This is a genomic window from Nitrospirae bacterium YQR-1 (genome assembly GCA_039908095.1).
Lineage (GTDB): Bacteria > Nitrospirota > Thermodesulfovibrionia > Thermodesulfovibrionales > Magnetobacteriaceae > Magnetomonas.
Map to the genome: position 1 here is coordinate 57,672 of JAMOBJ010000008.1, position 41,002 is coordinate 98,673.

General features: G+C 43.6%; 29 protein-coding genes, 2 tRNA genes and 1 other RNA gene (1 of these 32 running past the window's edge). 20 read left to right on the forward strand and 12 right to left on the reverse strand.

Annotation, left to right across the window (positions count from 1 at the left end; translation table 11 throughout):
• Both H7844_06125 and H7844_06130 read right to left on the reverse strand, forming a co-directional pair.
• Window positions 1–4,227: the 5' portion of a response regulator gene (locus tag H7844_06125; protein ID MEO5356860.1), read on the reverse strand. Its footprint begins 2,919 nt before the window's first position; only the first 4,227 of its 7,146 coding nucleotides appear in the window; the start codon lies at window positions 4,225–4,227; the stop codon falls past the left edge of the window.
• Between the two features lie 367 nt (window positions 4,228–4,594).
• Entirely contained in the window at window positions 4,595–5,656 is a 1,062-nt protein-coding gene (locus tag H7844_06130) for an alcohol dehydrogenase catalytic domain-containing protein (GenBank protein MEO5356861.1), read from the reverse strand.
• Between the two features lie 290 nt (window positions 5,657–5,946).
• Here H7844_06130 and H7844_06135 point away from each other — a divergent pair, with 290 nt between their 5' ends.
• Window positions 5,947–7,467 (forward strand): aldehyde dehydrogenase, encoded by a 1,521-nt coding sequence (locus H7844_06135; protein ID MEO5356862.1) that lies wholly within the window; start codon window positions 5,947–5,949, stop codon window positions 7,465–7,467.
• Between the two features lie 368 nt (window positions 7,468–7,835).
• Here H7844_06135 and H7844_06140 read toward each other — a convergent pair whose 3' ends face one another.
• The 6 genes from H7844_06140 to H7844_06165 form a co-directional block, all read right to left on the reverse strand.
• Window positions 7,836–9,623 (reverse strand): EAL domain-containing protein, encoded by a 1,788-nt coding sequence (locus tag H7844_06140; GenBank protein MEO5356863.1) that lies wholly within the window; start codon window positions 9,621–9,623, stop codon window positions 7,836–7,838.
• Between the two features lie 332 nt (window positions 9,624–9,955).
• On the reverse strand, window positions 9,956–10,483 hold the full coding sequence (locus H7844_06145) for a flagellar protein FlaG (GenBank protein MEO5356864.1): 528 nt from the start codon (window positions 10,481–10,483) through the stop codon (window positions 9,956–9,958).
• Between the two features lie 44 nt (window positions 10,484–10,527).
• Complete coding sequence (locus H7844_06150) at window positions 10,528–10,884, reverse strand: hypothetical protein (protein MEO5356865.1); 357 nt, start codon at window positions 10,882–10,884, stop codon at window positions 10,528–10,530.
• 87 nt (window positions 10,885–10,971) lie between these two features.
• The gene (locus tag H7844_06155) at window positions 10,972–11,727 is read right to left on the reverse strand and encodes a response regulator (protein MEO5356866.1); all 756 of its coding nucleotides are present in this window, start codon (window positions 11,725–11,727) and stop codon (window positions 10,972–10,974) included.
• Window positions 11,728–11,755: 28 nt separating this feature from the next.
• A complete protein-coding gene (locus H7844_06160; protein MEO5356867.1) occupies window positions 11,756–12,985 on the reverse strand; it encodes a response regulator in 1,230 nt (409 codons plus the stop codon).
• Window positions 12,975–15,515: an MEKHLA domain-containing protein gene (locus H7844_06165; GenBank protein MEO5356868.1), complete on the reverse strand. Its 2,541-nt coding sequence runs from the start codon at window positions 15,513–15,515 to the stop codon at window positions 12,975–12,977. The genes H7844_06160 and H7844_06165 overlap by 11 nt, the downstream gene beginning before the upstream one ends.
• A 200-nt stretch (window positions 15,516–15,715) precedes the next feature.
• On the opposite strand from H7844_06165, the gene lysA reads away from it, so the two are divergent.
• From lysA to H7844_06200, 7 genes are all read left to right on the forward strand, one after another.
• Window positions 15,716–16,972, forward strand: coding sequence for a diaminopimelate decarboxylase (gene lysA / locus H7844_06170; protein MEO5356869.1), 1,257 nt, complete (start codon window positions 15,716–15,718; stop codon window positions 16,970–16,972).
• An 18-nt stretch (window positions 16,973–16,990) separates the two neighbouring features.
• A complete protein-coding gene (dapF, locus tag H7844_06175) occupies window positions 16,991–17,851 on the forward strand; it encodes a diaminopimelate epimerase (protein MEO5356870.1) in 861 nt (286 codons plus the stop codon).
• A 15-nt stretch (window positions 17,852–17,866) separates the two neighbouring features.
• Window positions 17,867–18,739: a 4-hydroxy-tetrahydrodipicolinate synthase gene (gene dapA, locus H7844_06180; protein ID MEO5356871.1), complete on the forward strand. Its 873-nt coding sequence runs from the start codon at window positions 17,867–17,869 to the stop codon at window positions 18,737–18,739.
• A gap of 334 nt (window positions 18,740–19,073) precedes the next feature.
• A complete protein-coding gene (locus H7844_06185; protein MEO5356872.1) occupies window positions 19,074–19,712 on the forward strand; it encodes a DUF2760 domain-containing protein in 639 nt (212 codons plus the stop codon).
• Window positions 19,713–19,772: 60 nt separating this feature from the next.
• Window positions 19,773–21,569, forward strand: coding sequence for an Hsp70 family protein (locus H7844_06190; GenBank protein MEO5356873.1), 1,797 nt, complete (start codon window positions 19,773–19,775; stop codon window positions 21,567–21,569).
• 48 nt (window positions 21,570–21,617) lie between these two features.
• Window positions 21,618–21,715, forward strand: a tRNA-Sec gene (locus H7844_06195).
• 562 nt (window positions 21,716–22,277) lie between these two features.
• A complete protein-coding gene (locus H7844_06200) occupies window positions 22,278–22,529 on the forward strand; it encodes a hypothetical protein (protein MEO5356874.1) in 252 nt (83 codons plus the stop codon).
• A 441-nt stretch (window positions 22,530–22,970) separates the two neighbouring features.
• On the opposite strand, the gene H7844_06205 is transcribed toward H7844_06200, so the two are convergent.
• Window positions 22,971–23,044 (reverse strand) — tRNA-Arg (locus H7844_06205).
• Window positions 23,045–23,558: 514 nt separating this feature from the next.
• Between H7844_06205 and H7844_06210 the strand changes: the two genes are divergently transcribed.
• The 3 genes from H7844_06210 to H7844_06220 all read left to right on the forward strand — a co-directional run bounded on the left by H7844_06210 (window position 23,559) and on the right by H7844_06220 (window position 24,591).
• Complete coding sequence (locus H7844_06210; protein MEO5356875.1) at window positions 23,559–23,702, forward strand: hypothetical protein; 144 nt, start codon at window positions 23,559–23,561, stop codon at window positions 23,700–23,702.
• Between the two features lie 285 nt (window positions 23,703–23,987).
• A complete protein-coding gene (locus H7844_06215; GenBank protein MEO5356876.1) occupies window positions 23,988–24,161 on the forward strand; it encodes a helix-turn-helix domain-containing protein in 174 nt (57 codons plus the stop codon).
• A 19-nt stretch (window positions 24,162–24,180) separates the two neighbouring features.
• On the forward strand, window positions 24,181–24,591 hold the full coding sequence (locus tag H7844_06220) for a DUF5618 family protein (GenBank protein ID MEO5356877.1): 411 nt from the start codon (window positions 24,181–24,183) through the stop codon (window positions 24,589–24,591).
• A gap of 128 nt (window positions 24,592–24,719) precedes the next feature.
• Here the strand turns inward: H7844_06220 and ssrA are convergent.
• Together ssrA and smpB are read right to left on the reverse strand one after the other, a co-directional pair.
• Window positions 24,720–25,066, reverse strand: a transfer-messenger RNA (tmRNA) gene (gene ssrA, locus H7844_06225).
• Between the two features lie 7 nt (window positions 25,067–25,073).
• The gene (smpB, locus tag H7844_06230) at window positions 25,074–25,511 is read right to left on the reverse strand and encodes an SsrA-binding protein SmpB (protein MEO5356878.1); all 438 of its coding nucleotides are present in this window, start codon (window positions 25,509–25,511) and stop codon (window positions 25,074–25,076) included.
• A 186-nt stretch (window positions 25,512–25,697) separates the two neighbouring features.
• Here smpB and H7844_06235 point away from each other — a divergent pair, with 186 nt between their 5' ends.
• Genes H7844_06235 through H7844_06250 form a run of 4 tightly spaced genes read left to right on the forward strand, consistent with a single transcriptional unit; the run spans window position 25,698 to window position 31,681 of the window.
• Window positions 25,698–26,108 carry a FixH family protein gene (locus H7844_06235; GenBank protein MEO5356879.1) on the forward strand — a complete coding sequence of 137 codons (411 nt, stop codon included), beginning with the start codon at window positions 25,698–25,700 and terminating at the stop codon, window positions 26,106–26,108.
• Entirely contained in the window at window positions 26,092–27,375 is a 1,284-nt protein-coding gene (locus H7844_06240) for a TolC family protein (GenBank protein ID MEO5356880.1), read from the forward strand. Before H7844_06235 ends, H7844_06240 begins: the two co-directional genes overlap by 17 nt.
• Window positions 27,372–28,508 carry an efflux RND transporter periplasmic adaptor subunit gene (locus H7844_06245; GenBank protein ID MEO5356881.1) on the forward strand — a complete coding sequence of 379 codons (1,137 nt, stop codon included), beginning with the start codon at window positions 27,372–27,374 and terminating at the stop codon, window positions 28,506–28,508. The genes H7844_06240 and H7844_06245 overlap by 4 nt, the downstream gene beginning before the upstream one ends.
• Entirely contained in the window at window positions 28,505–31,681 is a 3,177-nt protein-coding gene (locus H7844_06250) for a CusA/CzcA family heavy metal efflux RND transporter (GenBank protein ID MEO5356882.1), read from the forward strand. The genes H7844_06245 and H7844_06250 overlap by 4 nt, the downstream gene beginning before the upstream one ends.
• Window positions 31,682–31,897: 216 nt before the next feature.
• Here the strand turns inward: H7844_06250 and H7844_06255 are convergent, their stop codons facing one another.
• Entirely contained in the window at window positions 31,898–32,137 is a 240-nt protein-coding gene (locus tag H7844_06255; protein MEO5356883.1) for a hypothetical protein, read from the reverse strand.
• Between the two features lie 326 nt (window positions 32,138–32,463).
• Between H7844_06255 and H7844_06260 the strand changes: the two genes are divergently transcribed.
• The 5 genes from H7844_06260 to H7844_06280 form a co-directional block, all read left to right on the forward strand.
• Entirely contained in the window at window positions 32,464–34,050 is a 1,587-nt protein-coding gene (locus tag H7844_06260) for a TolC family protein (GenBank protein ID MEO5356884.1), read from the forward strand.
• Window positions 34,051–34,052: 2 nt separating this feature from the next.
• Window positions 34,053–35,318, forward strand: coding sequence for an NHLP bacteriocin system secretion protein (locus tag H7844_06265; protein MEO5356885.1), 1,266 nt, complete (start codon window positions 34,053–34,055; stop codon window positions 35,316–35,318).
• A gap of 69 nt (window positions 35,319–35,387) precedes the next feature.
• Window positions 35,388–37,499: an NHLP family bacteriocin export ABC transporter peptidase/permease/ATPase subunit gene (locus tag H7844_06270; protein ID MEO5356886.1), complete on the forward strand. Its 2,112-nt coding sequence runs from the start codon at window positions 35,388–35,390 to the stop codon at window positions 37,497–37,499.
• Window positions 37,492–40,389: an NHLP bacteriocin export ABC transporter permease/ATPase subunit gene (locus H7844_06275; GenBank protein ID MEO5356887.1), complete on the forward strand. Its 2,898-nt coding sequence runs from the start codon at window positions 37,492–37,494 to the stop codon at window positions 40,387–40,389. The genes H7844_06270 and H7844_06275 overlap by 8 nt, the downstream gene beginning before the upstream one ends.
• A gap of 17 nt (window positions 40,390–40,406) precedes the next feature.
• Window positions 40,407–41,002: ABC transporter substrate-binding protein (locus H7844_06280; GenBank protein ID MEO5356888.1), on the forward strand; the 596-nt coding region annotated here is incomplete at its 3' end.

The window sequence follows — 41,002 nt, forward strand, 5'->3', positions numbered from 1 at the left end:
TTTGGGTTGCATCTGCTTTACATGGTCATCTTGCATGAATCTTGCGTCAGAAGAGGCATCGTAAACAACCACTGTTTCCCTTGTATGACTTACGTGATGGACTATGGCATTACAGAGAATCAATTCGGTCTGTTGCCCAATGGGTATAGACTGTAGTTGGACGTCAGGGCTGCCTACAACACCCCTTGCCTCTACAAAAAGCCCGTCATTATTGTAAAGTATCAAAATCCCTATTTCAGCTCCGGCATTTTCCATAACAACAGTCAACATTTTTCTAAGGAGTTTCGACAGATCGAACTCACCGGAAATCGTGTATGAGGCTTTCATAATAGAGGCCAGATCCAAAGTCTGCATTGTTGAAGACAATGAAAAATCATCTTTGGTAACGCTCTTCCGAGCAGGAGATTTCAACAATGGATATGCCGACTCCATATCCATTGTTTTCCTTTTAGCTCCCCATATCTCGTAGTTCCTGTAGGCATCCTCAAGATAAAGCCTTGCAAAATCCATCTTACCCATCGACAACCAGAACTTGCCGGCCAGTTCGTTGGCCAGCGCCTCGTTTTGGATAAAGTTGTTTTCCATTGCAGATTGTATCGCCTCGTCATAAAGATTCATGGCCTCTCTGATGCGACTTTCAACTCTGGCGATTTCAGCTTCTACAATAAGGTATTTGTGTCTGAAATTTTCCCCACAGTTACCCACCCACATCTCCATCTGTCGTTGGTTGGATTTTATCGTCTCCATGTACTGCATTTTGATTTCTATAGACTCTTGAGAGTCATAAAGGGCAACAAGGATTAAGGAATAATAGAAATTGTACTCTGAAGCGGCACATGTGCCACGTATAAAGACAAGTATTTCTCTGGCCTGTTCTATACTGATGAAAGCGCCGCCATAATCCCCGTAGAGGTATAAACACTGAGCCTTTAGTATCATGAAATAACATATGCCTATTACGTTTCGGCTGCGGCAGTCTTCGATGTATCGGCTTTCCGCCATCGAATTCATGTCGAATGAAAACTTCTCCGGCGTCTCCGCTCTTAGGTTTGCCACAGCAAGCTGAAATGCCGCAATGGCGTCCATAGGCATCTGATGTCTAGCCTTAGTTACAAACTCCATATAACTTGACAGCTTTAGACTCAAATCATCAAGCCTTGTGCCTATATAAAATAGATTTGCCGTTCCAAAGCCAAGTATATAACCGGAGTACTGAAAGTCTCCGCATTCCAGACCGCTCTGGTATCCCTCTATCAGATGTTTCTCTCCCTCTTTTATATGTCGTGTCCAATGAAGTAAAAAAGCGATGTATATAAACAATCCCCTGCATTTCTGCACCATATCGTTATAGTTTTCGCTCATTTTAAGTCCCAACAGGCAGAACTCATACCCCTCCCTGTACCGCCCGAACACCGAACTCAGAATGTTTGCATACGTTACGTATGCCTTGGCGGACTCCGGCACATGACCGTACTTAAGCGATATGTTGGCCATCTTGATTGCTATCAGGCTATATAGCTCAGGATATACCATGTAGGTCGCAGGCTGCATGTTCATAAGTACCTTTAGAGCAGCCTCTTGTTGAGAGTCGGCCATTGTAGGGGAGCCGATAAGAGCGCCGATACTCCTTCCTCCCAAATTAGCAGCGGCATCCCTAATCTCTTCGTTTAAGGCTGCCTGTACATCTTGATGCGGCAGGGTAACTCCAAGGAGTTCCAGCGCCCGCCTGCCCGCCTCAATGGCCTCTTCGTACTGAGCGGTTACAGAGTACTGGTAAATCAACATGCAGTATAATTCGGATTTGTCTATCGAAGACCTGGAGTTTTCAAGTATCAGACTTATCAGTTGTCTTGAGTCATCAAAATTTCCTGTGAGATACAGCGCTTCGGCAAGTTCTTTGTAAAGCATGTAAGTCAGTAGGTAGTGGTTTTGCCAGCAATTTGAAGGCAGACATGCCTTGCCGGAGGTGTATAGTTGTAGCGCTGTATGAAAGGCTGCGTTCTTTTTGGCTTTATGTCCGGCCTGAAGGTTCAAACCTGCAAGCTGAAGCCTTTCGGCCTCATCGTTCATTTCCTCAAGCCCGATGTTCAGATGTTCTATTAAACCAAATATCGTAGCGGTTGTATCTACTTCAGAGGCCTTTTTAAGCAGTAGTCTTCCTATATGTAAGTGGATAAGTTTTTTTTCCATGTCGGGAATCAGAGAGTAAGCTGCTTCCTGTACCCTGTCATGTATAAAATGCAGTTCGCCCTTGGTTTGAAACACAAGCCCAATGCTCATTGCGGGATGTAAACCTGCCGGCATGGCTTCATTGTCCAGCTGTGTAACCAAGGATAGAGTGTCCATGCCAAAGGAATTTCCAAGGCAAGATGCCGTTTTCAGAATATCCAGCGTAATCTGCGGAAGACTTGTAAGGTTTTGTACCATAAGGTTTACCACGTTATCCGTGGCCTGCATTTGAAGTACCTCATCGATGTCCCATTGCCAACCGCAGCCGGTTATATACTTAAGCACACCTTCTTTATACAATGTTTGAAGAAACAATTTTACGAAAAAGGGGTTACCCTCGGTTTTCTTATAAATCAACTCAGACAGAGCAAAAGTGTTTGTCTGTGCTTCGTTTAGAGCATCGGCAATCAGATGGTTGGTGTCTTTGATACTCAGCGGTTTGAGTCTGACGGCATCGATATGTCCTTTGACCTGACGTATCCTTTCTAAAGCCAGCGCCAAAGGATGAGCTCTGTCCACTTCGTTGTCCCTGTATGCACCAATTAACAGTACATATCTTAGGTCTTTGTCTGATGCAAGAAATTCGATAAGATTCAACCCAGCCATGTCCGCCCACTGAAGGTCGTCAATAAATAGTACAACAGGGTGTTCCGGCTTAGCCACCGTAGTTATGAAATTATAAAATACTCTATTGAATCTATTAAGAGATTCAACAGGGCCAAGCTCCTGAGCCGGCGCATGGGAGCCTATGATAAGTTCCATCCGTGGTATCAAGTCCATGATTACGCTGCAGTTTGGACCAAGGGCGTTAATAATCATTTTCCGCCACTGTTGAACTTTTTCGTTGCTCTCACCAAGTATCTGAGACACTAGGCCGTCAAATGCCTGTACGATTGCACCGTATGCCGTTACCCTACCGAGTTGGTCGAACTTCCCTGAAAGAAAATATCCCCATTTGGCAGTTACAGACTTCTGGAGCTCATAGACCAATGCTGATTTACCTACTCCGGAGTAACCGGATAAGACGATAAACTCAGAGCCGCCATCTGCTGCACACTCAAATGCGCCGTTGAGCATAGAGATTTCCTCATGCCTACCGTACAACCTTTGCGTAATATGCAGCCGGTCTGAAAAATCGTGCAATCCGATTTGAAATATTCTGACATCTCCGGTGGTTCGAATTTCATGGCGGCATTTGTCGAGGTCCTTTTCCAACCCGACGGCATTTTGGTATCGATCTTCAGCGTTTTTAGAAAGCAGCCTAGAAATTATTATAGATATTACCTCCGGTACATCAGTACGAACGTCGCTAAGCAACGGCGCTGCCTTGGCTATATGAAAGTGAATGTAGTTAAGCGCATCATCGGCCTTAAATGGAGGTGCCCCTGCCAACATCTCGTAAAACGTTACACCCAACGAGTAGAAATCCGTACGGTAATCCACCGACCGGTTCATCCTTCCGGTCTGTTCGGGTGATATGTAGGCAAGGTTTCCTTGCAGCATGTCAAAACTCAAATCTCTGGCCATTTCCGCCTCAAGTCTTGAGGAAATACCGAAGTCAGCATATTTAACAATTTTATTATCAGGATTCATCAGTATATTGGCCGGTTCAATACCCTTGTGTATAACCTTCATGTCATGTATAATCCTCAATCCCTGTGCAAGCTGTATGGATATATCAAGAAAGTCCTCGACATCGAATCCCTTAGGTGGTATCAGTTTATCGAGTCCGACTGCACCGAAGTCCTCCATGACAAGGCAAAGGCTATGCTGATATTGCTGTATTGCATAATACTTTACTATGCGCTCGTCGTCAAATTGCATACCTATGCCATACTCCTGTCTTAGTTTAGCAAGGTGATTGGCGTGTGGGAATTTGTCTTTGAGCAACTTCATTACAACGGGTTTTTTATCTGCTTTAGAAACACCTCGGTAAAATACCGTACGATTTGAAGTACATATTTCAGCAGTTATCTCATATCCATGTATTTCGATCATAATTCGATTACTTTATTAATCCATGCTGTAACAAAACTCCCCTCTAAAAACTGCGTTAGCGTTACTTTAAAGAAATCCCCTTTAGTAATAGCAACCGCTTTCAACTATCGCTTAATATCATCAATGATATACCAGCCGATAGTGATATTAATGGTCAAGCATTTTCAATTAATCAATTACCGTACCATTTTTTGATTGTACACAATTTGTCTATATATAACAAATGGTTACACTTTGTTAGAAAAACAGTGAAGCCAACCTCCACTGTGAGCCGGCTCTAAAATCAATCTTGACGTCTTACACTTAACGGAATGGTTAAGCATCTTGCCGGCTCAACTTTCAGTTGATGATTGGTCGATTTTACCACTTACCATCGGTCCACTACATTCATACCGATTGTCTTGTAGTCCGCCATTGAACTAATAATCTGCGGAGCCTCTTCTATTGAAACCCTCTTAGTTATAAGTTTCGCAGGGCTAATGCCAAGGTTGTCTATATGCCTTAACATTGCAGCATATTCGGATTTAGGCATTCCTATACTGGCTATAAGTGAGTTTTCCTTGGCTATCATGAGGTCTATGGGTAGTGATACGTTGCCTTCGTCCTTTTGCGTGGTAAGCCCTATCTGAAGGTGACGCCCACCCTTTTTCAGGCTCAGGATTCCGTTTCGGCATGTATTGGGCTCGCCAAGAGCATCCAGAGACAAGTCCGCCCCACCTTTAGTTATCTCCATAACCGCCTCCACAGGGTTTGTCCTTGTGGCATTGACCACTGCGTGACCACCAATACTTTTAGCCATCTCCAGCTTCTTGTCCGATATATCGACCACTACGACAAACGCTCCCATTGCACTTGCAACCTGTATGGCCGACATGCCTATTCCACCTGCACCATAGACGACAAACGACTCTCCAGGTTTGATACAGGCACGGCTTACAACGCCGTGGTACGATGTCATATATCTACAGCCAAGTACACTGGCCTCAAAAAACTCAAATCGCTCCGGCAGTTTGACCAGATTGTAATCGGCATGTGTAATGTTTACATACCTGCCGTATCCTCCATCACACATGGAGCCTATTATTTTTATGTTGTCACAGATATGGTTTTTACCGGACATACATGAAGGACAGTTGAAATCCCCATCACCGTTGGTAAAGGGTACGATTACGTGATCGCCTTTTTTGAAATGTTTGACGGCCTTACCGGTCTGTTCAACCACTCCACAGAATTCATGCCCAAGTATACGCGGCAGTTGCGGTTCAAGCCCTATCCAGCCCCAATCGCGCATCCACCAATGCCAGTCGCTTCTACAAATACCGTTGGCTTCCACTTTTACGATTGCACTGTCGTCGGCACTTAGATTAGGTTCCGGCACTTCCCTAATCGGCATAATCTTGCCGAATTCCTCCAATACCATTGCTTTCATAGCCCCCCCTAAAAGTACTTGATTAAAGATAATTTATAATTTCATAATAAAAACTGCACCTGCAAAATTATATCATAAAACAGATTAACTTTTCCAAGTATTTACGATTTTATACTAAAATTACTGAATAATGACCATTTAAAATTATTCAATTTGCTCAGTTTTTCTACATGGCATAGCAAAAATATTTTTTCTGGAAAATATTTATTCTGTTTGCTATAATAATCACAATCAAAGAATATCAGGAACGCTTCGGCATAACCAAAGCGACATCCAAAGCGAGGTGTAAAATGATCTATCCTAAACCAGGCAATGAAGGCGCCCCAGTTACGTTCAAAAAGAGATATGAAAATATAATAGGTGGCAAGTGGTGTGCACCTATTGACAACAAATACCTTGAAAACATCTCACCGGTTGACGGAAAACCGTACTGTGAATTCCCCCGTTCAAATGCTAAAGACATCGATGCCGCCCTAGACGCCGCCCATGCTTCTTTTGCAACATGGGGTAGAACACCGGCGGCTCAAAGAGCCGATTTGCTGTACAAAATAGCCGATCGTCTGGAGGCAAACCTTCAGATGCTTGCTTATGCCGAAACCTGGGACAACGGAAAACCGATACGAGAGACCCTGGCCGCAGACCTGCCGCTGTCGATAGACCATTTTCGTTATTTTGCCAGTTGTATACGCGCACAAGAGGGTGGAATAAGTGAGATATCGCACGACACCGTGGCATACCACTTTCATGAACCGCTAGGTGTAGTCGGGCAGATAATCCCATGGAACTTTCCACTGCTTATGGCCGCATGGAAACTGTCGCCGGCATTAGCTGCAGGCAACTGTGTGGTGCTTAAGCCCGCCGAACAAACACCCATTTCGATACTGATTATGATGGAATTGTTGCAGGATATTCTGCCGCCGGGTGTTGTAAACGTCGTAAACGGCTTAGGTATCGAGGCGGGAAAACCGCTGGCATCGAGCAGCCGTGTAGCAAAGATTGCCTTCACAGGCGAGACTACCACAGGCAGACTGATACTTCAGTATACATCCCAAAATATCATTCCCGTTACGCTTGAGCTTGGCGGCAAATCCCCCAACATTTTTTTTGAAGATATATGCTTAAAAGATGACGAACTATTTGACAAGGCGTTGGAAGGTTTTGCACTATACCTATTCAATCAGGGTGAGGTCTGTACGTGTCCCTCGAGGGCATTGATACAAGAGTCCATCTATGATCGGTTTATGGAAAGGGCACTTAAGCGTGTCAAGCAGGCTAAACAAGGTAATCCACTCGACACCGATACCATGATAGGCGCCCAGGCCTCGCTTGAACAAATGGATAAAATACTCAATTACTTAGACGTAGGCAAGCAGGAAGGTGCTCAGATACTTGTAGGCGGCGGTAAAAAAGACATGGAAGGCGATTTAAACGGAGGCTATTATATTCAACCCACGGTGTTTAAGGGCAGCAATTTTATGCGGATTTTTCAGGAGGAGATTTTCGGGCCGGTGTTGGCGGTAACGACTTTCAGAGACGAGGATGAGGCACTTTCCATTGCCAACAATACGCTCTATGGCCTCGGTGCAGGCGTTTGGACACGTGATACTAACAGAGCCTACCGCATGGCACGCTCAGTACAAGCCGGAAGAGTATGGGTAAACTGCTACCATGTCTATCCAGCTCATGCAGCATTTGGTGGCTATAAGATGTCCGGTATCGGACGTGAGTCGCACAAGATGATGCTAGAGCATTACCAGCAGACAAAAAACGTCATGGTAAGCTATAACCCCAACAAACTTGGATTTTTCTAATTAATTTATGCCCAAGTTGAGACCGTTGCAAAAATCAGTTTTCACACTGTTTTTATTAATTTTGCTCTTGCTATCTCATTGTTTTTCCACAATATTATATTTATGATTGCTTAATTTTCTGTCTAAAATGACATTATGCAACAGTCTCAAGTTGCATTCAATGGTCCAACCTCGTCGGCTTTGTCAAAAGCTCAGGGGACGTACTTATACCAAGTAGCAGTCAAAAGAGTAACGAGGCGGCTGGGAGAAAGCGACACCTCCCCTCACAGGGGATTCCCGGAGCGTACGTCAAGGAGCCTTAGACGAAGCCAACAAAGTTAGACGAAAGAAGACTACTTGATATAAAACGTATGTCGGAATAACTGCAACTAAAAACTACCTGTGTTATTAAGAAACTCCAGGAAATCCTTTGATGGTACCGGTCTTGAGAAAAGATAACCCTGTGCCTCATCGCATTTAAGTGCCCGCAAAAATTCCAATTGCTCAAGGGTTTCAACACCCTCCGCTGTGACATCAAGCTTAAGGCTGTGAGCCATAGCTATTATGGCCGTAGAGATTGCTTCATCATCAGGGTCTGTCGTAATATCTCTCACAAATGATTTATCTATTTTAAGGCGGCATATTGGAAATCTCTTTAAATAACTCAACGAGGAATACCCCATACCGAAATCATCAATAGCTATATGTATGCCCTTATCTCTGACACTGCGAAGAATCTTTATAGTCCTCTCCGCATCCTCCATAACTATGCTCTCAGTCAACTCCAGTTCGAGCAGTTCCGGTCTTAATTGGGTATCAGAGAGAACATCCTCTATTGTTTTTATAAAGTCTTCAGATTTGAACTGCCTGGCCGACAGATTTACCGCCATGACAAGAGCAACACCGCCCGCCCTCTGCCACTGTACACTTTCCCTGCAGGCCGTCCTCAATACCCACTCCCCTATTGGTATAATTAAGCCTGTCTCTTCAGCAAGAGGAATAAACTCCAGTGGAGATATTAAACCGTATTGGGGGTTTACCCATCGAATTAACGCCTCAACGGCACACACCTTGCCGGTTGAGAGGTTTATCTTAGGTTGGTAGTAAAGGACAAATTCATCCCTTTCCAAAGCTTTTCTTAAATTGTTTTCAAGTTTAAGACGCCTCAGAGCTTTTGTGTTCATTTCGGAGTTGAAGAATTGGTAGTTATTCCTACCCTTTTCTTTAGCCTGATACATGGCGATGTCGGAATTTTTCAAAAGTGTGTCTATGTCATCTCCATCTGTAGGATAAATGCTTATACCGATGCTTGCGCCGACAAAGCATTCATGTCCGTCCAGGTAATAGGGTTCAGAGATAGATTCAATGATTTTCTCAGCCACTAAGGCGGCATCCTGCGTTTTTTTTATAAACGGTAAAATGATAACAAACTCATCACCGCCCACGTGGGCTACGGTGTCGGTGTCTCTGACACAGACAGGAAGTTTCTTAGCGGCTTTTTTCAGAAGTAAATCTCCCATGTCGTGTCCCAGTGTGTCGTTAACGTACTTAAAGCCGTCAAGGTCTAAAAACAATAGGGCAAACATCTGGTTGTACCTGCGTGAGTGTCCAAGCGTGTGGCTCAATCTGTCATAAAAGAGCGTTCTGTTGGGCAGGTCTGTGAGGGAGTCGAAATGAGCAAGGTATTGAAGGCGCTGCTCTGCTATTTTTCTTTCTGTAATGTCTATTCCGGTTAATACTATGTATTCAATTCGGCCCTTATCGTTTAACATGGCAGTGTTTGACCATGCTATCAATCTGTATGAACCACTTTTGCCAACCAGGAAATTCTCAAAACAAAGAGGGTATTGTCCCTCCAGTATTTTTGCAAAATTTGCCTTAAATTGATTTACATCCTCCTTTTTTACCAAAAAATCCCAGATACATTTTCCATTCAGCTCTTCAGAGCAATACTCTGTGGTGAGCTCACATGTTTTATTGGAACGTACAAGTGTGCCGTTTATGTCTGAAACCAGCACAAGAGCGCCTACTATGTCTAAAATAGCATCTAATAAACTACAGTCTGCACTATTGCCGCTTATAGAAATTGTATCGTCAACACCTTTGGTGCCGATAGTCCCTATCAGCCGACTCATGTTTGCCGCTGTATGGCCGTTTGTCTCTCTCTCCGGTGACATCTGTACTCCTCTTTTAATCCTATAAAATCACGTTACCGCCTGATACCAAGCTGCATTCATTCGTCTAATACCAAGTTGCATTCATTCGATTAACTTTGTTGGCATCGTCACAAGTTCCGGGGCGTACTCTCCCCTAATGGGGAATCCCCTGTAAGGGGAGGCGTCGCCGGCTCTCAGCCGCCTTGCTATACTTCTAATTGCAGCTTGGTATGATAACACAGTAAAAATATTATAACAAAAAAACACAGTTTTGTTTCTGTTTAAATGAAATAAAAAAAAGACAGCCGGAGAGTCTGCAGGGAATATTACGATGCCGTTAGCGGCTTAATATATCAGGCTGTTGTATGGAATAGATTGTTTGTTAGTTCCCTGAGAGTCTCAGACATTTTAATGTAATCCTCCGGCGGTATCTGCCTGACAACATTACCCTTTGAATCTTCCACCTTGATTACGACATTTTTTTTGTCATCTACAGCAAAATACGCCTTACCTTTGGTATCCGGCAAGGCATGTGTCTGTTCTTTGTCATTTTCACTATTGCCGCTTTCAGCTTGCTTTGCTATTGTTAAGGCATCCTCTGAATCTTTGATATTTCCGGTGGCGGCCATAAGCTTACTCTCAGTGGTTTCCCCGGCATCAAGCGGGCTGTTGTCGTTACCACGCATTATGGTAACTTTATCCGTTTCCGGAGTCTTTTGGCGGTTCTGCGCTTTCTCAGTCCCTCTGTCACCTGCAGGGTGAGAAAAAACCGGTATGTTGGTACTAAATTTCCTTATCTCCATCGTTGCCGTCCCTGACAAAAAGGCTATTTTTACACACAACTGCGGCGTCCACGGGCACCTAACCAGTAACTGCTCCACATGATATCACCATGTGGACGCCTGCCCCTTGCCTACATAGCCTGTTATCCTGAAATTGAAGACTGCACGCTCTGAGCTGTCTTTTCAGGTTTCTTAGCGGGTGTCGCTGCATTTGCCTGAGCGTTCCTCGCCTCTTTAGATAGATTTACAACCGCTGCTCCGCCGGCTGCCTCCGTTGCTGAGCTTTCTTCCTTGCCGGATTGCACCTTAGTGCCTGCATTTGCCGCCTTTGCCGCATTTGAGATGTTTACAACCGCCGCAGCGTTAGCCTTCTGCGAATTCTGGTCTTTTTCGCTTTTTAACTCTTCCTGACGCTTGGTCTCTTGTGCCGCTTGCCCTGAAGCATTTACTTTGCTCTGTGTTACTCCTACCGTCTGATTACCCACATTATTTACTGCCATTTTACTCACCCCCCTTGCCGTTACTATGCTTATCATTTCTCTTATCGGTTAAATTTTTTGAAACTTTAACCTGATTAAAAAATTTTTTTAATCATCACCTGCGTTATGAATTAGTATTGCCACTCCCATGTTTTTTCTTGTCTCATCGGTTATTGAAATAGCGCTGAAGTCTATCTTGTGTTGCAGCCCCTTTTTATTAGTTAGTAAGCTGTTTTTTGAAATAACCATGCCCTCCTGGAGAACTTTCTTTACAGGCTCCTCAGGTGCTACATTGAAAATCCAGGATATATCCCCCCCTATCGCCTCTTTCATAGTCCAGCCGGTTATTGAGGAGGCCTCGGCATTCATAAACGTGACTGTGCCGTTTATGTCCGTAGTTATAAGGGCTGCCGACATGAGTTTCAGTGTTGCCAGCAGCCAGTTTTCACTAGCCTTTAATTTTCTCTCAAGGTTGTGCTTATATACTGCTATTTCGATACCGATTAAAAGCTCCCTCTGTTCAAATGGTTTAAGAATGTAGCCGTAAGGTTCTGTTATTTTGGCCCGTCTCAGCGTATCGTTGTCCGAGTATGCAGTAAGAAATATCACCGGTATGTCAAAAGAGCTGCGAATTTTTTCGGCTGTCTCCACTCCGTCCATGTCGCCCTTCAACACAATGTCCATGAGCACAAGGTCGGGGTCAAGCTCATCGGCTCTCCTCAGAGCATCAGCCCCTGTTGAGACAACATCTACAACCTCGTAACCGAGATCTTTCAACCGGTCGCATATGTTCATGGCTACAATACTTTCGTCCTCCACAACCAGAATCTTAGAATGTGAAAAACTATCGAGATTATCAAGCATTGTCTGTCTCCTCTTTCTTTTGAATCATCTATCTCCTCTTATCATATTTTAATTCCTTAAATTTTATCAAATATTTAGCTCCGGCACATCCATCGTAATCTATGAAGCCCTCCAACTGATCCACCACAAGGGCATAAACAAGCCTCAGACCCAGGGACTTGACACTTTTAAAGTCATACCCCTGTGGCAGCCCCACACCATTGTCTGCTATTGTCAGAGAGTAGTAATCATCAGGAGACCTCTTCAGATAAACACTAAGAAGTCCTTCTCTGCCGTCGCTGAAGGCATACTTAAGTGAATTTGATACAAGCTCATTTATTATTAACCCGCACGGCACAGCCGTATCCACCCCTATGGAAATATCATCTATATCGGTATCCAGAGATATGACGGAGGCGCTTAGATTATACGACTGGTACAGATGATTCAGCAGGCTTGGAACATACCTTGAAAAGTTTATAATGGAAAGGTCCTCGGACTGGTATAATTTCTCATGTATTAAGGCCATGGTTTTAAGGCGGTTCTGGCTGTCTTTAAACATCTCCAGAAGTTCCCTGCTCTCTATGTACTTTGACTGTAAATCAAGCAGGGATGACACTATCTGCAGGTTATTTTTTACCCTGTGGTGGACTTCTTTAAGGAGAACTTCTTTTTCCCTGAGTGAGTGGCTGATTTTCTCCTCCGCCTTTGTTCGTTCATCAATTTCAATTCGGAGTTTTTCATTGGTCTGTTGCAGCTCCGAGGTGCGCTTTTTCACAAGCTCTTCCAGATGGTACCGGTACTTGCGGAGCTCCTCCTCCATCTTAGTACGCACACTTAGCTCTCTTTTTAGGTTTTGTTCAACCTGTTTCAGAGATATGGAGTGTTTCACAAGCCCCTTAAGCTCATAGAGGTTAAACGGCTTATGTAAAAAGGCTCCGATTCCCAGCTCAAAGCACCTCTGCATGTCCTCATCACTGCCGTGGCCGGTAAGAACGATTACCGACGCAGGGTCTTCAGGGGTAAGCTGCAAATATTCTAAAAACTCTATACCATCCATAACAGGCATCTTTAAGTCGAGAATTACCAGTATGGGTTTAATTTTATAGAATAACCTGAGACCCTCCTTGCCGTTTTTTGCCGAGTGGATTTGATATCCGGAATCTTTTAAATGTCTCTTAATAGCCTCTACAACAACCTGTTCGTCATCCAGCACCAGAATCCTGACTCCCTCCGGTTCAGTTGTATTTATTTCAGCCATGGGTGTTTTACCTTCCAACAGTTTCCTCAACCGCAGGGATTTTAATGGTAAAAACCGTTCCCTTGTTTTTTACGGAATCGCATGTGATTGTTCCGTTGTGTTCGCTTATTATTCCATAGACTATGGAAAGGCCCAGGCCTGTGCCTTTACCTACCTCCTTAGTGGTAAAAAAGGGTTCAAAGATTTTATCCAGATTCTCGGCATCTATGCCCGTTGCATTATCGGAAATTTTGGTAACCACCCATTTACGGTCTTCTGAAAGGAATATGTTGACTTTGATGGAAGCATTAGCGGCATTTTTAGGGAAAGCATCCATGGCATTTTGTAGAAGATTGATAAAAACCTGTTCAAGCTGGTTTGCGCTGCCCATTACATAGGACAGCTCACTTTCTACAACTCTCTGAAGTTTAATGTTTTTAAGGCGTATTCTCTCGCCCATAAGCAGCATGGTGTTGTAGAGTACAGTTTCAATGTTTACCGGCGTCAGCTCAAGGTCGTCCCTGCGGCCAAAGGTTCTGAGGTGCTGGATTATATCAACGATTCTTCCAACCTGTTTGTAGGCTGTGGCAGCGTCCTTTTGGATTTCCTTTTCGTCAAGCCGCTGTTTTCTTATATCCAGCAGCAAGCCCTGAATAAAGCTGCTTATGTATGTCAGGGGTTGATTTATTTCGTGGGCTATGCCTGTAGCAATCTCTCCGAGGGTTGCCATCTTTGAGGCTGCCAGCATTTTTAACTGTATTCGCTGGGTTTCATCCTCAAGTTTTTTTATCTCCGTCATGTCGTGGAGCACAATAATGGTTTCATCACTTTTTTTGCCTAATCTGGAGAGGTTTACCAGGGCGGGAATGGTCTGTCCGGTTTTTGTCTTAACGGACATAAACACGTCCTTTGCCTTTTCCTGTATTTGTACCTCCTGTATGACAGACTCCAGATCTTCCGTGAAAATGCTTTTTATATTTTTTCCGACGAGTTCCTTTTCCTTGTACCCCAGCATAAGACAAGCGGCAGAGTTAACCCGTCTGATTGTAAAAGTGGCATTTATAACAAACAGAGCGTCGGTAAGGGAGGTGAGGACACTTTCTAAGTATGAGGCAGCATGGTAGAGTTGGGCTGTACGTTCCTTTACCCTGAGCTCTAAGTCGTCATTGAGGCGTTTAAGAGTATCCTCAGCTTTTTTTATTTCCGTTAGATCGTGGAAAATCCCGCGTGCAGCGGAGGGCTTTCCTTGCTCGTAACTATAGCTTACACTTCCGAGAACCGATATATGGCGGCCTTGTTTTGTAATAAACACTGTTTCAAACTTATTTGCGTGCCCTGTGGTCAGAATCTCGTGAAGTACACTTTCGTATTCCCTGAGGTAATCAGGATGAATTATTTCCGACATGTTAAGAGTTTGGACTTCCGCCGCATCATAACCGAGGGTTTGCAGCCATGAGAGGTTGACGTATTTAAAGCTGCCTTCCATGTCAACAATCAGAATCATATCGTAGGCGTTATCAAAGAAATCGGCAAGTTGTTCTTTATTTTTTCTGAGAGCCTCCTCGGCAAGTTTTCTTTCCGTTATATCCGTTATGAGGCCGTCATAGGCTATGAGGGTGCCCTCTTTGCTGTGCCGTGGCACAGGGGTGTTTCTGACCCATCGGATAGTGCCGTCTTTGTGAACGATTCTGTGTTCTACGGATTGAACCTGCTCACCTCTTAGCACTTTTTCAGCCATAGTGGAAGCCCAGTGGCGGTCCTCGGGGTGTATCATCTGATACCACAGAAACGGATCCCGCCGATAGTCCTCGGAAGTGTATCCGGTTACGGCAACACAGCCCGGCCCGTGGGCTGTGGATACTGCACGCCCATCAACAACATCCACAGTGTATATGTAATCGGTGGTGGCATTTAGCAGACGTTTGTAGCGGTTCTCACTGAGTTTCAGAGCCTCATCGGCACGGCGATGTTCGGTTATATCTGAAATAAGACCGTCATAGGCAATAAGTGTACCGTCTTTACTGTGGCGTGGGACTATGGTGTTTCTAACCCACCGGACTGTACCGTCTTTGTTGATTATCCGGTGCTCTATGGAGGGGATTGTCTCTCCGTTGAGGACTCGTCTGTTTGTCTCCATGACTGTGTGGCGGTCCTCAGGATGTATCATCTGATACCACAAAAACGGGTCCCTCTCATACTCCTCGGTCGTATAGCCGGTTACGGCAATACAGCCCGGCCCGTGAGTGGTTGACACCGCCGCCCCTGCCTGCACCTCTACGGTGTAAATATAATCAGTAATTGCACCGACTATACTCTTGTAGCGGGCCTCACTTAATATTAAAGCCTCTTCTATTAATTTACGTTCGGCTATCTCCTGGTGAAGTTTTTTATTTATGTTATCCAGCTCTACAGTGCGCTGATAGACCCGCTCCTGAAGGTCTATATTGCTCTCAAACAGAGACGTTATGTTGCTTTCAACGCGGTCTTTCAGGGATTTCCTGAGGTTTTCCACAAATGAGAGCTTATTCCGTATTGTCTTTATTTTGTCATCCAACTCTTCACTTATCATGTTATAAAACTCCGTTGTTGAGGTCCGTTAAGTCATGTTAAATTATAGCACATGTAAAGTTTTTTTACCGTGCGTTAAAACACCGATTTATTAGAACATACCGCAATAATTTTGCTCTTGCCCTTTTGGCAGGAATATTCTATATTATACTCTTAACAGGAAACATTTAGTACTATAGCAGAGAAAGCGAGGGTTAAAAATTGCATTACTTTACTTACAAAGATGGCCGCCTACATGCAGAGGACGTCCCGGTTGAGACGTTGGCGGCAGCTTATGGAACTCCCCTGTATGTTTATAGCTATAAAACGCTGCTGAGGCATTTTAAGGCATATGATGAATCTTTTAAGGATTTTCCACATATAATTTGCTTTGCCCTTAAGGCAAATTCCAATGCAGCAATTCTTAAGCTCTTTGCCAAAGAGGGCGGCGGGGCGGATATTGTCTCAGGGGGCGAGTTATTCCGTGCCAGAGGGGCCGGGATTTCCCCGGAAAAAATCGTCTATGCCGGAGTAGGCAAAAAAGAAGATGAAATAGCGTATGCCCTAAATGAAAACATCTTAATGTTTAATGTGGAATCCGAACAGGAGCTTGCCGTAATTGACAGGGTTGCCTCCCACCTGGGTAAGCGTGCAAGGGTGGCACTGCGAATAAACCCTGACATTAACCCTCAGACACATCCCTACATATCGACAGGGTTAAAGAAAAACAAGTTTGGAATTCCATATGAGGGCGCCCTTGAGTTTTATAAACTGGCGTCTAAACTTAAAAACATAGAGATTGTGGGTATCCACAAACATATCGGCTCTCAGATTATTAATATAACACCGTTTCTTGATGCGCTAAACAGGATAGTGGTTCTTATAGACCAACTGAAAGCAGCAGGGATAGGCATTAAATATCTTGATATAGGGGGCGGCCTTGGTATTCAGTACCTGGATGAGGTACCGCCGCATCCTGAGGACCTGGCCAAAAAGGTGATCCCAATTGTTGCCGGACGGGATATTACCATTATCATGGAGCCCGGACGCACACTTGTCGGAAACGCAGGGATTCTCTTAACGAAAGTGTTATATGTTAAAAAAGGCGCCGACAGGGATTTTGTAATTGTAGATACCGGCATGAACGACCTTATGAGACCCGCCATGTACGGCGCTTATCATCACATCATGCCGGTAAAAAAAACGAAACGAAAAAACGTATTTGCCGATATAGTGGGCCCTATATGCGAATCCAGTGATTTTGTGGGTAAAGACAGGGAAATTCCGGGTTTTGAGCCCGGCGAGCTTGCCGCTGTTATGAGTGCCGGGGCCTACGGCTCCTCCATGAGTTCCAACTACAACAGCAGACCCAGGGCCGCCGAGGTTATGGTAAAAGACAATCAACCCTACCTTATACGCCAAAGGGAAACATATGAGGACATTATCCGCGGTGAGAATATCCCGGACTTTTTAAAATAAAATTATGGTGTGCTGAGTATGAAAGTTAAATTTACAAAAATGCACGGGCTCGGGAATGATTTCGTGCTGTTTGATTTAATAGCCGATACGCAGCTTCATAATATCCCACATCTGCAATGGAGCACCTTAGCAAAGAAGCTATGCAACAGACACTTTGGCATAGGTGCAGACCAAATCCTTCTACTTTCTAAAGCAGACAATGCCGGCTTTTCTATGCAGATTTTTAATGCCGACGGCTCGGAGATTGAGATGTGCGGAAACGGCATCAGATGTCTTGCAAAGTATATATGGGATGAAGGTCATTCAAACGCTGAGATGCTAAGTATTAAAACCCTTGCCGGGATCATAAGGCCGCTGAAAGCCGGCGGGCTTGTCATCGTTGATATGGGAGCGCCTGAGCTTGACGGTAGGAAGATTCCTGTTAATATGGACGGCAATATTGTTGACTACCCGCTTGAGGGCAACGATATGGTGTTTAATATAACCTGCGTATCCATGGGTAACCCGCACGCCGTTATTTTTGTTGATAATGTGGACTCCTATCCGGTTGAGTCAGTGGGCCGTTCAATAGAGACTAACAAGTTTTTCCCAAAACGAACCAATGTTGAATTTATAGAGGTGCTAAACAGAGGTGAGATAAAAATGCGGGTGTGGGAGCGCGGCTCGGGGGAAACACTTGCATGCGGTACAGGGGCATGTGCATCAGTTGTAGCCGCCGCCCATAAAAGATTAACAGACAGAAAAGTAAGAGTACACTTAAAGGGCGGCGATCTGGACATATCGTGGTGTGACAATAATATTGTCCAGATGACAGGCCCTGCCGTCACCGTCTTTACAGGTGAGATTGATATTGAAATATTGGAATTTATTGATAAATAACAGGAGGAAATGGGTATGTTTAAAGGATCAATTGTTGCGATAGTAACACCGTTTAAAAACGGTAAATTTGATGAAAAAGCGTATGGTGATTTAATTCAGTGGCATATAAAAGAAGGCACATCGGCAATAGTACCCTGCGGAACCACAGGGGAGTCGGCCACGCTTGAGTATGACGAGCACTACCGTGTTATACAGGCGGCAATTGAAGCTGCTAACAAAAAAGTTCCCGTAATAGCCGGCACGGGGGCAAACGCCACCGAGGAAACCATTAAAATGACCAAAGAGGCTCAGAAACTTGGCGCAGACGCCTCTTTGCTGGTCTGCCCATATTATAACAAACCCTCTCAGGAAGGTCTGTATCGCCACTATAAGGCGGTAGCCGAGGCAGTTGATATTCCAATAGTTCTGTATAATGTTCCCGGCAGGACCGCTCTGAATATGCTGCCACAGACTGTGGCAAGGCTTGCTGAGATTAAAAACATCGTAGCAATCAAGGAAGCCTCCGGTGATATGAGACAAGTAAGCGAGGTAATCAGGCTTTGTGGGGATAAGATAACTGTAATATCAGGCGATGACTTCACAACCTTTGCACTTATGATGCTTGGCGGTAAGGGGGTAATATCGGTATCCGCAAACGTCATGCCTAAGGAGGTGGCCTCGATGTGTGCTGCAATTGAAAGCGGCAACATTGCCGATGCCCTTGCCGTACACTACAAACTTGACATATTAAATGCCGCCATGTTTATAGAAACCAACCCGATACCGGTAAAAACATCGCTTGCCATGATGGGTAAGATACAGGAGGAGTTCAGACTGCCCCTCTGTGAGATGTCAAAGCCCAACAGGGATAAACTAAAAGAGGTTCTTTCGTCTTATAGTTTAGTTTGATTCACAGGGCTGCGGAACTATTATAAAAAGTGTGGCACAGGCTATATCCTCTCTGTTGGAGCAGGCTTACAGATGGCTCCACAGTGTTTGGGATATGGAAAATGCTTGTAACTAATCACTACTAATACCAAGTTGCATTCAATCGTCTAACTTTGTTGGCATAGTCGAAATCTCCTTGACGCCTCCCCTAAAGGGTAGGCGTCCCCTTCTCCCAGCCGCCTGTGTTTACTTCTGAATGCAACTTGGTATAAGTGATTGACAAAACGGAGCTTTTTCATTTATGATTTATACCTTAATCATGGAAAAATTCTTTGCACTGTAAGGAGGTCCCTATATGGGAAACCAAATAACAAATAAAGCAGGACTCTTAGGAATCACAACTTTAATTATCACAGTATGTATAATTTCCACGTTACTTCTTGTTGCCGGCTTGAAAATTGAAAGCACTAAAATTATTGTTATCGTATCTGCAATTGCCGCTGTGCTGACATCCGTAGTTGTTTATGCAGCGGTCATGTTTTTTCTTAACACAACGATATCGCGGGGCGCTGAAGAGGTACAACAGCATCCACAGCAGGCGGCTCTGCCGGCCTGTGATGCAAAGGTTGCGCAGGTGCTTTCAGTGTTGCAGAAAAAGGGGCGTCTCATTGACTTCCTGCAGGAGGATATCAGCGACTTCACAGACTCGCAAATAGGACAGGCAGTGCGGAGCATTCATCGCGGCTGCAAAGAAGCCCTGGTCGAGTATCTCAGAGTGGAACCCATAATGGAGCAGATGGAGGGACACAGAGTTACAGTTTCATCCGGTTTTGACCCTTCCACTATTACATTGACGGGCAACGCTGGGACAAATCCACCTTTTTCAGGCAGAGTTATACATCCAGGATGGCGTCTTGCCGAGAACAAATTGCCTGAACTCCTAAAGGGCAGAGACCAGTTTGTCATAGAGCCGGCAGAGGTAGAAATATTATAAGGTATCGACAGTGTGTATAAGAAATACGTTTTTTATAAAACGTAAGCGAGGTAGTAAACTATGACAAAGTCCAGGTACATTGTGGGTATAGACCTTGGAACTACTAACACAGTGGTAGCTTACATTGATACGGAGGATCCCAATCCGGCACCTGTAGTATTTGAGATTCCACAGATAACTGAAATAGGTGTGGTGGAAAAATTTATGATGCTTCCGTCATTTCTGTACATTCCAACAGAGTCGGAAAAACCTGAAACCAGCTTTGCTCTGCCATGGGGCAGCCCAACCGATGCGGTTGCCGGTGTATATGCCGGCAAGAGGGGAGCACAATTGCCAAACCGGTTGATATCCTCAGCCAAGTCGTGGCTTTGTCATGCAGCTGTGGACAGAACATCGCCGATTCTTCCGTGGGGTTCCCCTGAAGATGTGCAAAAGTTATCGCCGCTTGAGGCATCATCGAGGTATCTGTCTCACATAAGGGCGGCATGGGATGCACATTTTGGTAAAACCAGTCAATTAAGTGCTCAGGACATTTATCTGACGGTGCCGGCGTCTTTTGATGCCGCATCCCGGGAATTTACAGTAAAGGCAGCGGAAATCTCCGGCTTAAATAATGTAACCCTTGTGGAGGAACCCCTGTCAGCCTTTTACTTTTGGCTTAACAAACACATGGATATCTGGCGCAAAACCCTGAAAGTGGGTGATATTGTGCTGGTTTGTGATATAGGGGGCGGCACGACGGATTTCACCTTGATAGAGGTACAGCAAGAGGGAGGGGAGCTGTCCCTTCACAGGATAGCGGTTGGGGAGCATATTCTTCTGGGCGGCGATAATATGGATTTGATGTTAGCTTTCATATTAAAAAAGAAATTTTCCGCCCGCGGCGTCAGCCTGGATAACTATCAGATGTTGGGATTAGTTCACGGTGCACGGCAAGCAAAGGAGATCATGCTAAACAATGCTGAGGCGGAGGAAAGCTATAAGATATCGGTGTTGGGAAGGGGCAGGTCGGTTATTGGAGGTACAATAGAGACGGAGCTCAGCCGTGGAGACCTTGAAACGGCGATTTTAGATGGTTTTTTTCCTTTTATCACAATTGATGAGATGCCTGTTGAAAAACGCTCATCAGGTTTTAAGGAAATCGGCCTTAATTATGCATCTGATTCAGCAGTGACCAGGCATCTGGCTAAGTTTTTGAGCCGCCATGCACATCAGGACGGAGGGTTTATTAAACCGACTAAGATTCTCTTCAACGGAGGAGTTACAAAAGCTGCTGCTGTGAGGGAGAGACTTATTAAGATAATATGCGGCTGGCTGGAGTTACCTGAGGGGGAGACGATTACCGTTCTTGAGGGGACGGAGCCTGACTTAGCGGTTTCTCAGGGAGCATCCTGTTACGGTTATACAAAGCGCGGTAATGGAATCAGGGTAAGGGGTGGAGCCGGCCGCTCATATTACATAGGGTTAGAGGCGGCAATGCCGGCAGTGCCCGGTATGGAGCCCCCGGTTAAGGCACTGTGTGTGTGTCCGATAGGGATGGAGGAGGGAACAGATGTGAGGGTGCCGGGGCAGGAATTTGGCCTGGTAGTCGGAGAGCATGTGAAATTCAGGTTTTTCAGCTCAACAGTAAGAAGAGACGACACTGTGGGGGCTATTGTGGATGAATGGATTAGCGGTGAAATAGAGGAGTTATCTCCTGTTGAGACTACCCTGCCGGCGGAGGAAAATGCCGGTGCTCTCGTACCGGTAACACTACATTTATATTTAACAGAAGTAGGCACACTATCAATATTTTGCGAATCCACTGACGGTAAAAATAAGTGGAAACTCGAGTTTAACGCAAGGGATGAAGGTTGATACATACCCTTCAGTTATCTTTCTCTGATTGTAATAGCCACAACCGTTGGGAGTGTATGGGGCTCTGGTGTCCCCCCCGGACTTCAAATCCGGTGTTTCCTGCCAAAAGTGGGAAGGGTGGGTTCGATTCCCACACGCTCTCGCCAAATTAATACCAAGTTGCATTCATTCGATTAACTTTGTTGGCTTCGTCAAAAGCTCCTATACGTACTAAAAGTACGCCTGTATTTACTTCTGAATGAAACTTGGTATAAATGCCATAGTTTTACTCATCTGCCGCAAGCTTTACCGCAATGGCACAAATGCTGATACACCAAAGAGTAAAAGAGCCCAAATACTCTTTATTGTTAATATAAAACCATCTATACCTAAAATATAAAGTCCCAGATGATTTCTGAGCTGAAAAACAAAACAAATCATAACAATAAAAAATAAAATATCGATATTATTTTTAATCTTATTTGTTTCTTTGCTCCTTTTCATTTAAGTAAACACATTATACCAAGTTGCAGTCAAAAGTATCAGGGTGAAATAGAAGTAAATTATAACGAAATGGTCATGAAATGCCGCTCTAACGAGAAGTATATTACTACGTATTATTCAAACAAAAAAATCAAAAGATTCTTATTATTTGAAGAGCAACTCTGTTACTGACAGGATTTACTAAAATGTGAAATTATTTTTACGTTGTGTTATAATTTATACAATATGGCACTTTTAAATATTATTCAAACTGGAGAATCTCTCACAAAATCAAAAGTAGCTCCGTCTGCAATTGTTGAGACAGGGGAGAATCAGGCTTCATATGGAGTTTTGCCTGAAACCATTGAGGATAGACTCAATGATGATGAATTCAGTAAAGCAATGACAGCCCTTGAAGCTATATGGAGCGCTTGTCCCGACGACCTTCCAGAAGATATTTCCATAAAACATGATCATTATTTATCAGGAGTGAAATGATGGTATTTGCAGATACCTCCGCTCTTTTTGCTCTTTTTAACCCCAACGATAATTTACATCAAAGCGCCTTAGAATGGTTCAAGAATTCCCGTCCGAAACTTGTTCTAACTGATTACATCATAGATGAACTACTGACTTTAGCTATGACTCAAAAAAACAAATAATTTGCATTAGAGATAAGTAAAAATGTTCGGAAATTACTCTCTACAAAAGTCATGAAGATTACGGAAGAGGACTTTAATGGCGCTTGGGATGTTTTTGATAGTCGCCAGGATAAGTCTTGGAGTTTTACAGATTGTACCAGTTATGTTTTTATAAATCGAACGGGTATTCAAACTGCATTCGCTTTTGATAAGCATTTTGACCAGTTTAGTTTAGTCACCAGAGAACCCGCCGTTTAAACAAAAATACTTATATTATAAAATAAGGAAATATTATGAGTGCCCTCTGCGAGATTCGAACTCACGGCCCCAGGATTAGGAATCCTGTGCTCTATCCTGCTGAGCTAAGAGGGCAGCCTTATTCAGTTTACAAGTTTTATTTTACTGTTGTCAATTAAATTATGGGGACACCGGTAAATGTCAATAAACGAGCACCTGCGATGAGAAATTACAAGAAAACGCAGAGCAAAGTGAAACGGGTGTGAAAACAGAAATAAATTAATCTAAGTTTAAATTTATTTAGCAAAAAAGTTTAAAAAAAAGTTAAAACAATAAGGCCGATCGTACTAATATCTTAATTTTTAGAACACTTGCACCTTCATTGAGATTTGCCGGTACTCTATACAACATTACTTAAAGCGAGGTAACAGGTTTTGAAACACCTTAGCCGCCCACATTACAATCCTTATAGATTAGAAAACAGGCTGTGCAGGGGGACACAGCCTGTTCTTTTGAGGAGGTGTGAAGTAAAGGAGAAACTTAAAGTATCATATCATTAAATATTTGTCAAGTATTTTAATGCCCCTGAAAGCCGAAAGAGAGGTAAGAAAAGATAGCAAAGTGTTTGAAGGTAAAAGGAATTCTGGTAATGGAGAAATCACCGGAGGGGTTAAGAAGAAGAAAATTAGAAGAAAAGAAATATTTAAATATCGGTATCCTCATTCGCCGTAAAGATAGTAGCTTACGGGTAAAGCTGTGGAAGACAACCCAAGGCGCAAAACAGCTCAACTGAGCAAGGGTTGCTACTATGTTGAAATGCAAGCCCTCTTTTTTCTTTTCTAAATTTTCTCTAAAAATTTAGCAGTAGAGCCTGTGGGAATGTTAATAACTCGCAGAGTTATTAAAGTGCTTGTTAGTAGTGTTGATAACTCAAAGAGTTACCAACACTACTAATAGCACGTCATTTCCATAGGCCATCTTTTGTTTTTCCATCTTTATTTTCCATTAAAGCTCACCAGATTATTATCACCGGCGAGTCCTAATTGACATGTTGTGGTAGAGGGTTTATAATGTTTATATGGATAGTAATTTATTAAATATTAAAGAGGCGTCAGAATACCTGAGAATAAGCAGCGCAACACTGTATAATCTGATGAAAAAAGATGTATTAAAAACTGTCAAAATTGGTAAGCGAACTCTTTTTGATAAAAAAGACATAGATACATTCATAGAGCAAAGTAAAAGAAACTGACATTTCAGGAGTAATTGATATGGCACGTCGAGCAAAAACGCACACACCAGGAGAGGCCTTAAGGTATTTGGCCAATGCACGGGAATTGTTAAGCAAAATTCCAGTAGATGGCGACTTTTATGCCGATACCAAACCTGTAAGAGAAGCCTTTGGAACGGCTTATTTGGCTGTCTTAGAGGCCATAAATGAGGTGTTGATAAAGAAAGGATTAACCGTCAAAGAACTACCAAACTCTGTAGATGGTTACAGGGCAGCCTTACAAAAATATGTGTCGGTACATAACGGAAAACTGTTAAAAGACTTTGAACGTCTTTATGAGGCCTTACATATTGCCGGCTACTACAGAGGGTTTATAATTGATACAAACGCCGTCAAGGATTATTTTAAGACAACAGAGCGGTTTATAAAGAAGCTAACACCTCAAGAATAAGGCAATAGTGAGAAGCAAAATGGCAATTGATAAAATAAAAATGGATTTTGATTTAGAAGGTTATATCTTAATGAGCCTTTAGCCATAGTGTATCAGCAAATATTATCCTTTAAAATCAAACACTTAAAAGGTGGAGGCGGCGGGAATCGAACCCGCGTCCGAAAGTACTACTCTTAAGCCGCTACATGCTTAGCCTGTCTTTTGGCTTTAAGACACTAAAGCGCCGACAGACAGGCTCTCAGTGTCCGTATTCCCTTAGGTCTCACGTCTGATACAGGGACCCCCCTCAGACGCCAGCCCGCTTTATGACGCATCTCCCAAATAGCAGGCTTTTCCGGGGATGCGTGCCGCTTTATTTAAGCGGCAAGTGCCAGTTCGTCGTTGGCTTTTGTAAGTTTTTCCGCTTTTTTACGTGACCGCGGAAACACGACATGCTGCTTAAGCCTCATAACCCCCGTCGAATCCATACGCCCCCATAGCGTTTAACTCATCTCTCTGTCCATCTCTCTCCGTATATCACGCTCCTTTATCTGTTGCCGCTTTTCATACTGTCTCTTACCCTTTGCCAACCCTACCTCCACCTTTACGTAGGGCCCCTTAAAATATACCTTAAGCGGGATTAACGAATACCCCTTCTGGGCACTCTTACCTGTCAACTTTAAGATTTCCTTTATATGCAACAACAACTTCCTGGTCCTCAGAGGCTCATGGTTCATTATATTGCCATGGCTGTAAGGACTTATGTGGCAATTCAGTAAAAATGCTTCTTTGTCTTTTACTACTACATAACTGTCTCTTAAATTTATCCGGCCCTCTCGTATGGCCTTTACCTCTGTGCCCTTTAAACTCAGCCCTGCCTCAAGGCTCTCCTCTATTGTATAATCATGGTACGCTTTTTTATTCTGAGCCGCTAGTTTCATAACTTTATTATAACATTTTTTAAAACTTAACTGATACTGATATATTTGAAGATAATTGGTTTTTTGGGAGAACATATACAAATTCATAATTTCTTCACAATTACTTTTTATAATACACACTTAGACTGTGTTAAAATAGACAACCCCGGATTAAGGGAAATAAAAGCAAAGGAGGTTTCACAATTGATGAACAATTTAAGAAAAATAATGATGGTTGTTTTGGTAATGGTCGTTACGTTTGCTTTGACAGCAACAGGCTCAGAAGCAAAGAATACAAAGATGACAAGCAAAGCCGGACAATATACGGTTGCAATGACACTTGACAAGGGTGACCCTGTGGTTGGAGACAACATAGCAACCATAGAGATAAAAGACATGGAAGGCAAATACGTTTTAGATGCAAAGGTTGTAGTGGAATACTCGATGCCCGCCATGCCCGGAATGCCCGCTATGAATTACAAGGCCAAAGCGAAGTCCAATGCTGAACAATACATTGCAACAATGACTCTGCCTATGGCCGGCGCTTGGAATATAGCAGTTAAAATAACCAGAGACGGCAAGACTGAGTCGGCAAAGTACAATGTGGATGCTAAGTAAAACGCCCATTTTATTAATTGCATTTTTTCTTTTGGCTACTCCTGCGTTTGCCGTAGCGGAGCTTGACCTTGACACATTAGTTACAGAGGCGCTGATAGAAAACCACGAAGTGCTTATGGCAAACGAGAAGGTATTCACTGCTGAGTTCAAAATCCCACAGGCTGGTGCGCTCCCCGACCCGATGTTTATGTTTGGTTACCAAAATGAATCATGGAACAGATATACTTACGGGGAGATGCAGGACGCACAGTGGATGTTTTCCCTGTCACAGACGTTTCCATTTCCCGGCAAACTTGCCCTCAAAGAGGAAATGTTGACAAAGGAGAGCCTCTCACTTAAGGAGTCAGCCAGGGGTGTAAAGTTTCGCACCGTGGCAAGGATTAAGGAACTCTACTACAGTTTGCTTTATTCCACGCTCCTTGTTGATACTATACAAAAGCGGATGACTCTTTTTTCAAGGGTTGAGGATGCCGCACTTGCCAGATACTCTTCCGGCATGGGCTCCCAACAGGACGTCCTGATGGCTCAGACTGAAAAATATATGGCTATTGAAAAAGAGATAATGGAAAAACAACGCTTGCAGAGCCTTGAGGGAATGCTTAATGTAACAATGGGCAGAGAGGTGAACTCTCCGCTGGGAAAACCTGTCAAAAAAACGGTAGTCTCCTATAAGCACACTCTGGAAGAATTGATAAAAGCAGCCTATGACAACTCCCCTGAAATAAAAGCCCGTGAAAAGATGCTGGAAGTCGCAGCAACTAAAATCGCTATGGCTAAGAAGGAGTTTTACCCTGACGTTACTCTTAGTGCCGCAGTGGCTAAAAGGACACCCCCGTTTGAGGACATGTGGTCTCTTACCGCAACCGTCAATATCCCAATATTTTATAAACAGAAGCAGGAGATGGGTGTGATGCAGGCACGCTCTGAAGCATCCTCAACAACACATGAGCTTGACGCATACAAGTACATGGTCTCATCGGCACTCAGAGAGCTTCTCTCTATGGTTAAAGCCGCTGAGACACTCACTGACCTCTACCAAAATGTGATGATACCAAAGGCATATCAGGACTTTGAACTTTCCCTGAGCAGTTATATCTCAGGCAAGAGCGATGCGCTCACTGTGGTATCAAGATTAAAGTCACTCCTTGACTACGAAATTCTCTATAATAAACAATACACTGAAAGGGAAAAAGCCATTGCACAGATAGAGGCTGTCACTGGGGCGGAGACGCTTACCTCCGGTGCAAAAGGGGAGCAGTTGAAATGAAAAAAAACACGTTTTTCTCAATCTTTCTGATTTTTCTAATTTTCCTGCCATATATGCTTAGTGCTGCAGATAACTCAACGCCGGCGGACACTGAGGAGTCAACGATAGAGGTGCCGGATGCTCAACGGCGGCTTATCGGCGTAAAAGTTGTGCAAGCCGCCAAAAAACAATTTACCAAAACCATAAGAACAGTGGGCACTGTGGAATATGACGAACAGAGGCTTGCCACGGTCAATACTAAAATCGAGGGTTGGATAGAAAAACTACACGTGGATTACACCGGCAGATATGTTAAAAAAGGTGAGCCTATGGTGGAACTCTACAGCCCCGAAATTGTCGCCACCCAACAGGAGTTTTTAAACCTATCGCGTTGGGCTAAGAGCACACACGGGGCAAATGACGGCACAAAGTCCGGGGAATCCTCATATTCCGATATGCTTGCCAAAGATACCGGCTCTATAGTGGCAGCTGCTAAAATGAGGCTCAGGTTTTGGGATATAACTGATGCCCAGATTAAACGCCTTGAGGAAAAGGGGCAGTTAACCAAAACCATGACCATCTTTAGTCCTGTCAGCGGCTTTGTTACAGAAAAGCGTGCAGTGCAGGGAATGAAAGTGATGCCCGGGGAGAAACTCTTTGACGTTGCCGATCTCTCAACCCTGTGGCTTATAGCGGATATTTACGAAAACGAGCTGCCGCTTATTAAAACAGGGCAAAGCGCTAATATCACATTAAGTTCTTTTCCGGGTAAAGTAATAAAATCCAAACTGGACTACATATATCCAGGCATATCGGCGGATACTCGCACTGCCAAAGTGCGCTTTATCATAAAAAACCCTGAAGGACTGTTAAAGCCCAGGATGTATGCCAATGTGGAGCTTGCGATAGAGCTGGGACAGCGGCTCTGCGTGCCTGAGGATGCTGTCCTTGACACCGGCAAACGGCAGTTGGTGTATGTGGATAAGGGAGAGGGCAATTATGCCCCCCGCATAGTCAAGGTTGGAATCAAAGCCGATTCGATGGTAGAAATCACGGAGGGGCTACAGACCGGAGAGCGGGTTGCCGCAGGGGCCTCCTTCCTTCTTGACTCAGAGGCACAACTTAAGGGCATAATGCCGGTGCAGGGCAAATGATAGCAAAGATTATTGAGTATAGCGGAAGAAATAAATTTGTAATATTCCTTCTTATAACGTTTTTAATAATATGGGGTTTGTGGGCGTTAAAGCGTACCCCTTTGGATGCAATACCTGATTTAAGCGACACACAGGTGATTATATATGCCGACTGGAGCGGCAGGAGTCCCGACCTTGTAGAGGATCAGGTCACTTACCCGATAACGTCCACACTGCTTGCCGCTCCAAAGGTTAGCGCAGTGCGCGGGTATTCGTTTTTGGGAAGCTCCTTCATTTATGTGATATTTGAAGAGGGTACGGATATTTACTGGGCACGGAGCTGGGTGCTGGAGTACTTGCAGGGGGTAAGGAGCAAGCTGCCCCAGGACGTTAATCCTGTGCTGGGCCCGGATGCCACAAGTCTCGGCTGGGGATTTTCCTATGCCCTTGTTGACGACTCAGGCCGGCATAACCTTGCCGAGCTTCGCTCCATGCAGGACTATAACATAAAGCTTGCCATAGAGAGTGTAAGTGGCGTATCACAGGTGGCAAGCGTGGGCGGGTTTGTTAAACAGTACCAGGTAAGTATAGACCCTAACCGCCTGTTGGCTTTTAATCTTCCATTAAACAGGGTTATCGAGGCCATAAGGAAAAGTAACAAAGACGTAGAGGGACGTGTTGTGGAGTACTCCGGGGCGGAGTACATGGTCAGAGGCCGGGGCTATATCAAAAACTTAAAAGACGTAGAGGATATCCCTGTGGGTACAAACAGTGTGGGCACCCCTGTGTATGTCAGGGACATCGGGAAGGTGGGGCTGGGGCCTGAGATTCGCCGCGGCGTCGCCGAACTTGACGGCAAAGGCGAGGTGGCAGCAGGCATAGTGGTAGTGCGCTTTGGTGAAAATGTCTTAAGTGTTATAGAGCGTGTTAAGGAAAAAATCAAAAGAGATATAGAGCCAAGTCTGCCCGAGGGAGTTAAAATTGTTGTCACCTACGACCGCTCGAAACTCATCCACAGGGCAATTGATACTCTCAAAGAGGAGATTATCAAGCTCTCCATTGCCGTAAGTGTTGTCTGCATAGTGTTTTTGTTTCACTTGCCAAGTGCTCTGGTTGTAATTCTGACCTTGCCGGTTGCCATAATAATGTCCTTTATAGCGATGTCATATTTGGGGGTTACATCAAACATAATGAGCTTAAGCGGTATCGCCATAGCGATAGGCGCAATGGTGGATGCCTCAATCATAATGGTGGAAAATGCACACAAGAAACTGGATGAGTGGGAATCTCACGGCTCAAAAGAAAGCAGGTTTGAAGTTATCCTTGAGGCGGCCAAAGAGGTAGGCCCGTCTTTGTTTTTTGCATTACTTGTAATAACGGTGGGGTTTTTGCCGGTTTTTACTTTACAACAACAGGCGGGAAGGCTGTTTAAACCCCTTGCCTATACTAAGACATTTGCGATGCTGTTTTCATCTTTTTTAGCGGTAACACTCACTCCCGTTCTTATGACACTCTTTATCAGGGGTAAGATTCGGCCTGAGGAGAGAAACCCGCTTAACATACTGCTGCATAAAGTATATGAGCCGGTTGCAAGGTTTTCACTAAGATTTAAGAAATCTGTTATCTTTGCAGCTGTTATCATTATGGCCTTAACCATCTATCCGTACAAAAAACTGGGAACGCAATTTATGCCCCCGTTGTATGAGGGAACATTGTTTTATATGCCGGTGACAGTGCCCGGGTTGTCAATTTCAGAGTCAGCCAAACTTTTGAATCTCCAGGACAAGATAATAAAAGCAATCCCCGAGGTTGAGCAGGTTTTCGGCAAAGCGGGGCGTGCCGAAACCGCCACAGACCCTGCCCCGGTTGAGATGTTTGAAACGGTGATTAACCTTAAACCTGAGTCACAGTGGCGGGAAGGCATGACGGTTGAGAGCATAAAAAATGAAATGAACTCTGCCTTGAGTGTTCCCGGAGTGTCAAACTCCTTTACAATGCCCATAAAGGCAAGGATAGATATGTTGGCAACGGGGATTCGCACAACTGTGGGTATAAAGGTGCTAGGGCCTAAGCTGGAGGAATTGGAACAGATAGGCCTTGACCTTGAGAAGGCAATAAAGGACTTACCTGGCACAAGGAGTGTATATGCCGAGCGGGTTATGACGGGCTATTTCCTTGATTTCAATGTCAAGCGTGAAGCGGCGGCCAGGTACGGCCTTACGGTTGAGGACGTGGAGATGGTGATACAGTCGGCCATAGGAGGCATGAATGTGACAACCACGGTTGAGGGCAGGGAAAGGTATCCGGTAAATGTGCGCTACTTCAGGGACCTCCGCCGGAGCATTGACGACCTGGGTAAAGTGTTTGTTCCTGTTATGATGCCTGATAAGAAACCAGCCGCCTCCGGCATGGGCGGCGCTTCCGTGGCGGAGTCCGCTGGACTTCTAAGGGTTCCGATGAGTGAGCTGGCTGATATTGAAATTGTAAAAGGGCCAACCAACATTAAAAGCGAGGAGGGGCTTCTTGTCTCCTACGTCTATGTGGATTACTCAGGAAGCGACGTGGGCGGATACGTGGAAAAAGCAAAAGAAAAAGCAAAAGCCGTTCAGTTACCCTCCGGTTACCGCCTGAAGTGGAGCGGTGAGTACGAGTATCTTGTCAAGACATATGAGCGGTTAAAAATAGTTCTTCCGCTGACTGCATTTATTATATTTGTTCTGATTTATTTTAATACGCAATCAGTGGTAAAGACCTTCATAGTGCTCTTAGCAGTGCCGTTTTCCCTTGTGGGATCGTTTTGGCTGTTGTATTTTCTGAATATCAACATGAGCATTGCTGTGTGGGTAGGAATGATAGCCCTTGCCGGCCTTGACGCAGAAACGGGAGTTGTAATGCTTCTGTACCTGGACCTGGCACATGATAAGTGGGAAAACGAGGGACGCCTCAAAACTAAAGATGACCTCAGGGAGTGCATAATGTATGGAGCCGTAAAACGTATCCGCCCTAAAATAATGACGGTCAGCGTAATACTGGCCGGTCTTATTCCGGTTCTCTTCAGCACAGGGGCAGGCTCGGATGTGATGAAAACAATTGCCGCTCCTATGGTTGGTGGTGTTGTCACATCAACCATTCTTGAACTAATCATCTACCCGGCTATTTACTCCATCTGGAAAAGCCGTTTGTTAGAGGAGTGATATTAGGCAACTTCATAGATGTAATACCAAGTAGCAATCAAAAAAATAAAATTAATAAGGGGAAGGACAGGGTCCTTCCCCTTTTACCCCTTCCTGCGAGGGGAATGATTCCCCTCGACCCCCACCAAGGTTTAGTCGCTTTAGGGAGAGTACACCCCGGAGCCTGTGATGATGCCAACAAAGTTAATCGATTGAAGGCAACTTAGTATTAGTTTGCTATTTTGTGCCTGGACTTTTTAACTGTGCCAGTTTTTCCTGTGCTTTTTTAGCATAGTCTGTGTCAGGGTATTTTTTCAGTATCTCCTGATAAAGTGTGGCAGCGTGTTCTTTGTTGTTTTGAACCATTTCAAGCTCCGCCGTGTCAAAAAGCTCCTTTGCCCCTGTGCCGCCACCACTACATGCCGGCAAAATTATTGTAAACATTAGAATTAGTAATGCCAGAAATAATCGTTTCACAGACACCTCCACATTGCTTACGTTTTTATAAGAACAGCAATACTAAGTTGCATCAGAAGTATAACACAGGCGGCTGGGAGAAAGCAACACCTCCCCTTACAGGGGAATTCCCTTTAGGGGAGACGTCAAGGAGCTTTCGAACAAGCCAATAAAGTTAAACGAAAAAAGTAAACTCAGGGAAGATGCTGTAGCTCCTGTAATTCGAAAAAATTATATATAAAGGTTGACATTTTGGAAATAGAACGAATAATATTGGAAGAGATTGACACAAGCTTACCTTACGGTGTTTGGCTTGTAAGGGGTAATCAGATAACTGAAGGTAAAAAATGTTTATTTTGTCTCAAAGTAAAGTGTTTGTTATCTTATATCTGATATGCTCTTTAGCGGTAAGTATTTATTGCACCAATGCATATGCAGAGGATTCCACAGAGACGCATTTGTTTGATGTTGTAAATGCTGTTATCACCAATAACCTCGACATACAGATAAACGCCAGGGATGTAGATTCAGCCAGGGGAGCGTGGCAAAGCGAGGTTGGAGCTTTCGATGAAACCGTTTCAAGCACTTTTGGGTATGCAAGAACAGAAACTCCAAACACAAAATATCAAGCATCTGAACTCCAATCTCCTACAACAAGGGAAAATGTAGCAGAGTATTCTATGGGCGTAAGTAAGAAGTTTCGTTCAGGCATAAGCGTATCACCGACTATTGAACTTACAAAGACAAATGCTCTGTCAAAAGCCGCCTATTATTCAATAGGAGCAGATACAACAAATATGGCTTCTTTTTCGCTTAACGTAACCATACCATTGTTAAAGGGCTCTGGAGCGGACGTTGTGGCAGCCAACGAAAAAGCTGCAAAAATTAACTATGATGCAAGTAAACTCTATCAGAATAACTTTGTTGCCCAACAGGTAGCACAGGCAGTTCAATACTACTGGTCACTGTATAAGATGTTTATTACCCTGCAAATATACAAAGAAACCGAGGACCGAGCAAGACAATTACTTGTAAATACCCAAAAACTAATAGAGCACGGTAACCTCCCGGCGGCAAACATAGAGCAGGTGAAAGCAAATCTGGCCTCTAAGAGAGCAAGCAGAATAAGCTCCGAGCAGAATATTGTGCAGGCACAGGCTGATCTGGGTACTATGATGGGACTTAAAGATAACAGGATTTGGAGGCTTACGCCGGCATCTTTTACAGGTGTTAAGTATGATAATCTTACTGAACTGCAACAGTCTAAAGACGAACAACTAATAGAAATTGCACTACAAAGACGAAATGATTTAGGTTCATTGAAAATGCTGGCTCAAGCACAGGTTATATTGATGGCAGCGGCAAAAAAAAACATGCTGCCTCAGCTTGACCTGACGCTCTCGGGTGGATATAACGGATTGTCGGAGAGAGATTCTTTTAGTGATTATTTTACCGCTTATGGTAAAAACGTGGCTGGGCCAAATGCCTCTGCACAAATAAGCCTTAACTTTCCTTTGAGAAACAATGAAGCCACCGGCGCTTTCATACAACAGAAGGCGGCATATGAAAAGGCGATGCTTAATGTAGATAACACTATTATAACAATCAGAGCTAATGTTATAAACGCTTTGAATCTCTACAGAAATAGCATAAGAAGATATAAGGAGGCTCATGAGAGTGTTGGTTATTATAAAAAAGCAGCAGATAACGAGCATAAGAAACTAAGCATGGGGGCCGCTACGTTAAACAGCACGATTGATATGGAAAATTATTTGACAAATGCCCGGCTTGCCGAGTTGGATGCTGAAAATGCCCTGCTTAACTCAATAATAACTGTCAGATATCAAACAGGTACTGTTTTTTCAAAAGGTGAAGGTAAATTTATGTATAATATAGGCAATCTTATATCGCTACCAAATATAAACGTGGAGTGATCATGGGTTCATCGGAAATATTCAGAAAGGCTTCTATTGAAAGACTATCATCTCCGGAGGAGCTGGACAAATTGATGACAACCACTTCTCCCATCGGATGGGTTGCCGTTTTAGCCCTTGGTTTGATAATAATTACAACCGTGTTGTGGGGGTTTTTAGGGACAATCCCGACCGTACTCAACGGAACCGGCCTGATAATGAAAACAGGTGGCGTGGTGGATATTGTTTCACAATCCAGCGGCTACATATCCGATATTCGAATAACCCCGGGAGACATTGTCTATAACGGCCAGACGGTGGCCAGAGTGGATCAAATGGATTTATTAAGCCAGATTAAAAATGCAAGAATAGAACTGGATGTGTTAAACAAACAGTATGAGCAGGCAAAAACTTACGAAAATAAGGATATTCAGCTGTCGTTGGAATATAGTAAAACGCAAAAATCCGCCTATGAAAAAAAGATCGCCAATACTAAGAAACAAATTGACTGGTTTACTGAAAAAATAAAAGACCAGGAGGCCTTGCTAAAAGACGGACTTATTACCAAGCAGGACTTAATAACTACCAAACAATCATACGATACCGCCGTCTCAAACATCAAAGATTACCAAAGTCAGCTTGAGCAGCTTTCCGTGCAAAGTCTCCAACATGAAAATACCAATCGCCAAACTTTGGATAATTTACTACAACAGATAAAGAACAAGGAATCAAACATAAAGATACTTCAAAACAGATATGACCTCAACTCCTCAATTACATCTTATTATACCGGCAGAGTGCTCAGCATATCGGCCACGCAAGGCAGCTTTATACAGGCAAACACCCCGGTGGCCGCCCTGGAGCTTATAGGATCAAATATCTGTAACCTAAGAGCAACCGTATATGTAACATCAGCCGATGCGAAACTTATCCGTAAAGGAATGAAAGTACAATTATCACCCGATACTGCACAAAAGGATATGTACGGTTATATGTTGGCGGTGGTGGCGGAAGTGTCGGAATATCCGGCAACTGCCGAGGATATGATGAATAAGTTACATAATAAAACTTTGGTGGAAATGATTACAAAAAACGGTTTGCCATTAACTGTTGTAGTAGATTTTATTCCCGCAGTTAACACGGTCTCAGGGTATAAATGGTCATCACCCAGAGGCGATAAATTAAAAATTTCATCAGGCACTCTGTGTAGCGCAACATTTATAGTAGATGAACAGAAACCGGTAAGCTATGTGATTCCTCTTTTTAAGAAGTATGTGTTGGGTGATTAGTTGGGTGATTAGAAGTTGAACACCAACACTGTAAAAAAAACAAGAGCAGTAACGCCTACGGTTTTACAAATGGAGGCGGTAGAGTGTGGAGCTGCGGCCCTTGCCATGGTATTGGGTTACTATGGGCTTTTCGTGCCGTTGGAAAAGCTTAGGATTGACTGCGGAGTGTCGCGCGATGGGAGTAAGGCCAGTAATATACTAATTGCAGCACGTAAGCACGGCCTTATTGCAAAAGGTTATAAAATGGAGCTTGAGGATGTATATAAAGCCAACCTTCCGGCTATAGTATTTTGGAACTTCAATCATTTTGTTGTTTTAGAGGGATTTAAAAAAGATACCGTTTTCATTAACGACCCGGGCTCAGGTCCCAGGCGCCTTACCACAGAGGAGTTTGACGGCTCTTTTACCGGAGTTATCCTTATTTTTGAAAAAGGACCTGATTTTAAAAAGGGCGGCGAGAAATCCAATCTGTTACGCACTCTGGCAGGAAGATTAAAAGGCTCGGAAACCGCCCTTGCCTATGTTGTTATCACCAGCCTCTTTCTTATTGTGCCGGGGATTATAATTCCAGTTTTTTCCAGAATATTTATTGACGATATTTTGCTGAGAGGGATAAAAACATGGATATATCCGTTGCTTTGGAGTATGGGAGCCGTCGCCTTGATAAACTTTTTGTTGACGTGGCTGCAACAGTATTATTTGGTTAAATTAGAGACTAAGTTTGCCGTCACCTCATCGAGTAAATTCCTCTGGCATGTGCTTAGGCTTCCCATTGAGTTTTTCACTCAGCGGTATGCAGGCGACATCTCAAGCAGGGTTTCAATTAATGACAGGATATCTACATTACTTTCCGGCACATTAGCTACCAATATTATCAACTTGTTAATGATATTGTTTTATGCAATTGTTATGTTTTTTTACGACATTGTTTTAACTGTAATTGCAATTTTGACAGCACTTATAAACTTTCTCTTTTTAAAATATATCTCAAGGGCAAGAACGGACTTAAATAAAAAACTTCAACAGGAAAAGGGTAAACTCTTAGGCAGCGCAATGGATGGTCTTCAAACAATTGAGACACTTAAGGCAACCGGTGCGGAATCGGATTTTTTCTCCAAATGGGCGGGTTATCAGGCAAAGGCTGTAACATCGCAGCAGGAGCTTGGGGTAAGTAGTCAGAGACTAAACGTAGTGCCTGTTTTGCTGACATCGTTAAGTAATGCAATAATTCTGACAGTTGGCGGCCTGAGGGTAATCGAGGGCAGCCTTTCCGCCGGAATGCTTGTAGCTTTTCAAGGCCTTATGATGAGCTTTATCACCCCGATAAATCAAATAGTATCGCTGGGAAGCACTATACAAGAGACAGAGGCCGATATAAACAGACTTGATGACGTCTTAAAATATGAAATAGACCCCGCATACAATATAGAACAAGATAATCCGAAAATTGATAAAACTAAACTACTGGGATATGTTGAGCTTAAAAATATCCAGTTTGGTTATAGCAGATTGGAGCCCCCGCTGATAGAGAATTTAAATATAAAACTAAAACCCGGCAACAGGGTAGCTTTGGTGGGAGGCTCCGGAAGCGGTAAGTCCACAATCGGTAAACTGATAGCCGGAGTATATGAACCGTGGAGCGGGGAGATACTCTTTGACAACAAGCCGGCTAAAGAGATAAGCCGTATAACTATGACAAATTCTCTCACTGTGGTAAACCAGGAGATATTTTTGTTTAACGATACGGTAATCAACAATATTACCTTATGGGACAGCACTATTGAAAAAAGTGACGTTGTAAAGGCAGCAAAAGACGCCTGTATTCATGACGAAATAGCTTTAAGAGCAGGCAACTATGACAGCATGGTAGAGGAGGGAGGGGTAAATTTCAGCGGCGGGCAAAGACAACGCATGGAGATTGCAAGAGCCCTTGTACTAAATCCCACAATTGTTATCTTAGATGAGGCAACCAGTGCGCTTGACCCAAGGACTGAAATGTTAGTGGATGAAAACCTCAGAAGACGAGGATGCACTTGTATTATTGTTGCACACAGGCTGAGCACAATAAGAGACTGCGATGAGATTCTTGTACTTGACAGAGGAAAGATAGTGCAAAGAGGTACGCACAATGATTTGATAAAAATTGAAGGTTTATATGCTGAGCTCATTAAACATGCCTGAGATAATTAGTGAAATAACAAAATATGGCCGGATAATTGAGATGGGCGGAAATAGACATATAACTCTGTCGGATTGCCGCAGCATGTGGTTTGTTATGGCCGGTGGTATAGACATTTTTTCGTTTTTGATTGACAATGAAGGCAATATACATGGAAAACAATATCTGTTTACTTTGGATGCCGGAGCGCTGATTGCCGGTTATGACGGCACAAGTGCCGGAGGTGATATCGGCCTTATGGCTTACGGAAAAGCGGGAAGCGCTTTAGTGGAAGTTAAAAGAGAGAAAGTGATAAGTTATTTATCGGACGACACTTACAGAGCGCAATTGCTCTCCGCTATAGACGGTTGGTTACGTCAACTCCTTCATCATTGCCACAAAGAGCTTCTCCCGCTGATGGTAAACATTATTGAGCCCGGTAAGGAATATAGCTTCTCTCAATCAGGCTGTTTCAGGACAGATAAGGAAATTGTTTGGATCAAAAGTTTTGAGGGCAATCTTAGTTTTGCCGGAATAAAAGATAAACTTCATATCCCGGACGGGGTGATGTTCCCTGTTTCCGAGAAAAGCTTCATTGCTTTCGAGGATACATGCCTTCTCAGTACTTTCGATACAAAAGCCTGTTTAATGTCTGATCCAGATTGCACATACCTTGACGGTTTTCATGCTCTGATGCTTATATCAATCAAACAATCAATATCCAACGAGACGGAATATGAAAAGCAACGCCTTAAACGAAAAGTAGAAAGAGACGCCTCTCTGATGGATTCTTCACTTACCGGGTTTTCCAATATTCTAAATAAGAAAAAAGCTGTAAGCATAACAACTGAACCGGAAAACTCCTTACTCTCTGCAAGCAGGCTTGTCGGGGGCGATTTAGATATTAAAATTAATGCTCCCGGGACCACCGCCAAAGAAGCAAGGTTAAAAGACCCGCTATCCCTGATAGCCCGCGCTTCCGGAATCAGAACAAGACGGATAGCTTTAAAAGGCCGATGGTGGGAACAGGACAACGGACCTATGCTTGGTTTTTTCGAGGGTAATAATCAACCAATCGCCCTTCTGTTTAAAAAACACTATACATTACATGATACGGTAAAGGGAGATAAACAACTCGTAAGCGAACAGGTTGCCTCAACAATATCCCCTTTTGCCTATTCGTTTTACCGGCCATTTCCTGAAAAGGCAATGGGCTTATACAGTATTTTGAAGTTTAGTTCTTTCAAAAATCTTTTAGATTTTGCCGTAGTGCTGTTGATGGGGATTGCAGGGGGGCTTTTAGGACTGATTATTCCTCTTTGTACTTCATTGGTGTTTGATTCAATAATTCCGATGGCTGAGACTTCTCAACTCTTACAGATAGGGCTTGCTATGGTGGTAGGAGCTATAGCAAACGCTATGTTTCAGCTTACCGGCTCCATTGCTATGCTTCGTATTGAAGGAAAAGTGGACGCCTCATTACAGTCTGCAGTGTGGGACAGACTGCTTTCTCTTCCTGTGAGCTTCTTTAGGCAATATACGGTCGGTGATCTTGCAAACAGAGCTATGGGCATAGACGGCATAAGGCAATTGATAACAGGGTCGGTTACAAGTGCAATTATTTCGGCGGCATTTTCAATTTTTAGTTTCTTTCTCCTTTTTTATTATAACCTGTGGCTGGCATTGACCGCTCTTGCTATTGTGGTGACGATAATAATAATAACCAGCTCGCTGTCGTATATTGTGGTTTACTACCAGAGGAGAATTTATGAGCTCTCAGGGCGTATTTTCGGGTTGTTATATCAGATTATAGGTGGAATTGAAAAGTTTCGGGTATCAGGGGCCGAGATGAGAGGATTTGCACAATGGGCTAAAGAATTTAAGGATCAAAAAACTTATAACTTCAATTCAGGAATTGCAAAAAACATTATTATCGCTCTAAACGCCATATATCCGGTAGTAGCCTATATGATAATATACGGAGTGTTTTATCACAAAGATATGTTTAAATTGTTAAGTACGGGGGATTTCCTTGCTTTCACTTCAGCCTTCAGCCAGTTTTTAGCGGCAGGTTTGCAAATGTCCGCCGTATCAATAAACATCATTGCGATAATACCGATATATAAAAGGGCAAAACCGATATTTCTAAGTATCCCCGAGGTTACTGAAGGAAAAAGGGACCCCGGCGAACTAACCGGTAATATAGAGATAAAAAATGTGTTCTTCAGATATCATGAAAGCGGTCAGTATATTTTAAGAGACCTTTCGCTTCAGATTAACTCCGGTGAGTTTATAGCCATAGCCGGTGCATCCGGCAGCGGGAAATCAACGCTCTTAAGATTGCTGCTGGGTTTTGAAACTCAGCAACGTGGTTCTGTTTTCTATGATAACCACAATATTCAGACACTGGACGTTCACTCGTTAAGGAGACAAATAGGTGTGGTACTCCAGAATGGCCAACTGATGTCAGGCAATATTTTTAACAATATTGTTGGGGCAAACAACCTCACACTTGATGATGCATGGGAGGCGGCAAGAATGTCCGGCCTTGAGGAGGATATTAAAGCCATGCCGATGGGTATGCATACTGTTATTGCACCGGGTGCTTCTACAATTTCAGGAGGGCAAAAACAAAGAATCCTGATAGCCCGCGCCATGGTAACAAAGCCGAGGATATTCTTCTTTGATGAGGCCACCAGCGCTCTGGATAACTTAACTCAGACAATAGTAAGCAGAAGCCTTGAAAACTTTTATGCAACAAGATTAGTTATAGCCCATAGGTTGAGTACTATAATAAAAGCAGATAAGATTGTTGTTATTGATAAGGGCTCTGTGGCGGAGACAGGCACTTATGAGGAACTGATGAAAAAAAACGGTTTATTTGCACAGTTGGCTAAGCGGCAACTGGCATAAATAATGAGATGCCGGCAATGTATAAATATTTTATAAGAATCATTATAGCAATATTAATAATCATATTTTGTTTTGCCTGTGAGGATACAAGCATAGTCTCACAACGTTATAAAAAGAGTAAAAAAGGACGTGACAATATTACAATTGCCGTGGCCGGTTCATGGGATAAAATCAACTACAGAGTCGATATGCTTAACGCTGTAGCTCTGGCCGTTGAGGAGATTAATAGTACTAATATGCTAAATGGGAGAAAGATCGTTTTAATTGCAAAACATGACTCTGCAGATATAAATAAAGCGAGACTTATAGCCACTGAAATAGCGAACAATACCGATGTTGTGGCCGTCATAGGTCACTCACTCAGTTTTATCACATCATCCGTGGATGATATTTACAGTATCGGCGGGCTGCTTATGCTCTCTCCATCATTATATATCCCGGATAAAATAAAAAAAACTATTCCAATGATGTTTTCATATACGCCAAATCCAGACTCTATTGCGGAGACATTTATACGTTACATGAAGAGTAAGAATTATAAAAGCGCTGCTGTAGCATATCTCAATGAGGATTCCTCTATAAAGATTTTAAATAGTTTTTACAATATCGGAGA

Excerpts from the sequence above, each read along its gene's own strand:
- H7844_06130 (MEO5356861.1), bottom strand. The coding sequence starts at position 5,656 with ATGAAAGCAATGGTATTGGAGGAATTCGGCAAGATTATGCCGATTAGG.
- H7844_06135 (MEO5356862.1), top strand. The coding sequence starts at position 5,947 with ATGATCTATCCTAAACCAGGCAATGAAGGCGCCCCAGTTACGTTCAAA.
- H7844_06140 (MEO5356863.1), bottom strand. The coding sequence starts at position 9,623 with ATGTCACCGGAGAGAGAGACAAACGGCCATACAGCGGCAAACATGAGT.
- H7844_06150 (MEO5356865.1), bottom strand. The coding sequence starts at position 10,884 with ATGGCAGTAAATAATGTGGGTAATCAGACGGTAGGAGTAACACAGAGC.
- H7844_06155 (MEO5356866.1), bottom strand. The coding sequence starts at position 11,727 with ATGCTTGATAATCTCGATAGTTTTTCACATTCTAAGATTCTGGTTGTG.
- H7844_06165 (MEO5356868.1), bottom strand. The coding sequence starts at position 15,515 with ATGATAAGTGAAGAGTTGGATGACAAAATAAAGACAATACGGAATAAG.
- dapF (MEO5356870.1), top strand. The coding sequence starts at position 16,991 with ATGAAAGTTAAATTTACAAAAATGCACGGGCTCGGGAATGATTTCGTG.
- dapA (MEO5356871.1), top strand. The coding sequence starts at position 17,867 with ATGTTTAAAGGATCAATTGTTGCGATAGTAACACCGTTTAAAAACGGT.
- H7844_06185 (MEO5356872.1), top strand. The coding sequence starts at position 19,074 with ATGGGAAACCAAATAACAAATAAAGCAGGACTCTTAGGAATCACAACT.
- H7844_06190 (MEO5356873.1), top strand. The coding sequence starts at position 19,773 with ATGACAAAGTCCAGGTACATTGTGGGTATAGACCTTGGAACTACTAAC.
- H7844_06200 (MEO5356874.1), top strand. The coding sequence starts at position 22,278 with ATGGCACTTTTAAATATTATTCAAACTGGAGAATCTCTCACAAAATCA.
- H7844_06210 (MEO5356875.1), top strand. The coding sequence starts at position 23,559 with ATGGAGAAATCACCGGAGGGGTTAAGAAGAAGAAAATTAGAAGAAAAG.
- H7844_06215 (MEO5356876.1), top strand. The coding sequence starts at position 23,988 with ATGGATAGTAATTTATTAAATATTAAAGAGGCGTCAGAATACCTGAGA.
- H7844_06220 (MEO5356877.1), top strand. The coding sequence starts at position 24,181 with ATGGCACGTCGAGCAAAAACGCACACACCAGGAGAGGCCTTAAGGTAT.
- smpB (MEO5356878.1), bottom strand. The coding sequence starts at position 25,511 with ATGAAACTAGCGGCTCAGAATAAAAAAGCGTACCATGATTATACAATA.
- H7844_06235 (MEO5356879.1), top strand. The coding sequence starts at position 25,698 with ATGAACAATTTAAGAAAAATAATGATGGTTGTTTTGGTAATGGTCGTT.
- H7844_06240 (MEO5356880.1), top strand. The coding sequence starts at position 26,092 with ATGTGGATGCTAAGTAAAACGCCCATTTTATTAATTGCATTTTTTCTT.
- H7844_06245 (MEO5356881.1), top strand. The coding sequence starts at position 27,372 with ATGAAAAAAAACACGTTTTTCTCAATCTTTCTGATTTTTCTAATTTTC.
- H7844_06250 (MEO5356882.1), top strand. The coding sequence starts at position 28,505 with ATGATAGCAAAGATTATTGAGTATAGCGGAAGAAATAAATTTGTAATA.
- H7844_06260 (MEO5356884.1), top strand. The coding sequence starts at position 32,464 with ATGTTTATTTTGTCTCAAAGTAAAGTGTTTGTTATCTTATATCTGATA.
- H7844_06265 (MEO5356885.1), top strand. The coding sequence starts at position 34,053 with ATGGGTTCATCGGAAATATTCAGAAAGGCTTCTATTGAAAGACTATCA.
- H7844_06270 (MEO5356886.1), top strand. The coding sequence starts at position 35,388 with ATGGAGGCGGTAGAGTGTGGAGCTGCGGCCCTTGCCATGGTATTGGGT.
- H7844_06275 (MEO5356887.1), top strand. The coding sequence starts at position 37,492 with ATGCCTGAGATAATTAGTGAAATAACAAAATATGGCCGGATAATTGAG.